Raw genomic sequence first — 57202 nt, 5'->3', positions numbered from 1 at the left:
GCATCGGCTTCGCCATCGACAGCACGACCTGGGTCAACCTGCCCCCGGGCGAGCGGCAGGAATCCGACCGTGAACACGCCGCGGCGGCGCTGGCCCTGGTGCACAGCGGCTGGCGTTCCGTCCCGGTCGTGCACGGCTCGACACTGCCCGCGTTGTGGCCGGCGGCGGCCCGCGGTTCCAGCGGCTTCGCCTGGCGCGCGGCGATGGCCGAGACCGTGAGCGGGGTGAACCGATGAGCGGCCGGCGTCGTCTCGGGCTCGTCGCGGCGGGGGCGACCCTGCTCGCGGCCGCGCCCATCGCGTCCATCTTCGACGGTTACACGTGGCTGATGCAGTGCCTGTTCACGGTCGGTCTGATCGCGGGCGCCGCGGTCGGGGCCCGTACGCTGCGCTTCCCGGCCTGGGCCCAGGCACTCAGCATGATCGTGGTGCTGCTGCTGACCCTGACCTGGATCTTCCCGAGCGGCGACGAGTTCTTCATCCCGCAGCCGTCGACGTTCAGCCACTTCGCCGACCTGTTCAGCCAGGCCGGTCAGGACACCCGGTCGTACGGCGTTCCGGTCCCCGACCGCGAGGGCCTGCTCTTCGTCACGGTGCTCGGCATCGGCTCGGTCGCGATCGCGGTCGACCTGCTCACCGTGGTGGCCCGCAAGCCCGCGCTGGCCGGCCTGCCGATGCTGGCGATCTATTCGGTGCCGGTCGCGGTCTATGTCGACAGTGTCCCGGTGCTGCCGTTCATCATCGGCGCCACCGGTTTCCTCTGGCTCCTGGTCAGCGACAACATCGACCGCGTACGGCGATTCGGCCGCCGCTTCACCGGCGACGGGCGCGACGTCGACGTGTGGGAGCCGTCACCGCTCGCCGCGGCCGGCCGCCGGCTCGGCGTGATCGGCGTGATCGCGGCCGTGCTGGTGCCGCTGGCCGTCCCCACGATCAGCGGCGGGCTGCTCTCGCGGCTCACCCAGAACGGCGCCGGGGTCGGCGTCGGGCCCGGCAACGGCAGCGGCGGACGGATCAACCTGTTCGCCTCGCTCAGCGGCCAGCTCACCCAGACAGCCACGGTCGAACTGGTGCGGCTCAAGACCACCGAGCAGACGCCCTATTACCTGCGCTTCGGCGTCGCCGACCAGCTCAACAACAACGGTTTCGGCAGCCGCTCACCCAACGGCGAGAACGTCGCGCAGGGCCTGCCCGACCCGCGCCAGTCGACCGCCGGCGGCGCCTTCGCCGACTACAAGGCCGAGGTCGAGGTCAGCGAGAGCCTGGCTCAGGGCATGCTGCCGCTCTACCAGAACACGACCGGGATCGACGGGCTGCAGAACGGCTGGTTCTTCGACGACAACCAGCAGGTCGTCTACTCGAGCCGCCGCTCGACCAAGGGCCTGAAGTACAACTTCGACTATGTGCGGGCCCGTTACTCGCAGTCCCAGTTGCGTCAGGCCGAGCCGCTCAGCCCCGACGACCCGATCATGCGGCTGAACACCACCCACCCCGAGGACGAGACGGTCTCCAACCTGGTCAAGGGCCTGGTCGCGGGCAAGAAGACCGAGTACGACAAAGTCCGCGCGCTCTACGACCACTTCTCTTCCAAGAATAACTTCAGCTACCGACTGTCGACGCAGCCGGTGACGAACAGCTCCGAGATCGCGTCGTTCCTGCAGACCAAGGCCGGCTACTGCCAGCAGTACGCGGCCGCGCTGGCCTGGATGGCCCGCGAGGCCGGGATCCCGGCGCGGGTGGCGTTCGGCTTCACCCGGGGCGAGCGCGACGGCGACACGTTCGTCATCACCAACCGCAACGCCCACGCGTGGACCGAGATCTATTTCAAGGGCTTCGGCTGGATCCCGTTCGACGCGACCCCCGCGGCGAGCGTGGCCGGCGCGGCGCGTTCCGACTACGCCCCCGACATCGACCTGCCGACGCAAGCGCCGGCGGCCTCGGAATCGGCGGCGGTCCCCGGAGCGGACCCGTCGGCGGCGGCTCCCGGAGCCGACCGGCCCGACCGGCCCGACTTCAGCGACCAGTCGGCGTCCGGCTCGACCGGTTCGGAATCGAGCGGTCTGTCCGGCACCGCCCTGCTGATCATCGCGCTGGCCGCCCTGCTGCTCGCGCTCCTGCTGGTCCCGGCCCTGCGGCGGGTGCTGGTGCGCAAACACCGGCATGCGGCCACGGCGCGCGAGGAACCCAAGGTCACCCGGCTCGGCGGCCCCGACGACATCGTCGTGACGGCCGAGACGGTCAAGGCCCGGGCCGATGCCCACGCGGCGTGGGACGAGCTGATGGACACGATGATCGACTTCCGCATCCCCATCGACCCGACCGAGACCCCCCGGGTCACCGCCCAGCGCCTGATCACCGACGCCGTCCTGCTCGACGAGCCAGCGTCGGCGGCCACGCTGCTGGGTTCGGCCGAGGAACGGGCCCGCTATGCCCGCAAGCCGCTGCAGGGCGGCGAGCTGACGGCGGCCCTGGGCCAGGTGCGTAGGGGCCTCTCAAGATCGGCGAACCGCCGTACGCGGATCGCCGCCGTCCTGATGCCCCCGTCGGTGCTGATGCGCTGGCGCCTCGGCCTGGGCGAGGCATCCACCCGCCTCGTCACCTTCGGCGGCCGCCTCCGGGACCTGCTGGCCAAAGCCAGCCCCCGGCGGCTGCTGCCCCACCGCGGCCGCTGACCCGTCCACGAGCTCACCTGGAGATGCCGCCCCTGGCCTGGTCGGGGGCGGCATTCCTGTTGACGAGCGCCGCGACGCTTGTCCCGGCGGCGAACAGCCCGGCGACAAGGTAGCTCAGGGCCCAGTTCTGCGCCTGGTGAAAGACCCCGAGAACGCCGTACGTCGTCAGCACCAGCGCGGCGAGGCCGAAGGGGACACTCAGCAGGATCATCCTCGGCGTGCCGAGAGCGGTGACGCGCCGCACGATCAGCCAGGCGACCAACACGGCGACGCCGCCGACGGCGACCCACGGATAGGTGTCGCGGTCACCCCCGTGCGGTAGGAGGTTGAGGTATTCGCGGTACTGCGTGAAGCAGTCGACCGCGGGATTCAACGGCACCCACGGGCGCTCGCACATATCTGGCTGAGCTCCGAACCGGTCGGTCGCGATGAGCAATCGGGTCCACGGCCCGCTGAGCAGCCAGGTGATCACACCGCTGCCGCCCCACCAGAGCAAGACGGCCCCGGCCGCGACCCACACGACGCTGAGCAGGTGGCGAAGCCTCTGCCGAACCTCACCCGTGGCGACCGGAACGTGCCGGACGACCGTGGTCACGGTGCCGAACCGCGCGATGGCCTCCCGCTCGGCCGCCTCGGCGTCCAGGCCGCGATCGCGTCCGTCCTCGACGGCCGCGAGCAGGTGGCTCTCCGCCTCGGCCAGCATGCGACGGCCGGCGGGTCCGGTGCCGGCCAGCCGGTCGAACATCTCGTCGAGATACTGCTCCACCGGCCCGTCACCGGTCGGCGCGGTCACGCCGGGACCTGCGTGGCGGCGGGCCCGAGCACGGCCTGAACGCCGTCAACGAACCGGCGCCACTCACTCTGCTTGGCCACCCGGGCTTCGCGCCCCTCGCGGGTCAGCTCGTAGACGCGGCGCCGCCGGGGAGCCGCCTGTTCCCACCGGCTGACCACCAACCCGGCGCGCTCCAGCCGGTGCAATGCCGGATAGACAGTGCCCTCCGGCACGTCGAAGGCGCCGTCCGACCGATCCCGCAAAGCCGTGATCACGGCATAACCGTGAACAGGCCCAGCGTCGGCCAGCACCGCCAACAGCAGCAGATCGAGATGACCCCGGACATCCATACCTTGGCAACCTAGGCATAGGCAACCGAGGTGTCAACGCCGCGATGGTCAGTCCCACCAGGGCGCGACGGCCAGGCCGCGATCGCTAGCTTCGGTGTAGAACGTGGGAAGAGCGCTGAGGTGCTGTTTCAGGGGCCGAGCAAGGCCAACGGAAGGACGGCGATGCCGTCACCTCGACGGTAGGCGTGCTCACCGGCGTAGATGACAACGGCGTCGATCAGGTCTTCGCCGATCCGGCCGCGCAGCCAATGCAAGTGCTTGGTGTCGGCGTCTTCGACGCGGTCGGCCAGCTTGATCTCAATGCCCAGCACCCTCCCGTCGGCGTGCTGGACAATCAGATCCACCTCGTGAATGTTGTTACGAGTCCGTAGGTGGCTTACCCGCGCCTCGGCCGCCTCGGCGTACGTGTGGATGCTGAGCGCCGCGAGATGCTCGAAAAGAGCGCCGAGAATCGTGCCCTCGGACAGGTTGGTGTCTCCTTGTTCGGCGCGCAGCAGTGCGTCGGCATCAAGGCCCAACAGCCGGGCGGCCAACGCCGGGTCGGCCAGATGGTGCCGCGAAGCTTGGCCGAGCCGATCGAGGTGGTTGTGTCCGGGAATCCACGGTGGAAGGTCGTCGAGCAGCCACAGCGATGACAGGGCGTCACGATAGGCGAGCGTGGTCTCCTTGGCCGGCTTGTTCGCCAGACCGGCAGCGGCCGCGTCGAGAATCTTGGAATAGGTCGCCGTCGTCGACGTCGCAGCGGCGTAGGCGGCAAGCCACGCACGCAGCACAGCCGGACGGCGGACCGGGTAACCCTGCTCAGGGAACTCTCGCTCCACGACGTTGTCCAGGTACGCGTCCAGTTCGGCCCGGCGGACCCGAGGCGGCAGTCCTCGGATGGCGGGGAACCCCGACGCCGTGATCTCTTCGACATAGTCAGCCAGTCGCAGCCCGCTGCGCCCATTGATGTCGCGGCTGCCGGCCAGCAGAGCCGACAGCCTCACGGTCGGGGTCTCGACGTTCCGTTCCGCCATGCTGAGAGGGCGCATGCGCATCGGGACGATCCGGCCGGCCCCGGAGTGAACCACCGCGCCCCGCGGCGCCGAACTGCCGGCGATGATGAAGTGCCCTGGCGGCGAGCCGGAATCGACAGCGCGACGAACCTGATCCCACACCTCGGGCAGTCGCTGCCATTCATCCACGAGCACCGGCCCAGGCAGACGAGACAGGAGAGAAGGGTCAGCAGCGAGGATCTCTCGCTGGGCAGGAAGACTCAGATCGACGACCGACGCGGCACGTCGCATCGCCGTCGCGGTCTTTCCGACGCCTTTGGGGCCATGGATCGACAGGGCACGCAGATGCGGCTGGAGCTCATCCAAGGCATCGTCCAGAACACGGCGCCGGTACTCGACCATCAGTCCACTCTACCAAAAGCACACGCTTTAGTCTTCCAAATGCACACCCCCTAGGCTTCCAATCGAATGCCCTCTGCTCCGCTGATCGCACCCGCGCTGACCGACCCGGGATCCACAGAGTTCCGCGAGACTCCGTCAGGGCGGGTCCGGCTGACAATGGCGCGGAACGGCAGATGGCGGCCGGAGGCCGCCATCTGAGGGCTGATCTCGGGAGGGACCAGTCTTTTGTTATGCCGAAGGAAGCGGCCGGGCGTTGCTGCCGGGTCGCGAGGGCTGACGGGTTGTCAGCGGTGGCCCTCGGGGCGCTGGCGCCAGCGGTCTTCGAGGCGGTCCAGGAGGCCGGACTTGCGGGCCTGGCGGGTGCGGCGCGTGGCGGTGCCGCCCACGGCCTGCAGGTCGGGGGCCGAGCCCTTGCGGCGCGACTGCATCGCGAACGCGGCGGCGCCCAGCATGACCACGAAGCCGGCGACGCCCAAAGGCGTCGTTCTGCTGACCGTGCCATAAACGACCAGCGCTAGGCCAAGGACGATGATGAACGCGGCGACGAGAAGCCGGCGACGCGCGTGGAAACGCGGGTCGCTGGCCCGCACAGCCGAGGCGAACTTGGGGTCCTCGGCAAGCGACCGCTCGATCTGATCGAACAGCCGCTGCTCGTGCTCCGAGAGCGGCACGGCATTCCTCCCCGGGCGCAGATCCAACCCCCCAGGCGGGGTCGGGGTGTCACTGAGGTAAGTGGCGCGGGACAGCCGTCGGCTGCCTTACCGAGCAAGTCTACGAGGGGGTTGGCGGGTCGGAAAGCGGGACGACCGTCGAGTGCGGGTGATTTTCGGTTCTGCGGAGATCGCTTCGTCCCAAAAGACTGGCCGGGCCGACGCTCGCGCGGCCGAATCGGGCGACCACAGCGTCTCTCGCGGCCTCGGCCTCGCGCCAGCCGCGCTCGGGTTCACCCAGGCTGAGCTGCCGAGACGTCGTCGCGGTGGGGGTGAGGCCCTCGACGCGCACGCCGACGAGGCGGATGTGCTGGCTCGCGCCGAGCGCCGTGAACAAAGCCCAGGAAATCTCAAATATCTCGCGCGCCACATCGGTGCTCGTGTGCACCGTGCGGGACCTGTTGATCGTGCGGAAATCGGCCAGACGCACCTTTATCGCGACCGTGCGGCCGACGAAGCCGCTCGCGCGCAGCCGGGCGCCGACCTTGTCGGCCAGGGACAGCAGGCTCTTGCGGATCATGACGGGGTCGGCGATGTCGGTGTCGAAGGTCATCTCGGCGCCGATCGATTTTTCCTCGCGCTCGGGGCTGACGCCGCGCGGGTCGCGGCCCCAGGAGAGCTCGTGCAGGTGGACGGCGGAGGCCTCGCCGAGGGCGCCGCGCAGCATGCCGAGGGGGGCGTTGGCGATCTCGCCGACCGTGGTCAGGCCCAGGCGGCGCAGGGTCTCGGCGGCGCGCTCGCCGACGCCCCAGAGCGCATCGACGGGCAGTGGGTGCAGAAAGTCGAGGACGAGGGGGCCGGGGACGACGACCAGGCCGTCGGGTTTGGCCCGGGTGGAGCCGAGCTTGGCCACGAACTTGGTGGGGGCGACGCCGACCGAGCAGGTGAGCTGTTGCTCGTCGATCATGCGGCGGCGGATCAGCCGGGCGATCTCGGTGGGGCGGCCGAGCAGGCGCTGGGCACCGGCCACGTCGAGAAAGGCCTCGTCGGACGAGAGCGGCTCGACCAGCGGGGTGACGTCGCGGAAGATCGCCATGACGGCCTTGGACGCCTCGGCGATGGCGGGACCGTCGACGGGCAGGAAGATCGCCCGGGGACAGAGCGCGCGGGCCCGGGCGGTCGGCATGGCACTGCGTACGCCGAAGCGACGGGCCTCGTAGCTGGCCGAGCTGACCACGCCGCGGGGACCGACGCCGCCGACCACGACCGGCTTGCCGCGCAGCTCGGGCTGGGACCGGACGGCGACCGAGGCGAAGAACGCGTCCATGTCGACGTGGAGGATCGTGCAACCCGCGTCGTCGGCACCGGGGCCGAAACGCGGGTCGCGCCCTCGCGGAACTGCCTGACTGCGACCCACGCCAGCGAGGCTAGCCCGACCCTCTGACAAAAACGCCGGTCACCGGGCGACGAGGAGGGGGATCTCCATCTCGGCGGCGGTCACGGAGGCGTGGTAGGCGATCAGGCGGCCCACCGTGGGCGGCTCCCAGCCCCCGGCCAGGGCGATCGCGCGGCCCTGGCAGATGACCGTGACCTCGCCGATGCGGTCACGGTGATCGGCCGGCACCGGGCCGAACCATCCACCGTCGATCGCCTCGTCACGGGTCAGCACCCAGGCCGACGCCCCGAAGACCCCGCGCCACGTCGCGACCACGTCGTCGAGGGCGCCGGGAACGGTATAGAGGTATCGGACGCGCGGCTCACCCGTCACGCCGACGATGCCCTCGCCCAGCGCCGGAATGTCCGCCATGTCGAATCGCGCGGCGGCCGGGATGTTGATCTGCCCGTGGTCGGCCGTGACGAGCAGCGCCGATCGGGGCGGCAGGCCGTGCACGAGCCGGTCGAGCAGCCAGCCCACCTCGCGGGCCGCGTCACCCCAAGCAGCGGAGCCGACGCCGTGCCCGTGGCCGTAGTTGTCGAGGTCGGCGAAGTAGCCGTAGACCAGCCCCGGCCCGGCCGCGAGCGCCGACAGCATGCGGTCGGCCAGCGAATCGCTCGAGCCGCCGGCCGCGAGATAGCCGGCGCCCCGATAGGCCGAGACCGTGAGGCCGCTGCCCTCGAACTCCGGCTTGCTGACGACCGTGCTCGCCACCCCCGCCGCCGCGGCCACCTGGAAACACGTCGGCACCGGCTGCCACAGCGCCGGATCGGGGTCGTGCTTCCACTGGATGTGGTTCAGGACCCGCCCGTCGGGCCGCCGCACGGTGAAGCCGAGCACCCCGTGCTCGCCGGGCGTCGCACCGGTCCCCAGCGTGACCAGGCTGACCGGCGTGGTCGAAGGGAAACCTGAGGTCAGCGTACGACTGGCAAGCTCGCCGACGATCGGGGCGTGCGCCGTCACCATGGGCAGTTGATGTGCGCCCAGCCCGTCGACGAGCAGCACCGCGACCCGGTCGACCCCGTCGAGCTGATCGCGCAGGCCCAGCACGTCGGGCGCCCCCGGCACGCCGAGCACGGCCGACACGCTCGGAAGCACGTCGGCCAGGCTGCCCACCCCGTACGCGGGTCGCACGGGCTGGAAGGCAACGTCGGGCAGATGGTCGTCGGGCACGACCAGCGGGGCCGCTGTCACGGTTTGCGGGCGAAGAGGTGCAGTTGGGAGGCGATGTCACGGAACGGCGGCCGCGACGACAGCTCGAGTTCGAGGTCGAGCAGCGTCTGCGGATCTTCCTCGATCACCGACGACGGCAGAAGATCGGCCAGGACGCGTACGCCATGGGTCTGCTCGACCTGAAGGCCGGCCGAGTTGAGCAGGGCCGCCGCGCTGTCGGCGTCGTAACGCCGGCGCAGCGTGTCGCGGGTGCCGGCGCGGCCCTCGGGATCGGACGCGAGCGCGGTCGCCGCGCGCAGGTGACCGTTGATCGCGCGGCCCAGGATCGCGGCCGCGCGGCTCGCCACCAGCAGGCTCACCGCTCCGCCGGGACGCAGGGCGCCGTAGATCGCGGCGACCACGCCGGACGGGTCGTCGACGACCTCGAGCACGGCGTGGCAGAGGATCAGGTCGACGCTGCCGGGGGCGACCAGGCCGGCCAGCGCGTCGCCGTCGCCCTGCACGGCCCGCACCCGGTCGGCGACCCCGGCGTCGGCCGCCCGGCGGGTCAGCGCGGCCAGGGCGTCGGGGCTGGCGTCGACGACGGTGACGGTGTGCCCCGCCTCGGCCATCGGCACGGCGAACCCACCCGTGCCGCCGCCGACGTCGAGCACGGTCAGCTCACGGCCGGCGTGTCGTTCCAGCTCACGGCGCAGCACCACCCAGACGGCGGCGGTGCGGGCGGAGACGAGCGGGCGCGCTGCTCGCGTCGATGCGTTTTCCACACGGGCAGCGTAACGGCAGAGTGGGACACCCCTCAGAACTGGAAGAGGACCCCGGTGGCGCGGCGCATCTCGCAGGTGTTGCCGAAACGGCGCGTCCACTCCACTTCGCGGCCGTGCCAGGTGCCGCTCAGGGTGGCCGTGACGGGCTGGTAGAGCAGCACGCAGAGGCGCGACTCGGCCTTGATCTTGCCAGGGTCGGCGTCGACGTCCGTCAGGGTCGCGCAGGCCGCGGCGGCGTGCGGGTGACCGCCACCGACGGGATCGCAGGAGAGCTTGACGGCGCCCGCGAAGCCCGCCTCGGCGAGGTAACTGAGAGTGAGCCATTCCGGAGACGTCGCCGGCGTGGTGGCGGCCGAGCCGGTCGGGCGCGGGGGTTCGCCATAGGAGGGGCGCGGGTCGGGCCCGGGTCCGATCACGGCGGCGTGGGCGGGGGCCGCGACGGCGACAGCCGCCAGACCGAGCGCCAGCAGAATCCGATACATGCCATTAAAGGTACAAAACGGGCGAGGCTGACATGGGCGGGGGTGGCGCGGGGAGGACGGCGGGCGTGGAGGCGTACGGAGAACGGGGCGTGAAGGGCGAAGTGAAGCGGTCAAGGAAGGAGAGGACGCCGCTCAGCGGAAGTCGCGGGAGGCCGGGGCGACCGGAGGGGTCACGGCTTCGAGGCGGTCGGCGACCAGGTTGAGGACGCCCTCGGCCTTCTCCAAGCGGCCGCGGACGATCAGCGCCGTGCTCGTCCGGGCCACCCGCCGATAGCGCTGCCACAGCCCCGGTGAACAGGTCACGTTCAGCATGCCGGTCTCGTCCTCCAGGTTCACGAAGGTCACCCCGCCCGCCGTCGCCGGCCGCTGCCGATGCGTGACTATCCCGCCGACCCGGATCCGTGTCCCCGCTTCGACTCGTCCCAGCTTCGCAATCGGGATCGCCCCCGCCCTGTCGAAGTCGGCCCGGATGAACTGGGCCGGATGCGCGTCGGGCGACAACCCGGTGGCCCACACGTCGGCCACCAGCACGTCGACCTCGCTCATGCCGGGCAGCATCGGCGCGTCGGTGCCGGTCACCGTGCCCGGCAGCCGGTCGGGCCGGTCCTGCGCGGCCGCCCCCGCCGCCCACAGCGCCTCCCGCCGCGACAGCCCGAACCCCGCGAAAGCATCAGCCGTGGCCAGCGCCTCCAGGTGGTTGGTGGAGCAGCCCGTACGCCGGGACAGGTCAGTCATTCCCCGGTACGGCCCGTGGGCCCGCCGCTCCTCCTCGATGCGCTTCGCGAGGTCCTCGCCGAGCGTACGAATGCTGGCCAGCCCCTGCCGGACGGCCGGCCCGCCCAGCCCCCACGCGTGCGGCGGCTCCCCCGGCAACGCCCCCCAGCGGGTCTTCGGCGTCGATTCGAGCGTGGCCGCCGCGTTGCTCAGGTTGATGTCGGGCCGGCGCACCTCGACCCCGTGCCGCCGGGCGTCGTCGACCAATGACTGCGGTGAATAGAAGCCCATCGGCTGGGCGTTGAGCAGCGCCGCGCAGAAAGCCGCCGGGTGGTACCGCTTCAGCCACGCGCTCGCGTACACCAGATAGGCGAAGCTCATCGAGTGGCTTTCCGGGAAGCCGTAGCTGGCGAACGCGGACAGCTTCACGAAAAGGTCGTCGGCGAGCTCTCCGACGATGCCGCGTTCGGCCATCCCGGCGTACAGGCGGTCTTTTATCCTCTCCATCTTCTCGACCGACCGCTTCGAGCCCATCGCGCGCCGCAGCTGGTCGGCCTCGGCCGGTTCGAATCCGGCCACGTCGATCGCGAGCTGCATGAGCTGTTCCTGGAAGAGCGGCACGCCGAGCGTCTTCTCCAACGCGTTGCGCATCAGCGGATGTGGATAGGTGACCTCTTCGAGGCCGTTCTTGCGCCGGATGTACGGATGGACCGAGCCGCCCTGGATCGGGCCGGGACGGATCAGCGCGACCTCCACCACCAGGTCGTAGAACTCGCGCGGTTTGAGCCGGGGCAGGGTCGCCATCTGAGCGCGGCTCTCCACCTGGAAAACGCCCACCGAATCGGCCCGGCAGAGCATGTCGTAGACCTCGGCGTCGGTCAGGTCCATGGTGGAGATGTCCAGATCAGATTCGATCATTTCGTACGCGTACCGCAGCGCGGAAAGCATGCCGAGCCCCAGCAGATCGAACTTGACCAGCTCGATCGCCGCGCAGTCGTCCTTGTCCCATTGCAGCACCGTGCGCCCCGGCATACGTCCCCATTCCACCGGGCACACCTCGATGATCGGCCGGTCGCAGATCACCATGCCGCCCGAATGGATGCCGAGGTGGCGCGGGAAGTCCTGCACCTGATTGGCGAACTCGACCACCTGCGCGGGAATGTCCTCGACATCGACCGTGGCCACGCTCCCCCACCGGTCGATCTGTTTGCTCCACGCGTCCTGCTGGCCGGGCGAGAACCCGAACGCCTTGGCCATGTCGCGCACCGCCGAACGCGGCCGGTAGGAGATGACGTTCGCGACCTGCGCGGTGTGCTCGCGGCCGTGCTTCCGGTAGACGTGCTGGATGACCTCTTCCCGCCGGTCCGATTCGATGTCGACGTCGATGTCGGGCGGGCCGTCCCGTTCCGGCGCGAGAAACCGTTCGAAGAGCAGGTTGTGAGCGACGGCGTCCACATTGGTGATACGCAGGGCATAACAGACGGCGGAATTGGCGGCGCTCCCTCGCCCCTGGGCATAGATGTTCTGGTCGCGGCAGAACTGCACGATGTCGTAGACGACCAGGAAGTAGCCCGGAAAACCCAGCTCGTCGATCATCCGCAACTCGTACTCGATCTGCTCGTAGGCCCTGGGGTGGGCCTCGGGCGGGCCGTAGCGCTCGCGGGCGCCGCGCATGGTCAGCTCGCGCAACCAGGTCATCTCGGTGTACCCCGGCTCAGGAATCGGGAAGTCGGGCAGCCGCGGCGCGACCAGATTGAGGTCGAAAGCGAGCCCCTCGCCGAACATCGCGGCCGCCTCCACCGCCCCCGGATAGGCGGCGAAACGGCGGGCCATCTCGTCCCCGCCGCGCAGATGGGCGGTTCCGGCGGCGGGCAGCCAGCCGTCGATCTCGTCGAGACTGCGCCGCGACCGCACAGCCGCCAGGGCGGTGGCGAGCCGGCGCCGGGCCGGATTCGCGTAGTGCACATTGTTGGTGGCGACAACCTCCAGACTGCGGCTCTTGGCGAGCGCGAAAAGAATGTCGTTGCGGTCGTCGTCATAAGGGTCGCCGTGGGCGGTCAGCTCGACCGCGACGTTGGGCTGCCCGAAAAGGTCGACGAGCCGGTCGAGCTCGGCGGCCGCGGCGTCGACTCCCCCGGTGGCCAGCGCCAACGGGACCGGCCCTTTCCGGCAGCCGGTCAGCACGAGCACGTGGTCGCGCAGCGTTTCGGCGATGTCCTCCAGATCGCCGTACTCGGGCTTGCCCTTCTCACCACCGGCGAGCTGGCCCCGCGAAACGACGGCGGCCAATCGGGCGTACCCCTCGTGACCGTGCGCGAGTGCGAGCAGATGGCGGCCCTCCGGATCGGGCTCACCGTTCTGCGGTTTGGCCAGATCGAGCGACAACTCCGCCCCGAAGATCGTCGGCAGCCCGAGTTCGCGGGCGGCCTGCGAGAACCGCACCACGCCGTAGAAACCGTCGTGGTCGGTGACGGCCAGCCCGTTCAATCCGAGCCGCGCGGCTTCCTCGGCGAGCTCCTCCGGATGGCTGGCCCCGTCGAGAAAACTGAAATTACTGTGGCAGTGCAGTTCGGCATAGGGCGTGACCGGCTCGCGCCGGATCAGCGCGGGCGCCTCATAGGGCTGCCTCTTACGCGACCAGGCGGGCGAATCCCCACCGTCCCCGTCGACCGCCAGCGGATCGACGACCGGCTGCAGATGCCGCTCCCCCTGTCCTTTCTCCTGCCCTTTCCCCTTCCCGCTGCTCCCGTTCCCCTTCCCGTTCGCGCTCCCGTTCCCGTTCGCGTTCGCGTTCCCCTTCCCGGAAAGCGTTCTCTCCAATTCGGACCACGACATCTTCGGGTTATGAAATCCCATACTCTTGTTCCCTGAACCCATGCGCACCTTGACCCTGGAACTGCACTGCCCAGACCGCGCGCCCGGACCCGGACCCGCCCGGGCCAGCCCACCGCTTGATCAGCTCACAGACAGAAGCACCCATCAGCTTGATCAACTTAAGGACAAGGAAGTGGGGGTCTTGGAGCGCGCCGAGGGCCCTACCTCCTTGAAATCCTGAACGGTCGCCGCGGGAGAGCCCTGTTTCCTTGAAGTCGGCGGTGGGCTTCACCCGGTCTTTGGTCTTGGCGGAAGTTCTCGCTCGTTCGTCAGTCATAGACGGCCTCCACCGCCCAGTGACCGGCGGACAAACTCAGCAGGAACGCCCGGCCGTCGGCCAGGACCATCTGAAAGCGGGCCCGGCGGCGTGACTCGACGGGATCCCACCACCGCTCATCGATCGGCCACGGCCCGGCCCAGCCCGTGACCCCGACCGGATGCGCACGCTCGACGATCAGGGCCGCCGGGGCGCCGGTGAGCTCGAGGCGGGCGCTGACTCCCACCGGCTCCCCGTCCCGATCGAGAACCACCGCCGGAAGCGGCTGCGCGAGCACCAACGCGGGCGCCGGCTTCGGCAACCGCCCGGGCCACGGCGGCAACACCGGCGGCGTGGCCACCCGCCCCTTCCGCCCCCGCCGCCCCGGCACAGCCACCACGGTCACCTCACTCCCGCCCACGGCCTCGCCCCCGCCCAGGCGCGTGGCTCCACCTCCGCCCGTGGCTCCACCTCCGCCCGTGGCCTCGCTTCTGCTCGTGGCCTCGCTTCTGCCTCCGGCCGCCGACTCGCCGCCTCCCTCTCCGCGCCGCTCCCCCTCGTTTCCTCGTCGGCCGATCTGGGTGCGGTGCCGGCGCACTTCCCGGAGGTCTTCCTCTTTGCTCTCCCCGTCCTCGATCCTTCTTCCTTGCTCGTTCTGGGAGAGGGCCTCGAGAACGGAACGGCGTCGGGCGATCGGAACCACACTCGCCAGCTCCGAAATGTCTTGTTCGCCCCGAGACGCGAAAGGATCTGGCCAGCTGTAAACCGGGGGCGCCACCAAACCGGGCATGGGCGCGGGTTCGGAGCGCTTGGCGGGCTCGGGCTCGACGGGCACGACGGGCACGGGCTTGACCGGCGCGGGCACAACGGGCACGGGCTTGACCAGCACGGGCTTGGGCGCGGACACAGGCTTGGGGGCGGCGGGATCGGGGGCGGGCTCGTCGCGTACGGGGGCTTGGGAAAGGTTGAAGGTGAGCTCGGGCTGGATGTGGGAGGCCAGCACCGGGACAGTCTCTACGCCGGGGACGGGAATGGGGTGCGGGGCCGTCGGGCGGTGGGGGTCGCGTTGGTCGCCCCAGGGGACGAGGCGGATCTGGTCGTCGGCGTTGCGGCCGCCGCTCGGGACCGGGGTGACCACCGACTCGGGGCCGAGCAGGCCCTGCACGCGGCTGAAGGCCCGGTGGGCGCGATCGCGGTCGGCACCGGCGTCGCCCCAGAGGCCGGGCTGGAGTCCCAGGTGGACGAGGATGCCGTCGGGGATCAGGCGTAGGCGCACCAGGCCGGCGGTCGGGCGGGCCGGAGCGCCGCGGCGGGCGCCGGTCAGCCAGCCGTCGAGTTGCCAGCGGACGCGTTCGGCGATCGCGGCCGAGGTGAGGGTGCCGTCGTGGCGCCAGACACGGTGCAGCTCCTGACCGTTCGCGGTGACCGCCTCGATGCCCAGCCGGGTGCAGGCCAGGCCGTGGGCGGCGAGCTTGTCGTGCAGCCGTTCGGCGAGGGCGCGACCGGCGAACGCGGCCACGTCGACCCGTTCCAGCGGCTCGTCGTAGGTCTCCGCGACTTCGAGGTCGGGCGGCGGCTTGCGGACGGCGAGCGGGCGATGGTCGAAGCCGCCCGCGAGCCGGTGCACGAGCGCCCCGTCGAAGCCGAACCGGGTCAGCACGTCGCCGGCCGGCAGCGCCGCGAATTCACCCAGCGTCTTGAGGCCGAGCCGTTTGAGCAGGTCGATCAGTTCGGGCCGTTCGATCGCCTCGATCGGCTGGGTAGTGAGGAAAGCGGGTGTCTCCCCGGGCGGAATCACCCGTCCGGCCCGCGCGGCGAGTCCCGCGGCGAACACGCCCTCGGCGATGCCGACCTGGCTCTCCACCGCGCAGGCCTCGGCGACCTGCTCGACGATCCGTTCGGCCGCGGCCTCCTCCCCGCCGAAGTAGCGGGACGGCCCCCGCGCGGCGAACGCCAGAGCCCCCGGCCGGATCACCTCGACACCGACCGCGACGTCTTCGACGGCTGCCACGACGGGTTCGAACGCCCGGGCATCCCGACCCGGGTCGTGCTCGATGGCGGTGACCTGCGGGCATCGGCTCTGCGCTTCCCGTCGCCGCAGCCCCCGGCGTACGCCCTCGCGCCGCGCTGTCTCGGAGCAGGCCACCACGCGGTTGCCGTGCAGCACGATCACGGGTTGCGCGGCCGGCACCCCGAGCACGATCTCGGCGGCCACGACGGGCCAGTCCGGGCACCAGAGCAGCATGGTGCGGCCGCGATCGTTCCCCACGTCACCCCACCGCCGTCACGTGGTCGTGCTGCTTGCCCCGGCCGGGCCGTTGGTCGCCGCCCGGGAACAGAAGAACCCGGGCGTCGAGGCTCGCCACCGGGGAAGGGGATTCCGAGGGGACGGGAGTCAGGGAAGGCGTGGTTGAGGGTTCCACCGTGGACTGCGGTGGGCGGCCTCGAGTGGGGGTGGGTGGAAGAGTCAGGGGGCGGATCGTGATGCCGGGCATCCACATGGTCACTTCTTTGGGGCGGGCGGCGGCGCCGCGCCCGCGGGCCAGGACGGTCACCTTGCGGCGGCGCAGGCGGCCGTGGCCCTCGTCGAGGCCTTCCCAGTGGGCCTCCAGCACACGCAGGGTCACGTCGGCGCCCGACCAGTCGCCGTACGGGACCAGCACGCTGCCTCGCTGACGGGCGCGGGCCACCAGGCGGGAGGCGATCGAGGCGGAGACGCCGCCGGGGACGGCCAGGACGATGAGGTCGACGCCGTCGATCAGGGCGGCCACCACGGTGGGCCATTCGGGGCCGGGGTCGGGCACGAGAGCCAGCCGGTCGAGGGCGATGCCGCTCTCGGCGGCGGCAAGCGCGCCCAGCGAGGGTACGCCGACGACCGCGCACCAGGAGCCGCTGCGGGACGCCTCGGAGAGCAGCGCGAGCAGCAGGGATGTGCCACCGGCAGCCGTGGCGGAGCGGCCGGCGGCCACCGCGACGGTACTGCCGCGGCGCAGGCCGTGGCCGGGCAGCAGGGTGCTCAGTTCGGGCGCGACCGGCAGGGTCCGGTGGACTCCTGCCGTCTCGGTCTCGCCCGCCGCCCGAACCAGTTCAGCAAGGGCGGCCGCACCGCTGATCATGCGTCCCGCCATGTGTTGCCTCACTCTGTTGCTCAGTTTCCGCTCGTACGTCACGAGCCTTCCTGCCTTCCACCGACATCGCTGTCGTCCCACTTCCTTCTCCCGCAACCCGAAACGCCGCCCCCACGCCGGAACGGGCGAACCGCACGACGACATGCTTGATGGCGACCTCCGGGGAAGAGATCGCCGAGCAGGGGAAGATCGCCCGGCGGGCCGCGGCAGGTGGCGGCCCGATCGGTGGACGCTCGCGGGAGCGGGGTGGCGCGGGGTCAGGCCGCCAGCGGCGGCTGGTAGGTGAGACCCAGGGAAGACTCGACCACGACCACGAACTGTTCGGCCGCGCGCAGCAGGTCGTCGGCCTCGCGGGAGCTGACCACCCGCGGGATGCCGGCCTCGGCCGCCGCCCGCTTGGACGCGCCCAGGGCGAAATAGTTGGCCCACTCGCCGAAGTCGGGCGCCACCAGCACCAGCAGCGACCAAACACTGGTCACGCGGCTGCGCCGGCTGGCCGGAGCGGGCCGGGCCCGAGCCGCGAGCACGGCCGCCGCCGCCCGCAGGGCAGCCAGGTGGGCCGCGGCGTAACGCAGCCCGTCAGGACCGGTGCGCGCCGCCTCGGCCAGGCCCTCGCGAGCGATGGTCAGCAGCTGCGCGGGGGTGCGCTGGGGCAGCATGTGCGCCGGCACGGTCGGCGCCTCGGGCCGGGCCGCCGCGGCCGTCGGCGCATGCGCCAGCCCCGGAACGGACGGCCCAAGAACAGTCGCCCCGAAAGCAGCCGACCTGGGGGCAGCCGCCCCGGGGGCAGCCGCCCCGGAAGCCGCCGCGTCGGACACGGCTTGACGAGGCACGGCCTGACGAGGCACGGCGGAAGTCGATGCCGCCGAGCGCGATCGGCTCGAGGCGGGCGCGGACCGGCCGGACTCCGAGCCGGAATCCGGGCCGGAAGAAGCGGGGCGGGGCACCGGGCGGCCGGAAGAAACCGGGCCGCTCGAAGGGCCGGGGCGCTGGGCAGCCGGGGCCGGGCGCGCCGGGTGATCGGCGTGGGCCAGGTCGGGAGCCGGCCAAAGGCTTGGCGCAGTGTGGCTCGCCATGTGCTTCTCCTCGCGTGTCTCGCATCCGACGTGCCGGGTCGAACCGAGCGCTGCGGAGGAAGGCGCAGCGGCCCGTGATGGTGACCGGCCGGGTGTGAAGCTTCCCCACACCACACCCGGCCGGACCTGCCGGCGGGTCCGTCGCCCGCCGCCCGGGGGTCGGGGGAGGCGGACGACGGTCCTGCCTTGTCTGAAGGCGCCGGACCCGCGAATGCCCGGAGCCTCACATGCGACGCTTCGCGGGCGCCGCACCCGGGAGCCGTGCCGCGAAACACCGCTCCCGCCGCCGGAACGGACGCCCTCGGGCCCCTTGAGAGGCTTTCGAACATCCGTTCTAACTACAGAGAAGACTAGCACTGACGTACGACAAAAAAGCAAGACCGCGCCGCGCCGCGAATTCACACTGTGATGGCGACCTTGGCCCGGGCGTGCTCCTCCTCCACATATCGCAACGCTTCGGGCACCTCGGCGAGCTGATAGGTGCGGTTGATCACGGGAACCACCCGGCCGGCCTCGGCGAGCTCCCGCAGCCCGGCCAGCAACTCCCGGCTGGGCGGCGTCGCCAGCACGACAATGCGCCCGGAACGAACGAAGCGCCCGGCGATCTGCGCCCCGATGATCAACCGCATCGGCCCGAACACCTGCGGACGGCCACGGAACGTCCCTCCGCCCGAGAGCACCAGGGTCCCGCCCGGCGCCAGCACCCGCCGCAACTCCCCCAGCGACCGGTTCCCGACCAGGTCGAACACCACGTCGTACCGCCGCCCCGACCGGACGAAGTCCTCGGTCCGGTAGTCGATCACCGAGTCGGCCCCCAGCGACCGCACCAGGGTGACGTTGCGGGTGCTGCACACCCCGGTCACCGAAGCGCCCAGCGCCTTGCCGATCTGCACCGCGAACGTGCCCACCCCGCCCGAGGCCCCGTTGATCAGCACCCGGCGCCCGGCCCGCACCCGCGCCACATCGCGCAGCCCCATCAGCGCCGTCCCGCCGGCCAACGGCATCGCCGCGGCCTGCTCCCAGCTCAGCCCGGCCGGCTTGAACTCGATCGCGTCGGCCGGAGCGCACACGACCTCGGCGAACGCTCCGTGCGCGTCGCCCAGGTCCCCGTACACCTCGTCGCCGGGCTGAAATCGGTCGACGCCCGCGCCGACCGTCTCGACCGTCCCCGCGAAATCCGTACCCCTGATCCGGCGGCGGGGCCCGCCCGGACCCATCACCGCCGGCAGCATCAACCTGCCCAGATAGGGGTCGCCTCTCATCACGTGCCAGTCGCGGGCGTTGATCGAAGCCGCCCGTACGCGTACCCGCACCTCACCGGCGGCCGGGACCGGCTCGGCCACGTCCTCGAGCCCCACCACACCGTACTTCTCCTGATAGATGGCCTTCATGAAACTCATGGTGGCCGCCGTGACGAGCCCGCGGATCGGAGCGGAGGCCGGATCGAACTCCCCCCGTGGCACGACTCACGTCTCGGTCAGAAGTCTGAACTCTTGATCAGAAGCGCCGTTCGAAGATCCGGAACGGTCCGACATGGACCGCCGGAAGGGACGAATGTGAATCGCCGACTGATCGCGGTGGCCGTCGCGGCCGCCGTCGCGGTGCTGGTGCCGACCGCCGCCCAGGCCTCCGCCAAGACCACCAGCTACGTCGCTCTGGGCGACTCCTACGCGGCCGGCGTCGGCGCGGGTCCGTACACCGACCCCACCTGCCTGCGCGGCACCGGCGGTTACGCCCCGCTGCTGGCCGCCAAGGTCAAGACCACGACCTTCTCGTACGACTCCTGCAGTGGCGCCACCACCGCCGACGTGCTCACCAAGCAGCTCGGCCACCTGGACCGCCGCACCCGCCTGGTGACGATCACCGTGGGCGGCAACGACCTCGGGTTCAGCAGCGGCCTCGCCACCTGTCTGCAGGGCGCCGACGCCGACTGCGCGACCGTGGTGTCGACCGCCGAGAAGTTCACCAAGGAGACCCTGCCGGGCCGGCTCGACGCGGTCTACCGCGCGATCCACCGCCGGGCGCCGCACGCCAAGGTCGTCACGACCGGGTACGCGCACTTCTTCGAGACCACGCCGGACTGCGCCACCGTGCCGCCGGCGAGCCTGGCCAAGCGGGCCGGGCTGAACGAGGCCGTGGACGTGCTCAACGCCCAGATCAAGCGGACGGCCAAGCGGGCCGGTGTGCGCTTCGCCGACGTGCAGCCGAGGTTCGCCGGGCACGGCCTGTGTGGCACCGCGCCGTGGATGGGCGGCCCGGCCGCGCAGGCGCCGTTCCACCCGACCGCCGACGGATACCGCGACGCCTACCTGCCCGCCGTCGAGAAAGCCCTGCGCCACTAAGAACTAGGAGCGACGACCGGTCTCGTACGCCCAGATGGCGATCTCGACCCGGTTGCGCGCCCCCAGTTTGGTCATCAGGTTGGTCACGTGGGTTTTCACCGTGCTGAGACCGATGTGCAGCTCGCGCGCGATCTCGGCATTGGTGAGCCCGCGTGCCACCGTCCCCAGCACCTCTTCCTCGCGGTCGGTGAGCGGGTCGATCGGCTGGCTCGGCGGCCCGGCCGGCCCGGCCCCGGCGAACGCCTTGAGCAGCCGCGTCGTGATGCTCGGCGCGATCAGCGCGTCGCCGCCGGCGGCCGCGTGCACGGCCTGGCTGAGCAGGGCCGACCCGGCGTCCTTGAGCAGGAACCCGCGGGCCCCGGCCCGCAGCGCGGCATAGACGTATTCGTCGAGGTCGAACGTGGTGATCACGACGACGGCCAGCGGCGAGGCGACCGTGGGGCCGGCGAGCCGGCGGGTGGCCTCGATGCCGTCCATGCCCGGCATGCGGATGTCGAACAGGCACACGTCGGGGCGCAGCCGCTGGGCGAGCTCGACCGCCCGTCGCCCGTCGGCCGCCTCACCCACGACCCTGATGTCGGGCTCGGCGTTCAGGATCATGGTCAGCCCGGTGCGGACGATCTCTTGGTCGTCGGCCACGACGACGCGGATGTAGGACTCCACCTAGGCAACCGCTCCCGTGCGGGGCAGCGCGGCCGTGACCGTCCACCCTCGACCGGGACCCGGCCCCGCCTCGCAGACGCCGCCGAGCAGCCCGGCCCGTTCGCTCATGCCCACCAGCCCGAACCCGGGTGCGCCGCCCGCCGGGCCGGCCTCGCCGTCGTCGCTGACCCGCAACCGCACCTCGCCCTCCTCGGCCACGACGCTGACCTCGATGCGGGTGGCGCCCCGCGCATGCCGCCGCGCGTTGGTGACCGACTCTTGCGCGAGCCGGTAGACGGCCGTGCCGACGGTGGCCGGGACGTCGGCGAGGTCGCCGCTCAACGACACCTCGACGACCGGTGACCCGCCGGCCAGTGTCGCGACGTCGGCCAGGCCGGGGTTGGGCGCGAGACCGGCCGGCTGCACCCGCCGCAGGGCGTGCACCATCGTGCGCATCTCGGCGAGTGCCCGCGTCGCCTCGGCCTCGATCACCCGCAGCGCGTCGACCGCGGCCTCGGGATGCCGGCGGCTGACGGCGATGCCCGCCTGGGCGCGAATGGCCATGGCCGAGACGTGGTGGGCGACCGTGTCGTGCAGGTCGCGGGCTATGCGCTCGCGTTCGAGGAGCTTGGCCTCGTCTATGCCGCGCAGCCACAGCCGGGCCCGGTAACGCGCGGTCGTGGCCAGCCCGAACACGGCCACCATCGCGACGTAGCCGAGGACCAGGTCGCTCAGCGGCGCCGACACCGCGATCTTGGCGAGGATCAGCGCGGCGCCGATCACCGCCTCGCGGCCGGAACCCCAGCGGAACAGCGCGTAGGGCAGCACGAGCAGCCACGACAGCGACGCCGCCTCGGGCTGATGACCCACGAACAGCGGCACGACGGCGCAGGTCACGAACGCCGTCGCGACCATCAGCAACGGCCGGGTGCGGCGCCACAGCACGGTCGGGGCCAGACCCAGACCAAGAGCGATCCCGTACGCCGGGGAGGCGAGATCGGTGCGCAGGAGCCCTTCGAGGAGGGTGGCGACGACGATCGCAGCGAGGAGCGCCCAGTCGCGCCGCAACCGGGCCGGCGGATCGGGCGATCGGGGTTCCCGCCACACGGAACGGAGCCACTCGCGCACGCCCCGATCGTACGGAGAAGAGCCGGGATCCGGACCCCACTAAAGTACGAGCCTTCGGGTCATCGCGAACGACGTACCCTCGAAGGGTGCCGACCGGGTGGCTGAACTGGGACTGGGGCAACGTCCCGTCCTGGGTCGGCTCGGTGCTGACCGGCTCGTCCCTGGGCCTGGCCGCGGTGACCTACTACCGAGCGCGCGGTGACCGCCGCCGAGAGCTGGACGACGCCGAGCGCGCCCAGGCCGCACACGTCACCCTCTGGTGGGTCAATCCCCGCAAGGCCCTGGTGCGCAACAGCAACGACGTCGCCGTCACCGTGCGCGCCTTCGTTCCCGGCCACCCGGCCACCACCGGCCGGCTGGGCCTGGGGCCCGGCGAGACGAGGGCCCTTCAGCTGCCGGTCGAGCTCGAGGGCCGGTCGGGCGACGTGGCTCTCGAGGTCGGGGACTCGTACGGGCGATCGTGGGTTCGCCACGCCGACGGTGGGTTGGAGCGGGTCACGACCGGGACGGCGACAGCCGAGCCGTCAGCTCTGCGGTGGACGGAACGCTGAGGACCTGATCGTCCAGGGCTCCGCGCAGTTTCCACAGGAAGGGAACCGGGTCGGGCCGCGTGAAGATCTGCCGGCCGTAGGCGATTCCGGCGGCCCCGCCGCGCACCGCCCCGGTCGCCTTGCTGATCGCGTCCTCGTCGTCCGAGAGCTTCTCCCCGGCGATGAGCACCGGGATGCCCAGGGCCGAGTCGACCACCGTCCGGAACGACTCGGTCGATCCGGTGTAGATCGTCTTGACCACGGACGCGCCGAGCTCGACCGCGACCCGCACGCTGTGGCGGACCAGCGCGGTGAACCGCTCCGGATCCTGCTCGCGCAGGGTGAGGTAGTTCTCGTCGGTCCCGTCCGCACGGCGGCCGCGCGGATAGGCGAAGGCCACGACCGGGAGCCCATAGTTCTGCGCCTCGGCGACGTGCCGTCCGAGCATCGTGAGCTGCTCGGCCTCGTACGGCGAGGTCAGGTTGACGTGACAGGCGACGGCCTCGGCCCCGGCCATCACGGCGTCGACCACCGACCCGACCGTGACCTTGCGGGTGTGGTCGACCAGGGTGGTGCTGGCGCTCAGGTTCATGACTGTCGGAACGCGGACGAGCTCGTCCTGGGCGCCTCGCAGCAGGCCGCGGAAGCCGAGCACGGCCGTCACGTGCTCGAGGATCTCGGGCCGCAACAGGTGGCGGACGTCGCGCAGATGGTCCTCGGGGCCGGAGATGAGGCCGTCGTCCAGCGGAAGCCACAGTGCCGGCCGGCCGGCCGGCACCAACCGGTGGAGCCGCCGCTGGGCACCTACCTGGTTGAGCATGGGAACCTCCGCTGACTGTCCGCAAAAGAAAACCGACAGGGTAGCGCGAGCACGAGCCCAGTGCGATCACCGATTCGGTGCACGTTCGCTCCGCTGTCGTTCGTGTACGCAACGAAAGCAGAGAAAGAAGCGTTATGGGCGGTTTCGCGGACCTTGACACGCGGAAGATCAGCCCAGGACGTCAGGAGTGTCGAAGCGGACCAGCACCGAGAAGATCTCGTCGGCCGACAGGGTCGCGCCCAGCTCCTCCAGCTTGCGCAGAATTTCTCCGTCGTCGGAGTCGGGATCCTCGGCGAGGGTGGTGATCTCGCCGATCGGGTCCTCCACGTCGATCTGCCCGCCGCGCATGTGGTCGTCGCGCGGCTTGCCCTCCTCGTGACTCACAGGAACTCCTCCGTGATCACATAACGGAATCCCACGTCGTCGTTCTGCGCGGCAACGTCTCCCCGGCCACGGTACGCCGGGTGCGCACGCCAGCTCTCGTGCCGCCAGGAGCCGCCCTTGAGGATGCGCCGGGCGTGGTCACCCGCCGCGTAATAGTCGAAGACCCACTCGAAGATGTTGCCCATGAGCTCGACCGCGAGGTTGCGGCGGGCCTGCTCCCGGGTGGCGAACGCGCCGATGGGGGTGGTCGCCTGCCGGCCCGCGCCCGCGGTGTTGCCGAACGAGGACCGCGGGCTTCCGTCCAGTTCGGTGGTCTTCCGCACTCCCCACGACCGCAGGCAGGCGGCCTCCCACTCGTTCTCGCTGGGCAGCCGCACCACGGTCCCGAGACGGCGGCTGAGCCAGGCACAGTACGCGTTGGCCTCGAACCACGAGACGCCGACGACCGGCTGCAGCCTGTTGCCGAGCTGCTTGCGGCGCCAGAAGCGGGGCGCGGTGACCGGACGGGCAAGCACCGCCCGGGCGTACTCGAACATCTCGGTCTCGGACATCGCGGCGAAGCGCACCAGGGCCGCCGCCCCGGCCGGCGTCGCCTCCTTGCGCCGGAGCAGGTCGATCGCCATGGCCGGATGGTCCTGCCGGAGCCGGATCTGCCGTCGCCGCCAGTCGGCGACGAACTGTTCGTGGGCCCGCTGCCGCATGCGCCACTGCCAGCCCTCGGGCGACCACAGGCTCTGCTCCTCGTACCCCTTGTCGTCGATGAAGGCGGCGTACTCGGCGTTCGACACCGGGAAGCGCGAGATGCGGAAGGCCGGCAGTTCGATCGACCGGACCTCGCTGCTCACGTTGCGTTCGGCCCGTTCCGGATCGGACCGGCCACCCAGTTGCCACGTGCCCGCCGGCACAACCATCGCCGCGCTGGGAACGCCGTCGGCGGCCGAGGGCAGCGACCAGCCGAGGTCGCCCAGCGCAGCGAGGATCCCGATCCGGGCCGACGGAGCGAAGACCGTGTCGAGGTCCGCTCGCAGCCGGGTGACGATGCGGTCGCGTACGGCCGTGTATTCCGGCACGCCGCGGCGGATCGTGAGGAGGATCTGCGCGGCCAGGATCGGGTCCACGGGCAGCAGGCGGTCCGGCACCTCGATCCCCCGCAGTTGCGCGGCGAACCGGAACAGCTCCTCGTAGCGGTGGTGCACCTCGTCGGGCGGGACACCGATCGGCGGCACCGGCGGGCGTTCGTACTCGTGACCCGCGAGTCCCACGAGTTCGTCGATCGAGCACCCGACCGCGGCGAACAGATGTTGCATGGACGGGTGGGTGAAGCGGACCTTCCCGCTGTCGACCTGAAGGACGTGCAGGTCCTTGGCCGTCTCGAGGGCCTCGTGCGGGTTCACCGGGTAGCCGCCGACCCGCTGGATGGCCTGGGCGAGAAACTCCTCGGCCTCGCCGGGCGACATCGCCGGCCGGGGCTGCCCGTCCGCGCCCACCGGCAGGGTCAGTTCCTTGGCGAACTGGCACAACCCCCGGATCAGGGGGATCATCTCGAGCTCGGGCCAAGGGTCCTGGTTGGACCGGGCGATGGTCTCCAGGCTGCTCGCCCGGGCGCCCGGCACCAGGCGGCCGTGCGAGTTGTCGTGGTCCCACTCCCGCACGATCGCGGCCGAGAGGCCCACCCCGAGGAGCCGGGCTCCCGTCGTCGCGACCCAGGCGGTGCCGGAGTCCAGGAACGTCTTGAGAGCGAACGGGCTGGAGTAGAGCTCGACCAGGCCCGGGTCCCGGCTGAAGGCGGCGGCGAGCTGGCGGGCCATGCCGACGTCCCGTTCGGTGGCGATCGCGATGATCTCCTCCTTGGCCAGCGGGAGGATCGTGACCGAGGTGGGCTGCCGGTTGCGCGGCACGTTCATCCGGACCGCCTGATCACGGGTGCGGCAGCTGACGACCGCCCGTCCGGCGCCGTGCTCGAAGAGCTCCTGGATCACGTCGCGCCACTGCGACATCCACTCCTCGGGCGCGAGGCTGCGCAGGCCGCCCTCGTTGAGCCCGTCGAGCAGCACCGTGCCGCCGTCGGCCAGGAACTGGTCGAAGTCGCACCACGAGGTCACGTCGACGGTCGCGCTCCACCGCTGCCGCAGCCAGGCCAGCGAGATGTCGGGGCGGGCCGGCTGGTCGCTCAGAGCGACGTAGAACGTCTCGGGGACCGCGGCTCCGGGCTGCCGCCGCAGCGAGCGCAGGGCGGCGTGGGCGTCGAAGTATCGGAGCTGCAGGCTCTTGCCGGCGCTCGGCTCGCCCAGCAGCAGGACCAGTGGCCGCGTCAGGGAGTCGTTCACGACGTCGTCGAGCGACACGGGTTTGGCCGGCATCGCCGCGCGCTCCTCGGAGCGGGTCAGCCGGAGATTGACGAAGGCGCGACTGCGTTCGTCGGCGCTCCACCCGGCCAGCCGCCGCAGGCTGTAGTCCATCCGGCTCTGAGCTCGGCGCGGCTCGCGCAGCTCCTTCCAGAGTTCGTCGGTCACCCGGACGACGCGAGGGCTCACCGGACCGGTCAGCCGCTCGACGAGATCGGCCCGGTTGTCGGCCACGTCGGCGGCCGGACGGTCCTCCTGAGCGCGGAGCAGCACCGGCAGGCGGCTGAAGACGAGGCCGGTCGGGCGAACCAGGTTCATCAAGTCGGCGGCGAGCGCCGACAGCTCCTTGATCTGGCCGGTCCACCGCAGACTGACGTCGCGGGGCCAGCGCTCGTCGGCGGCCGCGTCGTCCGACTGCTCGACCGCGATGGTCATCTTGGTCGCGTTGAACAGGCTCGTCAGGACCGCGCGCTCAGCGGGGGACGGCGGTCGCCGGGTCAGCACGATCAGGCACTCGACCGCCAGATCCCGGTCGCTCTTGGTGATCACCGCCCGCTGCCCGCCCGTAGTGAGCAGGGTCTGGAGCTCGTCGGCGGCCACGTGACTGTCGCTCCAGATGCCGAACCGCGGCCGCTGCCGAAGCGATGGTGCGGTCATGAGGCGATCTGCCCGCCGTCGATCGGGAAGGAGACCCCGTTGACGAAACCGGCCTCCGGGCTGGCCAGATAGACGACCGCGGACGCCACCTCGGCCGCCGTGGCCAGTCGTCCGGTCGGATTCAGGGCGCGGTAGTCGGCGATCACGTCCTCGGCGGCCACGCCCCGGATCTCGGCCCGGCGGCGCGCGATGCGATTGATCATTTCGGAGTCGACCGCGCTGGGGCAGATCTCGTTGCAGGTCACGCCGGTGCCCGCGTATTCCAGGGCCATCACCTTGGTCAAGCCGCTCAACGCGTGTTTGGAGGCCACATAGGGCGCCCGGTGCCGCGCGGCCCGCAGGCTGTAGATCGTTCCGACATTGATGACGCGGCCCCACCCCCGGTGCAGCATTCCCGGCAGCACCGCCCGTGCGAGAAGAAAGGGAGCGGTGACGTTGACCTGCATCATCCGGGCCCAGACGGCGGGGTCGACCGAGTGGGTCCGTTCCTCCGAGATGGTGATTCCGGCGCAGTTCACCAGCACGTCGAAATCCGCGCTCGGCAGCTCGAATTCGCCCGAGAAATCGATCTTCAACCCGGCGGCACCCAGGGACTCGGTCAGCCTTGTCGCGGCCTCGTCGTTGCTGAAATATTGGAACGTCGTGTGGTGACCGGCCTTGGCGAAGGCGACCAGAATCGCCTCGCCGAGAGTTCCCGTGCCGCCGGTGACCAGCACGCGAAGGAAATGCGGGGCACTCCTGAAGACGCCATCCGGCATATCGCCTCCGACACAGACAGGCGCCGACCCACAGACGCGATCCCTGTAGCGCAGGGTAATACGTTCCTCACGCCATCGGCTAGCGCGCGGCCCGGTGTGCATTTTGGATAGCGGGCGGGCAAAGCGCGGGCAGCAGAGCCTCCGGGGTGGCGTAAACCGCCGCCGCGCCGGCCTCGAGCAACTCGCCCGGTTCCGCGTATCCCCAGCCGGCTCCGAAGCAGGCGAGACCGTTCTGCCGGGCGCCGATCACGTCGTACTTCCGGTCGCCGACCATCACGGCCGGACCCTTTCCCCGCCGGGCGAGCGCCGCCGCGATGACGACGGCCTTGGTCGGGCGGCCGGCCGACGGGGTGTCGCCGCAGACATCCGAGATCAGCTCGCTCCACCCCTGCTTCTCGACGATCATCATGGCCGCCGCCTCCTGCTTGCTGGTGGCCACGGTCAGCGGCACCCCCTGGGCCGCCAATGCCCGGAGCAGCGGGTCGATTCCCTCGTACGGGGCGCTCTGGAGCCAGCCGGTCTCGGCGTAGACGCGGCGGTAGACCGGAATGACAGCCTCGGCGGCCGCGGTGCCCAGCAACGGCGGCAGCGTCACATACATCGGCGGCCCCAGCAGTTCCCGGCCCAGACCCGAAGCCGGTTCCGGCACGCCCAGCTCGGCCAGGGCCGTACGCAAGGAGCCGAGAATGCCGTCGGCGGAGTCGACGAGCGTGCCGTCGAGGTCGAACAGGATGGCGGTCATCGGGCCATTGTCGCCTCCGGCCCGGCCCGACCGGCGAGACAGTGCACAGGCTCGCTTCACTCCTTCGTGACTGCTTCGGGCACAAGTACGCGATGATCAGGGAGGAGAAGGGAGCACCCCATGAGCCGTACCGTGGTGATCACCGGGGCCAGTTCGGGCATCGGGCTGGCCGCCGCCGAGCAACTCGCCGCGGCCGGCGACGACGTCGTGCTGGTCGGCCGCACCGCCGCGCGACTGGACGAGGCGGCCCGCCGAGTGCGCAACGCGGGCGTGTTCCGCGCCGACTTCGAAGACCTCGATCAGGTACGCGACCTGGCCGTCAAGCTCCTGGCGGCGTACCCGAAGATCGATGTTCTGGCCAACAACGCCGGGGGCATGGTCGACGGTTACCGCCGCACGAGCGACGGTTTCGAGGCGACGATCCAGGGCAACCACCTCGCCCCGTTCCTGCTCACCAACCTGCTGCGCGACCGGCTGACGGGCGGCCGCGTGATCGGCACCGCGTCGCGGGCCCACATGCGCGGCGCCCCCGACCCGGACGACCTCACGGGTGACCCGGCGCGCTTCCGTTCCTTCCCGGCCTACGGCGCGGCCAAGTCGGCCAACATCCTCTTCGCCGCCGAGGCCGCCCGCCGCTGGCCCGACATCACCAGCGTCTCGTTCCACCCCGGCGTCGTACGCACCAATTTCGGCGCCGGCCGGGTAACCCGGTTCTACTACAAATACGCGCCGTTCCTCGTCACCCCCGAGAAGGCCGGCGCTCTGCTGGTCTGGCTGATGACGACCGACGAGCTGACCAACGGCGCCTACTACGTCGGCCACAACGCCCGCAAGCCCCTGACGCACGCGAACGACCCGGCCGCCGCCGCCCGCCTGTGGGAGGCGAGCGAGAGGGCCGTACTCAATAACGAAAACCCTCGAAACAGATAGCTTGTTCACGAGCCCCTGCCGCCGGGGCCTGCGGCTTTGTACGGTTCCGCCTCGTGCGGAACGCGGCGCGGCTGACAGCCGTCCTCAGCCTGATCATCGTCACGGCACTGTGGACGGCCGGCCGTGACGACGCGTCCGGCGGTGTGGCCGCGTGGGGCCGGCTCGCCGCGCTGTGGTCGGCCGACCTGCTGCTGATCCAGGTCGTGCTGATGGCCCGCATCCCGTGGATCGAGCGGGCGTACGGTCAGGACGCGCTCGCCCGCGTGCACCGCTGGACCGGTTTCGCCTCGTTCCACCTGCTCCTGGCCCACATCGTGCTCGCCACCGTCGCCGGCTTCGGATGGGGCCTGTTCACCCGTCCCGGCATGCTCTGGGCCTGGGCCGCGACGGCCGCGCTGGTGCTGGTCGTGATCACGTCGAGGCGCCGGGTCCGCCACCGGCTGCGGTACGAGAAGTGGCACCTGCTGCACCTTTACGCCTACCTCGGCGTGGGGCTGGCGCTGCCGCATCAGTTCCTCATCGGCAGCGATTTCCGTGGACCGGCCGCCCGCGCCTACTGGTGGACCGCCTACGCGATCGCCGCCGGCTCGGTGCTGCTGTTCCGGCTGGCGCTGCCCGCGTGGCGCACGGTGCGGCACCGACTGACCGTCGACCGCGTCACCACCGAGGCGCCCGGACTGGTCTCGGTGTACCTGCGGGGACGGCGGCTCGACCGGCTGCCGGCGCGGGCCGGTCAGTTCTTCGTATGGCGGTTCCTCGACGGCCGGGGCGCGCTGCGCGGCAACCCGTTCTCGCTGTCGGGTCCGCCACGCGGCGACGCCCTGCGGATCACCGTCAAGGTGGTGGGCGACGGCAGTGAACGGGTGTCCACGCTGCGGCCCGGCACGCGGGTGCTGATCGAGGGCCCGTACGGGCGGATGACCGCGGCCACCTACGCCGGCGGCCCGGTGACCATGCTGGCCTGCGGGGTCGGGGTCACGCCGCTGCTGGCGCTGCTCTGGGACCTTCCGTACGGCCTGGGCAAGGCCACGCTCGTCTACCGAACCCGCCACCCGCACGAGGTGGCCTTCCTCGACGAGCTCGAGTGGCTGGCCGAGCATCGCGGGGTGCGTCTGGTGCCGCTGGTCGGCCCGCGCGCCGGGGCCGGGTCGTGGCTGCCCGCCGAGTTCGCCGACTACGAGGACGGGGAGGCGCTGCGGTCGCTCGCCCCCGACATCGCCCGCCACGACGTGTACGTCTGCGGGCCGGACGCCTGGACCGAGTCGGTGCTGCGGGCCGCGCGGGCGGTCGGTGTACCCCCGGCCCGCCTGCACCGGGAACGGTTCGGGTGGTGAGATGGGACGTATGCAGGCACACCCCAACGTCATCGCCGTTCAGGACGCCCTGGACGCGGCCGGCGCCCGCACCGCCGACGAGGCGCCGTCCCAGGTGATCATCCTGGACGAGGCGGTGCACACCGCGGCGGCGGCCGCCGAGGCGCTGTGCATCGAGGTCGGCCAGATCGCCAACTCGCTGATCTTCGACGCCGACGGGGCGCCGCTGCTCGTGCTCACCTCGGGCGCCCACCGGGTCGACACCGCCAAGGTCGCCGCCGGGCTGGGGGTGGCCAAGCTGCGCCGGGCCACGCCGGAGTTCGTCCGCGAGCACACCGGGCAGGCGATCGGCGGGGTCGCGCCGCTGGGGCACCCTCAGCCCGTACGCACACTGATCGACAACGATCTGGCACGGTTCCGCGACATCTGGGCGGCGGGCGGGGTGCCGCAGGCGGTCTTCCCGATCACGTACGCCGAACTGGTGCGCGTCACCGCGGGCACCCCGGCCGACGTGGCCTGAGCCTGATGCCGGTCACGTTGCATGTGTGGCGGGTGCCGCGGCGGCTGGTGGTCACGGCGATGGTCCGGCTGGTGCTTCCCGGCCCGCACGAGGCGAGCTTCGCGAAGTTCCTCGGCACGGCTGACGGATTTCGGCCGCGCGACGCCGACCTGACCCGATATGCGGCGGTGACCGTCAGCGACAGCCCGGTCCACTTACCCAAATGGGACAAAATCGCCGTTGCGCGGGCCCGCGTTGATCTCACGCCGCTGCACAGCCGAGGCACTTGGTCCGGACAAGAGCCGTTCAAGCCGGGTAAATCCGGCGGGGACGCCGAAGGCGGGAAGCGGGGCGGCATGGTGCTGGCGCTGACTCGGGCTCGGCTGCGGCCGACGAGGGCGGCCGCGTTCTGGCGGGCGATCCAACCCGTCGTGCCCGAGGTCGAGACGGCGCCCGGGCTGCTGGCACACTTCGGGGTCGGTGAGGCGCCGGTCGGCTGGCAGGGCACGGTCAGCTTGTGGCGCGATGCGGCGGACCTGGCCCGATTCGCGTACCGTCAGCCGGAGCATCGGGCGGTGATCGCACGGACGCCTTCCGATCGGTGGTATGCCGAGGAGTTGTTCGCCCGGTTCTCGGTCGACGAGATCACCGGCGATCGGCACGTGCTCGGCTGGCTGGCGTAAGATGGGCGACGATGAGGCTCGTGGCGTGGCAGCCGGACGATCTGCTGCGGCGGCTCGACGACGTGGTGGGCGTCTACGGCGAGGCGATGGGCTACCGGCAGGAGCTGCTGCAGACCCGGCGCGGCTACATCGGCGCCCACGTGCGCCGGGCCGGCTTCCGGGCGGTCGCGACCCTCACCACCGACGGCCGCCTGGCCGGCTTCGGCTACGGCTACACCTCCGGCCCGGGCCAGTGGTGGCACGACCAGGTGCGGGCCAACCTCGGCGAGGCCGGCCGGCACCGCTGGCTGACCGACTGCTTCGAGGTTGTCGAGCTGCACGTGCGCCCCGCCGCGCAGGGCCACGGTGTCGGCGCCCGTCAGCTGCGCGCCCTGCTGGCGATGGCCGACGGCGAGACGGTGCTGCTCTCCACCCCCGAGGCCGACGAGGCCAAGTCACGCGCCTGGCGGCTCTACCGCCGGTTCGGCTTCGAGGACGTGCTGCGCCACTTCTACTTCCCCGGCGACGAGCGGGCCTTCGCGATCCTCGGCCGGGGCCTGCCGCTGGCCGAGCGCCCCGCTGAAGACGCGCCCGGCATTGTCGGTCTCTAGAACGCTGAGCTGGGCGCTGCTCGGCGTCCTGATCCTCGCGCAGATCAGTTATCCGCTCACCGGCGGCGGCGTACGGGCCGGGCTGACCGTGGCGACCGTCGTGCTCGGTTACCTGCTGTCGGTCTCGCACGCGCTGCTCACCCGTGGCCCGCGGGCCGCGATCGCGCTGGTCGCCATAGCCACCCTGGGCGGTTTCGCGGTCGAGGCGCTCGGCGTGGCCACCGGTTTCCCGTTCGGCACCTACGTCTACTCCGGCCAGCTCGGCCCCAAGCTGCTCGGGGTCCCGCTGATCATCCCGCTGGCCTGGACCTGGATGGCCTGGCCGGCCTGGCTGGCCGCGCAACGCCTGCCGGTCGCCCGCTGGGCCCGCGTCGGCGTCGCCGCGTTCGGCCTGGCCGCCTGGGATCTCTTCCTCGACCCGCAGATGGTGGCCGAGGGCTACTGGCGCTGGCAGTCCCCCACCCCCGCGCTGCCCGGCGTGCCCGGCATCCCGGTCGGTAACTACCTGGGCTGGCTCGGCTTCGCGATCGTGCTGATGACCGCACTGAGTTTCGCCCTGGGTCGCACGAATCCCCTCCCGGACGACAAGCCGATCTTGGCGCTCTGGTTCTGGACGTACGCTTCGTCCGTGCTCGCCCACGCCGTCTTCCTCGACCTGCCCGCCTCGGCGGCGTGGGGCGGCCTGTTCATGGGCGCCGCCGTCCTGCCGGTCGCGTTTCAGATGCGAAGAGAGCGGTCATGAGGTGGCTCGTGCTGCTGCCCTGGGCCGCCCTGACCGCCCACACGGTCGTGAACGCCCTGCTCCTGCGCCGCCCGCCGACCGGCACGACGACCGGCGAGCGGGTCGTCGTGCTGCTTCCGGTGCGCAACGAGGCGGAACGGGTGGGCCCGTGCGTCGAGTCGCTGCTGTCCCAGGACGGCGTGGACGTGTACGTCCTCGACGACGGCTCGACCGACGGAACCGCTGACGCTGTGAAAGCACTGGCCGGCGACAAGGTCCGCCTGCTCACCGGCGAGCCGCTCCCCGAGGGCTGGCTGGGCAAGCCGCACGCGTGCCAGCAGCTCGCCGACGCGGCCGCCGACGCCGACGTGCTCTGCTTCGTGGACGCCGACGTCGTTCTGGCGCCCGGCGCGGTCGCGGCCGCGGTGTCCGAGCTGCGCCGCGCCGGGGTCGCGCTCCTCACCCCGTACCCGAAGATCATCGGGGCTGGACGGCTGGTGCAACCGCTGCTGCAGTGGTCGTGGCTGACCTTTCTGCCGTTGCGGGTGATGGAGCGCTCGCCGCGTCCGTCGCTGGCCGCCGCCGGTGGACAGTGGCTGGTCGTCGACGCGCGGGCCTATCGCCGGGCGGGCGGTCACGCGGCCGTGCGCGTCGAGATCCTCGAGGACATCGCGCTGGCCCGCGCGGTCAAACGCTCCGGCGGCCGGATCGCGCTGGCCGACGGCTCCGGCCTGGCCACCTGCCGCATGTACGACTCGTGGGCCGAACTGACCGCCGGTTACGCCAAGTCGCTCTGGGCCTCCTTCGGCACCCGTTCCGGCGCCGGCGCCGTCGTGGTCACGCTCCTTCTCCTGTACGTCGTCCCGCCCGTGGCCGCCGTAGTCCTGGCCGCGACAGGCGCCTTCGTGTGGGCCGCGATCGCGCTCACGGCGTACGGGCTGGGGGTGGCCGGCCGTGCGGTCGCGGCGAGAGCAACCGGTGGCCGGGCCTGGCCCGACGCCCTCGCCCACCCTGTCTCGATCGTGCTGTTCGCCCGGCTCGTGGCCGTGTCGTTCCGGCTGCGCACCCGGGGCGGCCTGACCTGGCGAGGACGGCCGGTGTGAGCAGAATCGTGGTGATCGGCGCCGGGGTCGGCGGGCTGACCGCGGCGGTACGCCTGGCTCGCGCCGGCCACTCGGTGCAGGTGTTCGAGCGCTCCGGCGGCGTCGGCGGCAAGCTGGCCGTGCACGAGCGCGACGGCTTCCGCTTCGACACCGGCCCCAGCCTGCTCACGTTGCCCCAGGTCTTCACGGACGCCGGGCTCGACCTCGTCCCGCTCGACCCGGTCGTGCGGCACGTCTTCGCCGACGGCACGGTCCTCGATTCCTCGCCCGTGCACACCGAGTTCCTCGTACGCATCGAGGCCGCGCTCGGCCCCGAGGCGGCGCACGACTGGGACCGTTTCTGGCAGCGGGCGCGCCGGATCTGGGACGCGTCGTGGCGTTCGGTGCTGCGTAAACCCGTGACCCCGGCGACGCTGGCCGGTCTGACGTGGCGGGTCGGCGACCTGGCCGCGATCGCGCCCGGCCGCTCGCTGCGCGCGCTCGGCTTCCGCTACCTGCGCGATCCGCGGCTGCGCATGATGCTCGACCGGTACGCGACCTACACCGGCGCCGATCCGCGCCGGGCCCCCGCCGCGCTGGCCGCCATCCCGTACGCGGAACTGGCCTTCGGCGGCTGGTATGTGCCCGGCGGCCTGGGCACGCTGGCCGGCGCGCTCGCCCGCGGCTGCGAGTCGGCCGGCGTACGCATCACGTGCGGCACAGCGGTGGCGAAGATCCTGGTCGAGGACGGCCGGGTGACCGGGGTGCGGCTGGCCGACGGATCCGTCGTGCCGGCCGACATTGTCGTGTCCAACGTGGACGCGCTGACCGTCTATCGCGACCTGCTGCCCGCCCCGCGACGGCTGGCCGGGCTCACCGATCGCAGCCTGGCCGGCTTCGTGCTGCTGCTCGGCGTACGCGGCGAGACCCCGTCGCTGGCCCACCACACGGTCTTCTTCCCCTCGCACTACGAGGCCGAGTTCGACGCCGTCTTCGGCTCGGCCGCGCGACGGGCGCGCCCCGCGAGCGACCCTACGGTCTTCGTGACCCGAGCCGCCGACCCGGCCGTCCACCTGGCGGGCTGCGAGGCATGGTTCGTGCTGGTCAACGCGCCGCGGCACGGCACCGGCTGGCGGGCGACCGACTGGCGCCGGCCGGGCCTGGCCGACGCGTACGCCGATCTTGTGCTCGACGTGCTGGCCCGGCGCGGCGTCGACGTACGCGACCGGTTGCTCTTTCGCGAGACGCGCACCCCGGCCGACCTGGCCGACGCGACCGCCACGCCCGGCGGTGCCATCTACGGCACGGCCGGCGGTCTGGTGCGGCCGGTCAACCAGGGCCACGTCAAGGGTCTGCACCTGGTCGGCGGGTCGGTGCACCCGGGCGGCGGCCTGCCGATGGTCACCCTTTCGGCCCGGATGGTCGCCGACCGGATCGGCCCCGCCCGGCGCTAGCGCGGCGCGTGGGCCGCGAGGAACGCCTTCGCTATGGCCGACGAGAGGTCGGCTGGGTTGGTGGCCGGGAACGCCTTGCCACCGGTCGCCTCGGACATCTCGTTGAGCGCCTTCATGTCGACGTCGGGACCGTAGCCCACGGACAGCACCGGCACGGGCCGGCTCGGGTCCTGCTCGCCGGCGAGCTTCGCCATGAACTGGGCGTGCGTCATCTTGAACGTCGACTCGCCGTCGACGCCGTCGGTCAGCACGACCACCAGCGTCACCGTGCCGGGCGAGACCTTCTCGCGCATCTCGGCGACGCCGTCGAGCACGCTCTTGTAGAGCGGGGTGCCCGAGTTGTCGGCCGCGCGGTAGGTCTTCATCACCTTCGACAGCGCCTCGCGACGGGGCTTGCCGTCAAGCTTGCCGGTGATCGGGCCGTACGGCACGACCTCCTTGTGCGGAGGGCTGGTCGGTGTCGGCTGGCCGAAGAACCACATGCCGACGCTGGTGTCCTCGGCGAACAGCTCGGCCGCGGTCTGGCCCGACTCGCGCAGCAGGTCGGCCCGGGTGACCGTACGCCCGCCGGGCGCCGAGATCTTCTGGTTCATCGAGCCGGACGCGTCGATGAGCAGCAGGACCTGGGTGCTGAGGGACTTGTACTCGCTCCACATCGTGGCCGGGGCGAGCAGACCGGACGGCTTCTTGGGCAGCTTCAGCGTGTTGGGCATCGGGGTGGTGCGGAAACCGGCCTTGGTCAGCGACGAGCCGGTGATGGCCGCCCGCAACTGCTGGGACAGCTCGAGGTCCTGATTGTTCTTGGCGACCGTGAACGGGTAGTCGGCCTCGACCAGGCCGTCGACCGGGTAGGCGCCCTTGAGCGGCACCGTGTGCTTGCCGCGCTGGTAGGCGCGCAACTGCTGCTCGGTGGTCGGGAAGACGCCGACGTCGTAGACCACGCCGTTGGTGTTCCACTGCTCGGCGACCTTGGCCAGCAGCGAGGTCGGGTCGGCCGAGGCCTCGCGCAGCCGGCTGCGCAGGGTCAGCGCCCGGAGCTGGGCGATGCCGGAGTCGGGAGTGGTGCGGGCCATGGCCGCGTTGACGCCGTAGACCGAGAGCAGGCCGGTCGTGCTGGCCTGCGCGTCCGGCATCGTGACGGCCGAGATCTTGCCGGCCGCCACGGCCCCGGTGAGCTGGGCCCACGAGGTCTTGTCGCCCTTGGCGATCGTCTCGGCGAGCACGGACGGGGCGGCGAGCACGATCGGCGAGTAGGCGAGCGGCTTGCCCTCGGTCGAGAAGCCCGCGCCGCCGGCGTTGGCGATGCCCAGCCAGGCACTGCTGGACGGGATCCACACGTCGGGCTTGGCCGCGGTCGCGATGGTGACGCCCGGTTCCTCCGCGACGACCTCGATGGGGTCGCAGGAGTTGGCCGCGTCGTCGTCGAGCGTCTTGGCCGCGGCGGTGACCACGGGCGCGATCTCGGGCGCGGCGACGACGCGGAGCTTCACGTTCGCACAGGCCTTGGCCGAAGGCGTACGGGACGGGTCGCCGTTGGCGGTCGGGGCGGGGTCGCGGGTGTACATCCACCACGTCGTGCCACCGGCGACGGCGACCAGCAGCAGCACGATCGCGGCCGCGAGCAGCACGCGGCCGGCGCCCCCACCGGGCGGTCCGTGGTGGGTGACAGGTTCGTCCGCCGGCGGTTGGCTGTCCTTGAACATATCCGACATCACACCCACCTCTCCCTCGATCTCGGCTTGATGACCGACCCTGATCGTGTCGTCGCCCGGCACAAAACAAGATCAATTCATCGAGCGCTCTCGCTCCGACGTGAGCGAATAGTAATCACATCTCGGCGGCTCACAAGCGCCGCCCCCTATTGGCACATTGCCGATAGACACAGAGTGGGTCATCACCTACCCTGCGGCCGCGCCACCGCGAGGACGATCAGTTCCCCGTCCTCACCTGTGCCAACAGGCTCCCGGGCCCACCCGCCGAAGACCCTGTCCACATCGAAGCCCGCCGCTTCGACAGTGGTCCGAAGCTCGTTCTCGGAGCGAAAACGCAGCGTGGCCGAGCTCGCCAGCTCGTCACCGTGCGTAAAGCGGTAGTGCCGAGTGAAATGAACCACTCCGTCGACCACAGAATCGACCCCCGTCCATGTGTCAACAAGTTGTCCGTCAGGCATCACGACGGAGCGTCGCGAGTCGCCGGGGTTCCAGCGGGTCCACTGCTGTGCATCCGGGTCGCGGCTGTCGAAGATGAGGCGGCCACCCACGACGAGCGAACGGCGCAGCGCCCGCAGGGTCGACAACCACTGCTCGTCATTGACGAGGAACTGCGCGACGTGACTTGTCAGCAGCGCCGCGTCGAACGACCGCGACGGCACCTGCTCGCCGGACCCCTCGACCCAGCGCACCCGCTCGGCGCCGGGCTTGCGCCGCGCGGCGTCGAGCGAGGCCCGCGCCGGGTCCACACCGGTCACCTCGTGCCCGGCCGCGGCCAGCCGGATCGCGAGCCGCCCGGTGCCGCACCCGAAGTCGAGCACCCGTGGCGCGTTCCGCTCGGCCAGCAACGCCACGAACAGGTCGTCGTCCCAGCCCCCCACGTACTCCGCGTCGTAGACCTCGACGAGCCGCGGATCCTCGAACTCGGCGTTCCGCACGTCTCCCACAGCGACGACACTAGATGTGACCCAGGGCTTGTCACAGGCCACGAACCGTCAGGATCACGATCCACGGAAGACGTTCGCGGCCGCGTGCCTGTTCGCTACCATGCGCCGCGGCCGAGACCCCGAAGATCAGAGCGGGCGTACGCCCGCCGGAAGCTGCTCGGTGGCGATGTGGTGCAGCAGGGTGGCCCGCAGGGCCTCGGCGGCGTGCGGGAGGACCGAGCGCTTGCGGTGAGCCAGGGCGATCGTGCGGCGCATGCCGGGCGGCGCGAGGGGGGTCGCGCGCAACAGCGGCCGGTTGGCCAGCACCATACTCGGCACCAGCGCGACGCCCAGGCCCGCCTCGACGAAGGCCAGCACCGCGTCCATCTCGCCGCCCTCGACGGCGAACTTGGGGGTGAAGCCGGCCTTGCGGCACGCGTCCAGCGTGACGCCGCGGATGTCGTAGCCGGCGCGGAACATGACCAGCGGGGTGTTCTCGAGCTCGGTCAGCGCGATCTGCGCGTTCTCGGTGGGTGGCGGGCCGTCGGCGACCGAGGCCACGACCAGGCTCTCCTGCAGCACGGGCGCGGCGCTGAGCGACTCGTCGACCCCGGCCGACGGCTGCACGATGAGGGCCAGGTCGAGGGTGTGGGTCAACAGGTTCTCGATCAGATCCTGCGAGCCGCCCTCGTTGACGTACAGCTGGATCTCGGGGTGCTCGGCGCGGAAGGTGCGCAGCACCTCGGGCACCAGCGACGAGCAGAGGCTCGGGGTGGCGCCCAGCCGCACCTCTCCGCGGCGCAGGCCGACGATGTCGGCGACGGCTTCCTGGGCGGCGTCGGCGTCGGCCACCATGCGCTGGGCGAGCGGCAGCAGGGTCTGGCCGGCCGCGGTCAGCGTGACGCCGCCGCGGATCCGCACGAAGAGGGGCGCCCCGAGGGTCGCTTCAAGCGTGTGAATTTGCTTACTGAGAGTCGGCTGTGAGACGCCCAGATTGTCGGCCGCCTGGGTGAAATGCCGAGTTTGTTCGACTTCAAGGAAGTAACGAAGCTGCTGGAGCTGCACTTCGATAGCCTATCTCTATGATTGCTACGCCGATCATGCATTAGACGAATCGTCGGCGGGCTCCTACCGTCCAGTATGTGGCGGTAGATATTTCGACCCGGAAGGCGCCGGCGGCAACGCCCGCGCCGGGCAGACCAGGACGGCGCTCCTCGGTCGCCCTCAAGATATTCATGGCCCTGACCGGCATCCTGCTGATCGGCTTCCTGTACCTGCACATGATCGGCAACCTGAAGATCTTCTTCGGCGCCGAGGCGTTCGACCACTACGCGGCCTGGCTGCGCACCATCGGCACGCCGCTGCTCCCGCACGAGTGGTACCTGTGGATCCAGCGAGGCGTGCTGACCGTGGCAGTGGTCGGGCACATCGTCGCGGCCACGATCCTCGCTCGCCGGGCCAGGCAGGCACGACCGGTCAAGTACGCGCACCGGCCCAAGGTGCAGGGCAGCTATGCCGCGCGCACGATGCGCTGGGGCGGCGTGATCGTCCTGCTCTTCGTGATCTACCACATCCTCGACCTGACCACCGGGACGCTGAACCCGAACGGTGTGCACCTCGAGGCGTACAAGAACGTCTCGACCGACTTCGCGCCCGGGCGCTGGTACGTGACGCTCTTCTACACACTGTCGATCGTCGCGGTCGGCTTCCACATGCGCCACGGCATCTGGAGCGCCCTGCGCACGCTGGGCCAGCAGAGCCCGCGCGGCGAGGTCATCGCCCGCGCGACCGCCCTGGTCCTGTCGTGGGTGCTGGTCCTGGGCTTCCTCGTGGTGCCGTTCGCGGTTCTCGTCGGATTGGTTGACTGACATGGGTGACTTCTACAACGACGGCGACCCGATCGCCGACACCGCCGCCCCCGAGGGTCCGATCGAGACCCGCTGGGAGCGCCGCCAGTTCAACGCCAAGCTGGTCAACCCGGCCAACCGCCGCAAGCTGACGGTCATCGTGGTCGGCACCGGTCTGGCCGGCGGCTCCGCGGCGGCGACCCTGGCCGAGGCCGGCTACAAGGTCAAGTCGTACTGCTACCAGGACAGCCCGCGGCGGGCGCACTCGATCGCCGCGCAGGGTGGCATCAACGCCGCGAAGAACTACCGCAACGACGGCGACTCGATCTACCGGCTGTTCTACGACACCGTCAAGGGCGGCGACTTCCGCGCGCGCGAGTCGAACGTCTACCGCCTCGCCACGGTGTCGGTGAACATCATCGACCAGTGCGTGGCCCAGGGCGTTCCGTTCGCCCGCGAGTACGGCGGCCTGCTCGACAACCGCTCGTTCGGCGGCACCCAGGTGTCCCGTACGTTCTATGCCCGGGGCCAAACGGGTCAGCAGCTGCTGCTCGGCGCCTACCAGGCGATGGAGCGGCAGATCGGCCTGGGCAACATCGAGATGAACGCCCGGCACGAGATGCTCGAGCTGATCATCGTCGACGGCAAGGCCCGCGGCATCGTCGTACGCGACATGGTCACCGGCGAGATCAGCACCGAGATGGCCGACGCGGTCGTGCTCGCCTCCGGCGGTTACGGCAACGTCTTCTTCCTCTCGACCAACGCCAAGGGCTGCAACGTCACGGCGTCGTGGCGGGCGCACCGCAAGGGCGCACTGTTCGCGAACCCGTGCTACACGCAGATCCACCCGACCTGCATCCCCGAGTCGGGCACGCACCAGAGCAAGCTCACGCTGATGAGCGAGTCGCTGCGCAACGACGGCCGGGTGTGGGTGCCCAAGGACGCCGCCGACTGCCAGAAGCCCGCGGCCGAGATCGCCGAGGAGGACCGCGACTACTACCTGGAGCGGATCTACCCCTCGTTCGGCAACCTGGTCCCCCGCGACATCGCGTCGCGCGCGGCCAAGAACGTCTGCGACGAGGGCCGCGGCGTCGGTCCCGGCGGCCTGGGCGTCTACCTCGACTTCGCCGATGCGATCGACCGGCTGGGCAAGAAGGCCGTCGAAGCCAAGTACGGCAACCTGTTCGAGATGTACCAGCGCATCACCGGCGAGGACCCGTACGAGGTTCCGATGCGCATCTACCCCGCGGTGCACTACACGATGGGTGGCCTGTGGGTCGACTACGACCTGCAGTCGACCGTCCCCGGCCTGTTCGTCGTCGGTGAGGCCAACTTCTCCGACCACGGCGCGAACCGGCTCGGCGCGTCCGCCCTCATGCAGGGCCTGGGCGACGGCTACTTCGTTCTCCCGACGACGCTGGGCAACTACCTGGCCGCCGGGCCGTTCGAGCCGATCGCCGACGACCACGAGGAGGTCGTGGCGGCACGCACCGAGGTCGAGGACCGCATCTCGAAGCTCCTGTCGATCAACGGCGACCGTACGGTCGACTCGTTCCACCGCGAGCTGGGCCACATCATGTGGGAATACTGCGGCATGGAGCGCACCGAGGAGGGCCTGACCAAGGCCATCGGGCTCATCCGCTCACTCAAGGACGAATTCTGGCTGCGGGTCAAGGTGCCCGGCACCGGCGAGCAGCTCAACCAGAACCTCGAGAAGGCCGGCCGCGTCGCCGACTTCTTCGAGCTCGCCGAGCTGATGTGCATCGACGCGCTGCACCGTCGCGAGTCCTGCGGCGGCCACTTCCGCGGCGAGTCGCAGACCCCCGACGGCGAGGCCCTGCGCCACGACGACGAGTTCAGCTACGTCGCCGCCTGGGAGTACGCCACCGGCGACAGCGGCAAGCCCACCCTCCACAAGGAACAGCTCGAATTCGAGTACGTCCACCCGAGCACCCGGAGCTACAAGTAATGGACATCCAGGTCCGCGTGTGGCGTCAGGAGAACCGGTCCGACAACGGCCGGATGGTCACCTACGACGTCAAGGACATCTCCCCCGACGCCAGCTTCCTCGAGATGCTCGACGTGCTGAACGAGAAGCTGATCCTCGACGGCGACGACCCGGTCGCCTTCGACCACGACTGCCGCGAGGGCATCTGCGGCGCGTGCAGCATGGTGATCGACGGTGTGGCGCACGGCCCCGAGAAGGCCACCACCACCTGCCAGCTGCACATGCGGCACTTCAAGAACGGCGACGTGATCGACGTGGAGCCGTGGCGCGCCGCCGCGTTCCCCGTGATCAAGGACCTGGTCGTCGACCGCAGCGCCTTCGACGCGATCATCGCGGCGGGCGGCTACATCACCGCCCCGACCGGCGCCGCCCCCGAGGCGCACGCCACCCCCGTACCCAAGAAGGACGCGGACCTGGCGTTCGAGGCGGCCACCTGCATCGGCTGCGGCGCCTGCGTGGCGGCCTGCCCGAACGGCTCGGCGATGCTCTTCACGGCGGCCAAGGTCGCGCACCTCGGCCTGATGCCGCAGGGCCAGCCCGAGCGCGACACCCGCGTGCTCGACATGCTGCAGGCGCAGGACGACGCCGGCTTCGGCGGCTGCACCAACATGGGCGAGTGCACCCAGGTCTGCCCCAAGGGCATTCCGCTCACCCTGATCGGCCGCCTGAACGCGGACTACCGCAAGGCGGTTCGCAAGAAGCTCTGAGAAAACCCCTATCGGAGGCCGGGCACAATGGCGTGCCCGGCCTTTCTCTTTCCGCCGACCACCGCCCCGGCCACGCTGATCGCGGCGGCGGCGATGAGCACGGGTACGGCTCCCAGGTGCGCAGCGGCGGCGCCGAGCGGGATGCCGAGCGCCACCGGGCCGAAGATCACGGTGGTCGACGTGGCGGCGACGCGGCCGAGCAGGTGGTCGGGGGTCTCCGTCTGCACCGCGGTGACGGCGGCGATCAGGGCCCAGATCAGCCCGACGCCGATCAGCACACTCCCGGCGAGCATCGTGGGCCACCAGGGCAGAGCCTGAACCAGGCAGCCGGCGGCGAAGAAGGCGGCGCCGATCACGGCAACGGGCTTCCCCCGGGCCAGAAGGCGACCGACGACCAGGCCGGCGACGATCGAGCCCGCACCCTGGGCGGTGCCGAGATAACCGAGCCGGGTCGCGGGCAGACCCAGATCATGGACGATGTGGGCCAGCACGGCCGCGTTGGTCAGCCCCGACGCTCCGATGGCCAGACCGGCGACGAGTACGGGGTTGCGCACGGACGGGACGCCGAAGAGCGCTCGCAGACCCGCCCGCAGGGCACTCTCCCGGGGTTTCCGATCAGTTGAGTGCCCGGCCGCACCGGGGCCGTCCGGGGCTCCGCCCGCACCCCGATCATCCTCCGTCCGGCTTCGCGCGGGTCGAACCGGGGTCGGCTCGCGGCCAGCGGGGATCGGCTCGCGGCCAGCGGGGATCGGCTCGCGGCTTGTGGGGATCGGCTCGCGGCGCAACCGGAGCAAGGCGTAGCAGGCGGCGGTCAGCAGCGGTGTGGCGGCACTCAGCAGGACGACAGCGTCCGGACCGCCCCAGGTGTAGAAGGCGGCGCCGGCCAGCGGTGCCACGAGCTTCATGCCCTCCTGCGCGCTGGAGCGCCAGCCGTTGACGTCGCCGAGGATCTTCGGGTCGAGCGCCGAAGGGAGGATCGCCGTCTCCCCCGCGTCGATCAGCACGTAGCTGACCCCGCGCGCCAGCAGCACGGCGAAGATCAGCCAGACCTCGTTTGCGGAGCGGACAGTCAGCAGAAGCAGCATCAGCGCGCCCAGAGCCAGGTCGACGACGATCATCAACGGACGGCGGGGCAGGCGATCCACGAGACCACCGAGCCAGGGGGCGGCGAAGGTCGGCAGGTAGATGCAGACGGCGGTCAACGCGGCCAGGCTGACCGAGCCGGTGAGATCGAAGACCCAGACTCCCGCGGCGAGCGTCATGGCGGTGCTGCCGAAGCCCGACAACAACGAGATCAGCACGAACAGGGCAGCATTGCGCCGCATGACCCCTCCGAGGAATTGAGTCTCAGGGACTCATATCCTTCAGAGTTGAGCGTCAATCTGTCAATGTCTTGGTGACGCTGCCGTGAGGGCGGCGCGCAGGCGATCGACGGCGCCCCGGGTCGGTGCGGGCAGCGGCCTGACCGGACTCGAACCGGGGCGGCGGTCGACACCAGCACCCGGCCGGGCTTCCGGCCGGGCTTTCGGTCCGGCTTCCGGCCCGGGCTCGGCGGCCGGAGAGCCAAACGCCGCGTCGAGATCGGCGATCACAGCCTCGATCAGGGCGAACAGCGCGCCACCGGCCGCGCCGGGGACAGCCGACAGCGTCTCCCGAACCAGCACAGCCCGATTGAAGCGGCGGTCCCAGCGGCGGTCGGCGCCCACTCGACGATGCAGCTCGAGTGCCGCTTCGCGCAGGTCAGCGATGCTCTGGCCATATTCGTCGGGCGTGGACGGACGATCCCGCACGGCCGTGACCAGGCGCAGCCGGCGCTGCTCGGCGGCCTGGCGACTCCCCAACCCGAGCGCGTCAGCGATCTCACCCCACGTTGCACCGTCACGCCGGGCGCGGTCGATGAGGTCGAGCTCCTCAACGTCGAGCCGGGCCCGCGCGGAAGGGATCGCCCGCAGATCAGCTAAGTCAGCCACGATCTCAGCATAGAGGTTTTGTCAACAGAACATTGACACCGCGAAGACCGCTTGGAGCCGGGCCGGGAAGGCCGAACGCGCGGGAAGGCCGAACGCGCGGGAAGGCCGAACGCGCGGGAACGCCGGACGCCGTCAGGCTGGAGGGCGGAGGGACTTCAGGAGGGCGATGTCGGCGGCGTGGCCCTCGTGTTCGACCGAGGGGGTCTCGACGATCACGGGGATGCCGGCGGTCGCCGGGTGGGTCATGAGCTCGGCGAAGGCGGCGGTGCCGATGCGGCCCTGGCCGATCGTCTCGTGGCGGTCGCGGGTCGAGCCGCACTCGTCCTTCGAGTCGTTGGCGTGGATCAGCTGCAGACGGCCGGGACCGATCGACGCGATCAGCGCGTCCAACGTCGCCGCCATGCCGCCCGGTGTCGCCAGGTCGTGCCCGGCCGCCCACGCGTGGCAGGTGTCGAAGCAGACGCCCAGGCCGGGATGGTTGTCGACCGCGTCCAGGTAGCGTTCGAGATCTTGCACCTTGGACGCCAGGCTGCGACCCCCGCCGGCCGACGGCTCGACCAGCAGTCGCGGCAGGCCCTCGGCGTCGGCCCGGTCGAGCAGCGGCAGCAGGGCCTCGCGAAGCTGGTGGAACGCCTTGTCGTCGTGCTCGGGGTCGACCGAGCTGCCCGCGTGATAGACCACCGCGGTCGCGCCGATGGCCTTGCCTCGCAGCAGCGCGTGGGTGAGCACGTCGATCGACCGCTCGACCGTCAGCTCGGTCGGCGAGCCCAGGTTCACCAGCAGAGCGGCATGAATGTAGGCCGGGAGGCCGCGCTCGCCGATGCCGTCGCGGAACAGGACGTCCTGCTTCGGGTCGCCCGGCGGGAGGGCCCAGCCGCGCGAGTTCGAGACGTACACCTGCAGGCTCTCGGATCCGGCGGCGTCGACGTACGGAAGGGCGGCCTTGGCCAGCCCTCCCGACGTCTTCGTGTGCGAACCGATCAGGCGCACTGGATCGCGACCTCGGACTGCGGGGGCAACTGCGTGCCGGGGCCCGGTTGCTGACCCCGTACGAAGGCATTGGGGTCGAAATCGACGCGCACGCGCAGACCCTGCCCCTCGAGCGCCGCCTTCGCCTGCTGGCACGGCTGGTTGCTGACGTCGGGCATGACGACGAACGCCGGGCCCTTGCTGACGTCGAGGGTGACCACGTCGTCCTTGTTCGCGCCGGTGGCAGCCTTGGGTGACTGGCCGATGACCGTGTCCTTCGGCTGGTCGCTGTCTTTGTAGCGCTCGACCGCGGTCAGCCCGAGGCCGGCCAGCTCGTTGCGGGCGTCGTTGATGTTCTTGCCGTTCAGGTCGGGCACCCGGATCGGGGCCCGGCCCTTGCTGAGCACCACGGTGACCGTACCGCCGCGCTTGAGCTGGGTGCCCGTCTTGGGGCTGGACGAGATGACGGCGCCCTCGGGAACCGTGTCGCTGTAGACCCCGGTGCCCTGCTTGAGCTTGAGGTTGAGCTGTTCGAGCTCGCCGCGGGCGGCGGCCAGTTCGAGGCCGGCCAGGTCGGGCACGGCGAACCGCTCGGGGCCCAGCGACAGCGTCACCGTGATGACGCCGCCCTTGACCAGCTTGCCGTCGGGCGCCGGGTCTTGCGCGACCACGGTGTCTTTGGCGACGGTCTCGTTGTAGGCGCCGTCGTTGTAGAAGACCTCGAAGCCCTGCTGTTGCGCGTCGAGCTCGACCTGGGCCTTGGTCCGGTTGATCAGCGAGGGGGCCTCGGTGTAGCGGCCGAGCGTGACCCACCACGTGCTGCCGATGACGACCAGCACCATGACGGCCACGGCCGCGGTGAGCAGGACGCGGCGACGGTCGGTGCCGCTCTTGCCGCGGCGCGCCGAGCGTGGGACGCGGCCCGCCGTGTATTCCGAGCCGCGCGGGGGCGCCTGGTTGGGCAGCCGCGCCCACGAGGGCCGGTCGGTGCCGCCGATCTTGGGAACCAGTGCCGTGGCGTCGGCGGCGGGCACGACCGTGGTCGCGTCGGACATCGCGCCGCGCGAGGCCGGGACCTGACGCAGCAGCGCGGTCTCGACGTTTTGCGAGCCGAGGTCGTCGCGGACGGTCTGCACCTCGGTCAGCAGCGCGCCGGCGTCGGTCGGGCGCGCGCCCGGGTCGCGGCGGGTGGCCCGGGCGGTGAGGTCGTCGAGCTTGGTCGGCAGGCCGGGGACGACGCTCGACGGGGCCGGCACATCGTTGTCGACGTGCTGCCAGGCGACCGCGACGGGGTCGTCGCCGTCGAACGGCACCCGGCCGGTGAGCATCTCGAAGAGCACGATGCCGGCCGAGTAGACGTCGGTGCGGGCGTCGGCGTGGCCGTCGGTGACCAGCTCGGGCGCCACGTAGGCCACGGTTGCCATGAGCTGGCCGGGCTCGTCGGCGCTGCTCGCCTCGACAGCGCGCGCGAGACCGAAGTCGGCCACCTTGACGACGGCGTCGACCAGGTTGGCCACGCCCCCGCTGGGCGCCTCGGCCACGAGCACGTTCTCGGGCTTCACGTCGCGGTGCACGAGGCCGGCGCGGTGAGCGGCGGCGATCGCGGCGAGCATCTGCTCGAGGATCGCCAGCGCCTCGACCGGGTTGAGCCGGCGGCGCTGGGTGAGCAGGTCGCGCAGCGTGCGGCCCTGGACGTATTCCATGACCAGATAGGGCAGGCCCTGGTGGCGGCCCTGGTCGTACACGGCCACGACGTTGGGGTGGGTGAGCCGGGCGATCGTCTTGGCCTCGTCGGTGAACCTGTCCACGAAGTGGGCGTTGGTCGCTTGCGACGGGTGAATGATCTTCAGAGCGACGGTGCGCTCGAGTCGTTCGTCAGTGGCTGTGTAGACGGTCGCCATGCCACCACGGGCCACCCGACCGGTGATCCGGTAGCGGCCGTCAATCGTCGTGCCGATCAACGTGTCGGCGACTGTGGTGTCCATCGGCGTGAAGTGTATGTGTCTTTCGCGTGGGGGCAGTCCAGGATGCCATAGCTGAGTCCAAACGGGTATGGGCGTCCCGCTATGACACGCCGGATCTGCCCCGGCAAATAGGGATTTAACGGTGTCGTCGGTGGCCGTTTCGGTGCCACGAGCGGCTCGGTGACGGGTCCGCGGAGTGATCTGCGTCCCCCGATTCACTGGGCGACGGCGACGGGCTCGGGCTGTCCGACGGCGACGGTGACGGGGTGGGAGTCGGCGTCGGGCTGGGCGCGGTCGGCGTCGGCACCGGCGGGCCGCAGTGACACTCCGGACTGGGCGGTCGCGTCGTCGCCGTCCGGCCAGGACTCCGGACCGGGGGCACAGCGACGGCCGGCGGGGGCTCGATGGGTGTGAGCGCCGCCGTCTCCTCAGGGGTCACCGGCCGGGCGATCCGCGTCGCCTTCGTCGTCGGGCCCGCCGGGGACGAGGGGCCCAGCCCCACGGCGGTGGTCGCCGCGGGCCGTGGCGGGAGCGTGCCCGCCTCGGCCTCGCTGCCCGAGACCAGCGAGCCCAGCCCGTTCACCACGGCCAGGTAGGCACCGGCCGCCCCGGCCACGGTCAACGTCCCGAACGCGGTCACCGCCACGGCGCGCCGCGGCCGGCGCACCGGTTGGGCCGGCTCGATCTGCCCGCCCAGGCCCTCCAGCCCGAAGGTGCCCATCCCGGTCGAGGTCACGTCGGGGCCGTCCGCGGGCGGTTCGGCGGGTGTCCCTCGGCCCAGGTCGTAGCGCAGCGAACGCCACGCGCCGGCCATCTCCGTGCGGGTCCTGCGCAGCAGGCTCATCGGGTTCCTTCTCCGCTCTCGTACGCTATGGGGGTGAGCGATTCCGTAACCGCCGGCCCGGCCGAGTGGATCAACCTGCCGGACGTGTCCGAGAAGCTCGGTGTGTCGATCAGCAAGGTCCACCAGATGATTCGCGACGGGCACCTGCTCGCCGTCCGTCGAGACGGCGTCCGCGTGGTACCGGCCGACCTGGTGGCCAACAGCACCGTGCTGAAGCACCTCCCCGGCGTCCTGAACTTGCTGCGCGACGCCCGGTACAACGACGAAGAAGCCCTCAAGTGGCTCTACGAACCCGACGCGACGATCGACGGGAACGCGGCCAAGGGCCTGGGTGGTGACCGCGCCCGCGAGGTGAAGCGGCGCGCGCAGGCTCTACTCTGACCGCATGGGCCACCTCGCATACCTGGCGGTGCTGGTCGGCTGCCTGGCCGCGGCCCTGTGGCTCGAACCCGTACTCAAGGTCAACGTGCTGCGCCGCTGGCGGCGGGTGCTGCTGACGCTGCTGCCGGTGGCGATCGTCTTCGTCCTGTGGGACCTGGCCGCGATCGCCGCCGGTCACTGGCGGTTCGACCCCGCACAGATCACCGGCATCCTCCTGCCCGGCGGCCTGCCGATCGACGAGGTGCTGTTCTTCGTGGTCGTGCCGGTCTGCGCGATCCTCGGCTTCGAGGCCACCCGCGCGGTCCTGCGCAAGCCGGTCGGTGACGAGGAATGACCTACACCGTCGCCGCGCTGCTCGGGGTGGCCGTCGCCGTCGCGATCGACCTCTGGCTCCTGCGTACCCGCCTGGTGACCAAGGTCGTCTTCTGGGCGACCTACCCGATCATCATCACGTTCCAGCTGCTCTCGAACGGCATCCTGACCGGCCACGGCATCGTGCTCTACAACCCCGACGCCATCATCGGCTGGCGCATCGCGTACGCCCCGGTCGAAGACCTGTTCTTCGGTTTCGCCCTGGTCCTGTTCACGCTCTCGATCTGGGTCTGGCTCGGCCGGCGCGGCATCCAGCGCACACCGGCCGCCGGTGAGGGCAGCCGGCTCCTTGAGAAGATCAAGCCCAAGCCCTAGACCGTACGGTTGGTCGCGGCTTCGGCCAGGCGGCGCAGCACGTCGCGCGCGTCGTCGTCCATCGGCGCGGCGGCCAGGGCGCTCAGCGACGCCGTCATCAGCTCGTCGATGCGCCGCTCGGTGGCCGCCAGCGCGCCGCTCTCGCGGATCAGCGCCCGCAGCCGCAGCACCCCGGCGTCGTCCAGACCCTGGTCGCCCAGGGCCGCGTCGAGCTCGTCCCGCTCGGGCTCGTCGAGCGCCGAGAACGCCGACGCCACCAGGTACGTACGCTTGCCCTCGCGCAGGTCGTCGCCCGCGGGCTTGCCGGTCTGGGCCGGGTCGCCGAAGACGCCGAGCACGTCGTCGCGCAGCTGGAACGCCTCGCCCAGGGGAAGTCCGAAGTCCGAGTATGCCGTGGCGAGCTCGCTCGAAGCCCCGGCCAGCGCGGCCCCGAGCAGCAGCGGGCGCTCGACCGTGTATTTCGCGGCCTTGAACCGGGCGACCTTGCCGGCCCGCTCCAGCGACGTGTCGGCCGTGGCCTGGGTGAGCACGTCGAGGTACTGCCCGACGGTGACCTCCGTACGCATCTCGTCGAAGACCGGCCGCGCCCGCATCAGCTCGGCCGTGCCCACGCCCGAGGTGTAGAGCATCTCGTCGGACCACACCATCGCCAGGTCGCCGAGCAGCACCGCCGCGCTGTCGCCGAACGCCGCCGCCCCGCCGCGCCAGCCCGAGGCCGTGTGCCGCGCCTCGAACCGCCGGTGCACGGACGGCACACCGCGCCGGGTGTCCGAGCGGTCCATCAGGTCGTCGTGGATCAGCGCGCTGGCCTGCACCAGTTCGAGCGACGAGAGGGCGGCCACGATCTGGTCGGAGTCGGCGCCACCGGCCCCGCGGAAACCCCAGTAGGCGAACGCGGGCCGCAACCGCTTGCCCCCGCCCAGCACGAAGTCGTCGATCGCCTCGGCCACGGCCGTCAGCGACGAATCGATGCCGGTCAGACGGGAGCTCTGCTCGGCGAGAAAGACAGCGAGCGCCTTGTCGACGCGGGCGCGCAGGTCGGCGACTTCAACCGGGGACGTCACGAGGACGACGGTAGTCCACACCGTTTTGCCGGAGCGCGCCGGTAGAGTCGTCGTGTGGCTCTCGGACTCCCCTCGCGTCTGCCCGCTACACCGGCGATCGGTGAGCTGGTGCGGGGCGGCGCGCCCACGTTCTCGTTCGAGTTCTTCCCACCCAAGACGCCCGAGGGCGAACGGCTGCTGTGGCGCGCGATCCGCGAGCTCGAGTCGTTGCGGCCCAGCTTCGTCTCGATCACGTACGGCGCCGGCGGCACCACGCGCGACACCACCGTGGCCGTCACCGAGCGGGTCGCGACCGAGACGACGCTGCTGCCCATGGCCCACCTGACGGCGGTCAACCACTCGGTCGCCGAGCTGCGCAACGTGATCGGGCGGCTGGCCGGTGCGGGCATCCGCAACGTGCTGGCCGTTCGTGGCGATCCGCCCGGCGACCCGATGGGCGAGTGGGTCGAGCACCCGTCCGGTCTGCGCTACGCCGAAGACCTCGTACGCCTGGTCAAAGAGGCGGGCGACTTCAGCGTCGGGGTGGCCGCGTTCCCCTACAAGCACCCCCGCTCGGCCGACGTCGAGACAGACACCGCCCATTTCGTACGTAAATGTCAGTCGGGCGCCGATTTCGCGATCACGCAGATGTTCTTCGACGCCGACGACTACCTGCGCCTGCGTGACCGTGTCGTGGCCGCCGGCGGCGACACCCCGATCGTGCCGGGTGTCATGCCCGTGACCCGCATGGCGACGATCGAGCGCTCCTCCCAGCTCTCCGGCGCGCCGTTCCCGCCCGCGCTGCTGGCCCGCTTCGAGGCGGTGGCCGGCGACGAGGCCTCGGTACGCGAACTGGGCATCGAGACGTGCGCCGACATGTGCGCCCGGTTGCTGGCCGAGGGCGTGCCCGGCATCCACTTCATCACGCTCAACCGGTCGACGGCGACGCGCGAGGTCTGGCAGCTCCTGGCGCCGTCAGACGTCGCCGCGGCTGCCTGACCGTGCTCTGGGACGACTACGCGACTGCCTGGTCCGCGCTGCACGGCGGCTACGACCCCCGGCGAGCGACACCGGTGGTACGCGGCTGGGTGCGTCTCGCGTACGGGCTCGGCTCGTGGCTCTCGCGGCTCGGCGTAGGCCCGATGGCCGTGACCACCGCCGGGCTGGTCCTTTGCGGCGTGGTGCCGGCCCTGGTCGCGCTGCTCGGCCGCTTCGGCGTGCTGCTGGCCGCCGTCGTCGTGCTGGTCGCGGCCCTCGCGGACGGTCTCGACGGCGCCGTCGCGGTGATCAGCAACCGGACGAGCCGCCTGGGCTACGTCTACGACTCGGTCGCCGACCGCCTGGGCGAGCTGGCCTGGCTGGCCGCCTTCTGGCTGGCCGGAGCCCCCGCCTGGCTGGTCGTCGCGGCTGGCGCGGCGTCCTGGCTGCAGGAATACGCACGGGCCCGGGCAACCGCGGCCGGCATGTCCGAGCTGGGCGTCGTCACCGTCGCCGAACGCCCGACCCGCGTGCTGATCGCCGTCTTCGGCCTGCTGGCCTCGTTCGCCCTACCGGCCCTGATCACCGTAGCCGCGGCCGTGTGGCTGGGCCTGGCCCTGATCGCCGGCATCCAGCTCACGATCGCGATCCGCCGCTCCCTGACCCCGTGACCCCGGGCGGGGGGCCAACAGCCCCCAGCGCGGCTCAGCAGTCCCCGGCGCGGCTCAGCAGCCCCGGCACGATCAACAGCCCCGGCACGGTCAACAGCCCCGGCACGGTCAACAGCCCCAAGCGGTCAACAGCCCCAAGCGCGGGGTCAGCCGCCCCGGGTGCGGGGGTTCAGCGACCGCGGGCGCGGCGGACGGGCTGAGGGCCGGCATCTCGCGTGGTGTCGGCGAGCTGGCCCAGGGCCTCGACGAAAGCAGCTCGGGCGGCCGTGGGCAGGCTGCTCAGCGCGTCGGCGTGGACGCGGTCGACGATGCGCTGGCCCTCCTCGGCGGCGAGGCGGCCCTTCTCGGTGACGGCGATGATGCGGGCGCGACGGTCGGTGGCCGCGGGCTTGCGTTCGGCGTAGCCGCGCTGCTCGAGGTCGTCGACTGTGCTGACCATCGTGGTCTTGTCGAGGTCGGCCAGCGCGGCCAGCTGGATCTGGGTGCGCTCCTCTTCGAGAGCATGCACCAGCACGCACTGCATGCGCGGCGTGAGATCGACGTCGGCGAGGGCGGCGGCCAAGCGGTTCGAGAGCGCGTGACCGGCCATGTTGAGCAGTCCGGTGACGTCGCGTTCGGTGCGTTCGGGGGCCGACATCCGTCCAGCGTAACTCGGGATCATCCGTAACCGGACGATTCGGGGCCGAGACGGCGGCGGGCCTGCCCCCGTGTCGGCCCGCCGCCGACCCGGCGGCTCCGATGTGGACAACGTACGGTCCGTCGCCCGGCCCTCACAACCAAATTAACAGTCACTCCCCGGCAGCCACCCCCACCTCTCCTACCCGGCCCACCCACCCGGGAATGGGGGCGAGCCTGTGTCGCTCGTGCCCGGCGAATCGGGTTGTCCACAGGCACTCGCGTGCCGTTTTCGTGGGCAGTGCGGCGACCTCACTCATGACCCGACCGTAACAGATAGTCTGTTAGCGGATCATCTGTTACGGTCGGCTCATGAGAGCTGAAGCCGAACGACGTGCGGGTGCCTTGGCGGTCCTCTGCGCGATGTCCTTGATGATCGTTTTGGACAGCACGATCGTGGCCGTCGCGGTGCCCGACATCCAGCGCGAACTGGGCTTCTCCCCCGCGGGCGTCGCCTGGGTGGTGAACGGCTATCTCGTCGCGTTCGCCGGGTTGCTTCTCTTCGCGGGACGGCTCGGCGACCTGCTCGGCGCGTGGCGGGTCTTCCTCGCCGGCCTCGGCGTCTTCACCGTCGCGAGCCTGCTCTGCGGGTTCGCCACGACGGCGGCCGCCCTGATCGCCGGGCGTTTCCTGCAGGGCGCCGGGGGTGCGCTCGCCGCCGCCGTCGTGCTCGGGATGATCGTGCGGCTGTTCCCCGCGCCCGCCGAGCAGGCCCGCGCGATGGGCATCTACAGCTTCACGCAGGCCGGGGGCGCCGCGGCGGGCTTCGTGCTCGGCGGCGTGCTCACCGACGCGCTCGGCTGGCCGGTGATCTTCCTGATCAACGTGCCGATCGGCCTCGCCGTCTGGCTCGCCGGCCGCCGCCTCCTGCACCGCGAAACAAGCAGTGAGACGAGCCGCGAAACGAGCCGCGCGACGAACCGCGCGACGAACCCCCGGACGAACCGCCCGACGAGCCGCGAAACGAGCCGGAGCCTGCGCGACCGCCTCGACCTGCCCGGCGCCCTGCTGATCACCGCCGGCCTCTCCCTTGGCGTCTACGCGATCATCCGTACCGGCGAACCCGGCGCCACCCGAACCTCAACCCTGGCCGGCGCCGCCGCCGTACTCCTGATTCTCGGTTTCCTCCTGCGCCAGCACCTGGCCCGCACCCCCTTGATCCCCCTCAGGGTCCTGGCCCGCCGCCGGCTGCTGATCGCGAACGCCGCCGTGGTCCTGGTCTTCGCCACCGGCATGGGCTTCCAGTTCATGAACGCCCTCTTCATGCAGCGGGTCATGGGCTACGACGCGCTCGGCACCGGACTGGCCTTCCTGCCCACCCCGATCGTGATCGGCTTCGTCTCCCTCTTCGCCGCCCCGCGCCTGACCGCGATCAGAGGACCCCGCCCCGTCCTCGTGACCGGCCTGATCCTGCTTCTGGCCGGACTCCTGCTGCTGCACCGTCTGCCCGTGTCGCCGGACTATCTGACCGACATGCTCCCGTCCCTGATCGTCATGGGCCTGGGCGTCGGCATCACCATCCCGTCGATCATCATGCTGGCCATGTCGGGCGCCGCCCCCGAGGACACCGGCGTCGTCTCCGGCTTCAGCAACACGGCCCAGCAGGCCGGCGGCGCTCTGGGCCTGTCGGTTCTGGCCGCCGTCGCCGCGCGCGACACGGAAGCCACAGCCGCCCTGCACGACGGCTACACCACAGCGTTCCTGGTCGCGGCCGGCTTCGCCCTGGCCGCCCTGCTGATCACGACGCTCGCCCTGCGTGACGCCCCGACCAAGCAGAAAGAACATAGGTACGTGTGATCGCGTTCACCCAGGGGCCGCCCGTTATCCTTCTCCGGCTTGCCGCAAAGCGGTCTCGTGCCGCGTGCGCGTGATCGTGCGCGGACGGGGTGGCACGACGGCGAGGAGAGGCGGCAGTTCGCGGTGGCCCAACTGCATTTCCGGTACGCGGCGATGAACAGCGGCAAGAGCACGATGGTGCTCCAATACCGGCACACCTACGCCGCTTGCGGACGTCACGGGCTGCTGATGACCCGCCTCGACCGGGCCGGCGAGGGGATAGTGAGCTCGCGCATCGGAATAAGCGCCGACGCGATCGAGTTCGGCGCGGCCACCGATCTCGCCCGCGTCGTACTCACTCATCAGGGCCCCGGCGTCGACCATCTGATCGTCGACGAGGCCCAGTTCCTCTCGGCCGAGCAGGTCGACCAGCTGGCCCATCTCGTCGACGACTACGACATCGACGTCTTCACGTTCGGCCTGCTGTCGGACTTCCGCGGTGAACAGTTCCCCGGTTCGGCCCGCCTGGTCGTGCTGGCCGACATCGTCGAGGCGCTACAGGTCTATCCGATGTGCTGGTGCGGCCAGCCGGCCCGCATGAACGCCCGCGTCAACGGCAACGCCATGGTCCGCGACGGCGACACCGTGGTCGTGGGCAACACCGACGCCGACGCCGAGGTCCGCTATGTGGTGCTGTGCCGCCGCCACCACCGTGCCGGCCAGCCCTACGCCCCCGCCCTGGTCAATTAAGACCAGGGAGTACGACCCCAAGTCTGCCGCGCCGTGGTCGGCAGCCCTCGATTCCAGCACCCTCAAGAAGCGTCGGCCAGCAACCCGCCCAGCACGGTGATCGCCTGTTCCAACCCCGAGTCGTCGACGTCGAGATGCGTGACCACCCGCGCGATCGACGGCAGCATGGGCGCGATCAGCACCCCCTGCTGAGCCGCCAGTCCGGCCAGCGCAGGCGAGTCGAGCGACGTCTTCGACAGGTCGAGCGGCACCAGATTCGTCCGGATCCGCGACGGGTCGACGACCCCGAGCGGCGCCAGCGCCTCGGCCAGCCGAAGCGCCCGAGCGTGGTCCTCAGCCAGCCGATCGATGTGGTTCTCGAGGGCGTACCGCCCCGCCGCCGCGAGAATCCCGACCTGCCGCATCCCGCCACCGAGCCGCTTACGAATGACGCGGGCCTGCGCGATCCGCTCCCGGCTACCCACGATCAGCGACCCGACCGGCGCCCCGAGCCCCTTCGACAGGCAGACCGACAGCGTGTCGAACAGCGCGCCGTACTCGGACAGCGCCACCCCGTCGGCCACCGCCGCGTGCCAGATCCGAGCGCCGTCGCAGTGCAGCCCGACGCCCGCCTCGTCGGCCACCGAACGCAGCGCCCGCAGCGTGGACAGCGGCACGATCGACCCACCGCCGAGGTTGTGCGTCTGCTCGACCGCGATCGCCCGCGTGGGCACGGACGGATATCCCACCGGCCGGATCATCGCCGCGATCTGATCGACGTCGAGATCGGCCCCGACCGAACCCCACGTGCGCGTCGAGATGCCGCTCAGCGCCGCCGCCGCACCCAGTTCATAGGTGACGACGTGCGCGTCGGCCCCCGCCAGCAGCTCTCCACCGGCCGGAACGTGAAGCTGCAGCGCGATCTGGTTGGCCATCGACCCCGACGGCGCGAACAGTGCCGCCTCATGCCCGAAGAGCCCGGCCACGTACGCCTCGAGCGCGTTGACCGTAGGGTCATCGCCGAAAACGTCGTCGCCCACTTCGGCGTACGCCATGGCCTGTCGCATCTGAGCCGTGGGCCGGGTGACAGTGTCGGATCGAAGATCAACCACGAAGCATCTCCGCGACGAGGAACGCGAGCTCAAGGCTCTGCTGGGTGTTGAGGCGAGGGTCGCAGGCCGTCTCGTAGCGGTCGGGCAGGTCGAGATCTTCGATGCCCTGGGCGCCGCCGAGGCACTCGGTCACGTCTTCGCCGGTCAGCTCGATGTGGATGCCGCCCGGGTGGGTGCCGAGCCCGCGGTGCACCTCGAAGTAGCCGAGCACCTCGTCGACGATGCGGTCGAAATGCCGGGTCTTGTAGCCGTTGGACGACTCGTGCGTGTTGCCGTGCATCGGGTCGCACTGCCAGACGACCTTCGCCCCGGCCGCGGTCACCTTCTCGACGATCGGCGGCAGCGCGTCGCGTACCTTGCCGTTGCCCATGCGGCTGATCAGCGTCAACCGGCCGGGGATGTTGTCGGGGTTGAGCTTCTCGCACAGCTCGATCGCGGTCTCGGGCGACGTGCCGGGCCCGAGCTTCACGCCGATCGGGTTGGCGATACGGCTGATGAAGTCGATGTGGGCGTGGTCGAGCTGCCGGGTGCGCTCGCCGATCCACAGGAAATGACCACTGAGCCCGTACGCCCGTCCGTCGCTCACCCGGGTGAGAGCGCGGTCGTATTCGAGCGCGAGCGCCTCGTGCGAGCAGTAGAGGCTGACCGTACGCAGGGCTTCGTCGTCGGTCATGCCGCAGGCGCGGATGAAGTCGAGGGCGCGGTCGATCTCGCGGGCGATGGCGTCGTAGCGCTCCCCGGCCGCCGACTGGCGTACGAAGTCCTTGTTCCAGTCGTGCAGCCCGTGCAGGTCGGCCAGGCCGCCGGCCAGGTAGGCCCGGAGCATGTTCATCGCCGCGGCCGA

The 57202-nt window shown here is 71.1% G+C and carries 53 protein-coding genes and 1 pseudogene (2 of these 54 only partly in view); 22 read left to right on the top strand and 32 right to left on the bottom strand.

Going from position 1 to position 57202, the window contains the following annotated elements; translation table 11 throughout:
• Positions 1–236, top strand: the 3' end of a protein-coding gene (locus EER30_RS16475; RefSeq protein ID WP_127501329.1) for a DUF58 domain-containing protein. The gene continues 1063 nt to the left of window position 1, outside the view; 236 of the gene's 1299 nt are visible here — the last part of the coding sequence; the start codon falls outside the window, past its left edge; the stop codon is at positions 234–236.
• Entirely contained in the window at positions 233–2671 is a 2439-nt protein-coding gene (locus EER30_RS16470; protein ID WP_127501328.1) for a transglutaminase TgpA family protein, read from the top strand. Before EER30_RS16475 ends, EER30_RS16470 begins: the two co-directional genes overlap by 4 nt.
• A gap of 13 nt (positions 2672–2684) precedes the next feature.
• Here EER30_RS16470 and EER30_RS16465 read toward each other — a convergent pair whose 3' ends face one another.
• The 13 genes and pseudogenes from EER30_RS16465 to EER30_RS16400 all read right to left on the bottom strand — a co-directional run bounded on the left by EER30_RS16465 (position 2685) and on the right by EER30_RS16400 (position 19133).
• On the bottom strand, positions 2685–3464 hold the full coding sequence (locus tag EER30_RS16465; RefSeq protein WP_127501327.1) for a permease prefix domain 1-containing protein: 780 nt from the start codon (positions 3462–3464) through the stop codon (positions 2685–2687).
• On the bottom strand, positions 3461–3793 hold the full coding sequence (locus EER30_RS16460) for a helix-turn-helix transcriptional regulator (protein WP_127501326.1): 333 nt from the start codon (positions 3791–3793) through the stop codon (positions 3461–3463). Before EER30_RS16460 ends, EER30_RS16465 begins: the two co-directional genes overlap by 4 nt.
• 128 nt (positions 3794–3921) lie before the next feature.
• Positions 3922–5190, bottom strand: a complete 1269-nt coding sequence (locus EER30_RS16455) for an ATP-binding protein (RefSeq protein ID WP_127501325.1) — start codon at positions 5188–5190, stop codon at positions 3922–3924.
• Positions 5191–5474: 284 nt separating this feature from the next.
• Positions 5475–5861: an SCO2097 family morphological protein gene (locus tag EER30_RS16450; protein WP_127501324.1), complete on the bottom strand. Its 387-nt coding sequence runs from the start codon at positions 5859–5861 to the stop codon at positions 5475–5477.
• A gap of 100 nt (positions 5862–5961) precedes the next feature.
• Complete coding sequence (gene dinB / locus EER30_RS16445; RefSeq protein WP_127501323.1) at positions 5962–7257, bottom strand: DNA polymerase IV; 1296 nt, start codon at positions 7255–7257, stop codon at positions 5962–5964.
• A gap of 39 nt (positions 7258–7296) precedes the next feature.
• The gene (locus EER30_RS16440; protein WP_127501563.1) at positions 7297–8454 is read right to left on the bottom strand and encodes an alkaline phosphatase family protein; all 1158 of its coding nucleotides are present in this window, start codon (positions 8452–8454) and stop codon (positions 7297–7299) included.
• Between the two features lie 11 nt (positions 8455–8465).
• Positions 8466–9212, bottom strand: a complete 747-nt coding sequence (locus EER30_RS16435) for a methyltransferase domain-containing protein (protein WP_127501322.1) — start codon at positions 9210–9212, stop codon at positions 8466–8468.
• A 32-nt stretch (positions 9213–9244) separates the two neighbouring features.
• Positions 9245–9694 (bottom strand): SSI family serine proteinase inhibitor, encoded by a 450-nt coding sequence (locus tag EER30_RS16430; RefSeq protein ID WP_127501321.1) that lies wholly within the window; start codon positions 9692–9694, stop codon positions 9245–9247.
• 132 nt (positions 9695–9826) lie between these two features.
• On the bottom strand, positions 9827–13264 hold the full coding sequence (locus tag EER30_RS16425; protein WP_127501320.1) for an error-prone DNA polymerase: 3438 nt from the start codon (positions 13262–13264) through the stop codon (positions 9827–9829).
• Positions 13265–13551: 287 nt separating this feature from the next.
• Positions 13552–15783, bottom strand: a complete 2232-nt coding sequence (locus EER30_RS48695) for a DNA polymerase Y family protein (protein ID WP_240670085.1) — start codon at positions 15781–15783, stop codon at positions 13552–13554.
• Positions 15784–15904: 121 nt separating this feature from the next.
• Positions 15905–16666: pseudogene (locus EER30_RS16410) on the bottom strand (hypothetical protein); the annotation flags it as partial.
• Positions 16667–16923: 257 nt separating this feature from the next.
• Positions 16924–17337: an SAV_6107 family HEPN domain-containing protein gene (locus EER30_RS16405; RefSeq protein WP_432417547.1), complete on the bottom strand. Its 414-nt coding sequence runs from the start codon at positions 17335–17337 to the stop codon at positions 16924–16926.
• An 803-nt stretch (positions 17338–18140) separates the two neighbouring features.
• A complete protein-coding gene (locus tag EER30_RS16400) occupies positions 18141–19133 on the bottom strand; it encodes an NAD(P)-dependent alcohol dehydrogenase (RefSeq protein ID WP_127501319.1) in 993 nt (330 codons plus the stop codon).
• A gap of 165 nt (positions 19134–19298) precedes the next feature.
• On the opposite strand from EER30_RS16400, the gene EER30_RS16395 reads away from it, so the two are divergent.
• The gene (locus EER30_RS16395; RefSeq protein WP_164842348.1) at positions 19299–20084 is read left to right on the top strand and encodes an SGNH/GDSL hydrolase family protein; all 786 of its coding nucleotides are present in this window, start codon (positions 19299–19301) and stop codon (positions 20082–20084) included.
• Positions 20085–20087: 3 nt separating this feature from the next.
• On the opposite strand, the gene EER30_RS16390 is transcribed toward EER30_RS16395, so the two are convergent.
• Positions 20088–20747 (bottom strand): response regulator, encoded by a 660-nt coding sequence (locus tag EER30_RS16390; RefSeq protein WP_255436646.1) that lies wholly within the window; start codon positions 20745–20747, stop codon positions 20088–20090.
• Positions 20748–21854, bottom strand: coding sequence for a sensor histidine kinase (locus tag EER30_RS16385; RefSeq protein ID WP_127501317.1), 1107 nt, complete (start codon positions 21852–21854; stop codon positions 20748–20750).
• A gap of 86 nt (positions 21855–21940) precedes the next feature.
• On the opposite strand from EER30_RS16385, the gene EER30_RS47075 reads away from it, so the two are divergent.
• A complete protein-coding gene (locus tag EER30_RS47075; RefSeq protein WP_164842347.1) occupies positions 21941–22405 on the top strand; it encodes a hypothetical protein in 465 nt (154 codons plus the stop codon).
• Here the strand turns inward: EER30_RS47075 and EER30_RS16370 are convergent.
• The 5 genes from EER30_RS16370 to EER30_RS16350 all read right to left on the bottom strand — a co-directional run bounded on the left by EER30_RS16370 (position 22350) and on the right by EER30_RS16350 (position 28090).
• A complete protein-coding gene (locus EER30_RS16370; RefSeq protein ID WP_127501314.1) occupies positions 22350–23204 on the bottom strand; it encodes a class I fructose-bisphosphate aldolase in 855 nt (284 codons plus the stop codon). The genes EER30_RS47075 and EER30_RS16370 overlap by 56 nt on opposite strands.
• 168 nt (positions 23205–23372) lie before the next feature.
• Positions 23373–23588: a hypothetical protein gene (locus EER30_RS16365; RefSeq protein ID WP_127501313.1), complete on the bottom strand. Its 216-nt coding sequence runs from the start codon at positions 23586–23588 to the stop codon at positions 23373–23375.
• Entirely contained in the window at positions 23585–26590 is a 3006-nt protein-coding gene (locus tag EER30_RS16360; RefSeq protein ID WP_127501312.1) for an SUMF1/EgtB/PvdO family nonheme iron enzyme, read from the bottom strand. Before EER30_RS16360 ends, EER30_RS16365 begins: the two co-directional genes overlap by 4 nt.
• Entirely contained in the window at positions 26587–27348 is a 762-nt protein-coding gene (locus EER30_RS16355) for an SDR family NAD(P)-dependent oxidoreductase (RefSeq protein WP_164842346.1), read from the bottom strand. Before EER30_RS16355 ends, EER30_RS16360 begins: the two co-directional genes overlap by 4 nt.
• A 79-nt stretch (positions 27349–27427) precedes the next feature.
• Complete coding sequence (locus EER30_RS16350; RefSeq protein ID WP_127501310.1) at positions 27428–28090, bottom strand: HAD hydrolase-like protein; 663 nt, start codon at positions 28088–28090, stop codon at positions 27428–27430.
• A gap of 120 nt (positions 28091–28210) precedes the next feature.
• Between EER30_RS16350 and EER30_RS16345 the strand changes: the two genes are divergently transcribed.
• The 8 genes from EER30_RS16345 to EER30_RS16310 are packed head-to-tail and all read left to right on the top strand — an operon-like array spanning position 28211 to position 35362.
• Positions 28211–29020 (top strand): SDR family NAD(P)-dependent oxidoreductase, encoded by an 810-nt coding sequence (locus tag EER30_RS16345; protein ID WP_205650261.1) that lies wholly within the window; start codon positions 28211–28213, stop codon positions 29018–29020.
• Positions 29021–29073: 53 nt separating this feature from the next.
• A complete protein-coding gene (locus EER30_RS16340) occupies positions 29074–30354 on the top strand; it encodes a ferredoxin reductase family protein (RefSeq protein WP_240670057.1) in 1281 nt (426 codons plus the stop codon).
• A 10-nt stretch (positions 30355–30364) separates the two neighbouring features.
• Positions 30365–30853 carry a YbaK/EbsC family protein gene (locus EER30_RS16335; RefSeq protein ID WP_127501559.1) on the top strand — a complete coding sequence of 163 codons (489 nt, stop codon included), beginning with the start codon at positions 30365–30367 and terminating at the stop codon, positions 30851–30853.
• Between the two features lie 5 nt (positions 30854–30858).
• The gene (locus EER30_RS16330) at positions 30859–31515 is read left to right on the top strand and encodes a monooxygenase (protein ID WP_127501308.1); all 657 of its coding nucleotides are present in this window, start codon (positions 30859–30861) and stop codon (positions 31513–31515) included.
• An 11-nt stretch (positions 31516–31526) separates the two neighbouring features.
• Positions 31527–32105 carry a GNAT family N-acetyltransferase gene (locus EER30_RS16325; RefSeq protein WP_127501307.1) on the top strand — a complete coding sequence of 193 codons (579 nt, stop codon included), beginning with the start codon at positions 31527–31529 and terminating at the stop codon, positions 32103–32105.
• Positions 32092–32847, top strand: a complete 756-nt coding sequence (locus EER30_RS16320) for a carotenoid biosynthesis protein (protein ID WP_127501306.1) — start codon at positions 32092–32094, stop codon at positions 32845–32847. The genes EER30_RS16325 and EER30_RS16320 overlap by 14 nt, the downstream gene beginning before the upstream one ends.
• A complete protein-coding gene (locus EER30_RS16315) occupies positions 32844–33929 on the top strand; it encodes a glycosyltransferase family 2 protein (protein ID WP_127501305.1) in 1086 nt (361 codons plus the stop codon). The genes EER30_RS16320 and EER30_RS16315 overlap by 4 nt, the downstream gene beginning before the upstream one ends.
• Positions 33926–35362, top strand: coding sequence for a phytoene desaturase family protein (locus EER30_RS16310; protein ID WP_127501304.1), 1437 nt, complete (start codon positions 33926–33928; stop codon positions 35360–35362). Before EER30_RS16315 ends, EER30_RS16310 begins: the two co-directional genes overlap by 4 nt.
• On the opposite strand, the gene EER30_RS16305 is transcribed toward EER30_RS16310, so the two are convergent.
• From EER30_RS16305 to EER30_RS16295, 3 genes are all read right to left on the bottom strand, one after another.
• Positions 35359–37074, bottom strand: coding sequence for a substrate-binding domain-containing protein (locus EER30_RS16305; RefSeq protein WP_127501303.1), 1716 nt, complete (start codon positions 37072–37074; stop codon positions 35359–35361). The two genes, EER30_RS16310 and EER30_RS16305, sit on opposite strands and share 4 nt — an antisense overlap.
• A gap of 182 nt (positions 37075–37256) precedes the next feature.
• Positions 37257–38018, bottom strand: coding sequence for a class I SAM-dependent methyltransferase (locus EER30_RS16300; protein ID WP_240670056.1), 762 nt, complete (start codon positions 38016–38018; stop codon positions 37257–37259).
• Between the two features lie 126 nt (positions 38019–38144).
• The gene (locus tag EER30_RS16295) at positions 38145–39068 is read right to left on the bottom strand and encodes a LysR family transcriptional regulator (RefSeq protein ID WP_432417551.1); all 924 of its coding nucleotides are present in this window, start codon (positions 39066–39068) and stop codon (positions 38145–38147) included.
• An 83-nt stretch (positions 39069–39151) separates the two neighbouring features.
• Here EER30_RS16295 and EER30_RS16290 point away from each other — a divergent pair, with 83 nt between their 5' ends.
• Genes EER30_RS16290 through EER30_RS16280 form a run of 3 tightly spaced genes read left to right on the top strand, consistent with a single transcriptional unit; the run spans position 39152 to position 42559 of the window.
• A complete protein-coding gene (locus tag EER30_RS16290; RefSeq protein WP_255436668.1) occupies positions 39152–39865 on the top strand; it encodes a succinate dehydrogenase cytochrome b subunit in 714 nt (237 codons plus the stop codon).
• 1 nt (position 39866) lies between these two features.
• Complete coding sequence (locus tag EER30_RS16285; RefSeq protein WP_127501300.1) at positions 39867–41813, top strand: fumarate reductase/succinate dehydrogenase flavoprotein subunit; 1947 nt, start codon at positions 39867–39869, stop codon at positions 41811–41813.
• A complete protein-coding gene (locus EER30_RS16280) occupies positions 41813–42559 on the top strand; it encodes a succinate dehydrogenase/fumarate reductase iron-sulfur subunit (protein ID WP_127501299.1) in 747 nt (248 codons plus the stop codon). The genes EER30_RS16285 and EER30_RS16280 overlap by 1 nt, the downstream gene beginning before the upstream one ends.
• A gap of 8 nt (positions 42560–42567) precedes the next feature.
• On the opposite strand, the gene EER30_RS16275 is transcribed toward EER30_RS16280, so the two are convergent.
• The 5 genes from EER30_RS16275 to EER30_RS16255 form a co-directional block, all read right to left on the bottom strand.
• A complete protein-coding gene (locus EER30_RS16275; RefSeq protein WP_127501298.1) occupies positions 42568–43884 on the bottom strand; it encodes an MFS transporter in 1317 nt (438 codons plus the stop codon).
• A gap of 60 nt (positions 43885–43944) precedes the next feature.
• Positions 43945–44529: a hypothetical protein gene (locus EER30_RS16270; protein ID WP_127501297.1), complete on the bottom strand. Its 585-nt coding sequence runs from the start codon at positions 44527–44529 to the stop codon at positions 43945–43947.
• A gap of 132 nt (positions 44530–44661) precedes the next feature.
• Positions 44662–45510, bottom strand: coding sequence for a deoxyribonuclease IV (locus tag EER30_RS16265; protein ID WP_127501557.1), 849 nt, complete (start codon positions 45508–45510; stop codon positions 44662–44664).
• Complete coding sequence (pknB, locus tag EER30_RS16260) at positions 45510–47483, bottom strand: Stk1 family PASTA domain-containing Ser/Thr kinase (protein ID WP_127501296.1); 1974 nt, start codon at positions 47481–47483, stop codon at positions 45510–45512. Before pknB ends, EER30_RS16265 begins: the two co-directional genes overlap by 1 nt.
• Before the next feature lie 115 nt (positions 47484–47598).
• Positions 47599–48306 carry a hypothetical protein gene (locus EER30_RS16255; RefSeq protein ID WP_127501295.1) on the bottom strand — a complete coding sequence of 236 codons (708 nt, stop codon included), beginning with the start codon at positions 48304–48306 and terminating at the stop codon, positions 47599–47601.
• A 33-nt stretch (positions 48307–48339) separates the two neighbouring features.
• Here EER30_RS16255 and EER30_RS16250 point away from each other — a divergent pair, with 33 nt between their 5' ends.
• Genes EER30_RS16250 through EER30_RS16240 form a run of 3 tightly spaced genes read left to right on the top strand, consistent with a single transcriptional unit; the run spans position 48340 to position 49374 of the window.
• Positions 48340–48687: an Rv2175c family DNA-binding protein gene (locus EER30_RS16250; protein ID WP_240670055.1), complete on the top strand. Its 348-nt coding sequence runs from the start codon at positions 48340–48342 to the stop codon at positions 48685–48687.
• A 4-nt stretch (positions 48688–48691) separates the two neighbouring features.
• Positions 48692–49021: a lycopene cyclase domain-containing protein gene (locus tag EER30_RS16245; protein ID WP_127501293.1), complete on the top strand. Its 330-nt coding sequence runs from the start codon at positions 48692–48694 to the stop codon at positions 49019–49021.
• Entirely contained in the window at positions 49018–49374 is a 357-nt protein-coding gene (locus tag EER30_RS16240) for a lycopene cyclase domain-containing protein (RefSeq protein WP_127501292.1), read from the top strand. The genes EER30_RS16245 and EER30_RS16240 overlap by 4 nt, the downstream gene beginning before the upstream one ends.
• On the opposite strand, the gene EER30_RS16235 is transcribed toward EER30_RS16240, so the two are convergent.
• A complete protein-coding gene (locus tag EER30_RS16235) occupies positions 49371–50438 on the bottom strand; it encodes a polyprenyl synthetase family protein (RefSeq protein ID WP_127501291.1) in 1068 nt (355 codons plus the stop codon). The two genes, EER30_RS16240 and EER30_RS16235, sit on opposite strands and share 4 nt — an antisense overlap.
• A gap of 54 nt (positions 50439–50492) precedes the next feature.
• Here EER30_RS16235 and metF point away from each other — a divergent pair, with 54 nt between their 5' ends.
• Both metF and EER30_RS16225 read left to right on the top strand, forming a co-directional pair.
• Positions 50493–51416, top strand: coding sequence for a methylenetetrahydrofolate reductase [NAD(P)H] (gene metF, locus EER30_RS16230; RefSeq protein ID WP_127501290.1), 924 nt, complete (start codon positions 50493–50495; stop codon positions 51414–51416).
• A gap of 2 nt (positions 51417–51418) precedes the next feature.
• Entirely contained in the window at positions 51419–52066 is a 648-nt protein-coding gene (locus tag EER30_RS16225; protein WP_127501289.1) for a CDP-alcohol phosphatidyltransferase family protein, read from the top strand.
• Positions 52067–52235: 169 nt separating this feature from the next.
• Here EER30_RS16225 and EER30_RS16220 read toward each other — a convergent pair whose 3' ends face one another.
• Entirely contained in the window at positions 52236–52703 is a 468-nt protein-coding gene (locus EER30_RS16220; RefSeq protein ID WP_127501288.1) for a MarR family winged helix-turn-helix transcriptional regulator, read from the bottom strand.
• 350 nt (positions 52704–53053) lie between these two features.
• On the opposite strand from EER30_RS16220, the gene EER30_RS16215 reads away from it, so the two are divergent.
• A complete protein-coding gene (locus tag EER30_RS16215; RefSeq protein WP_240670054.1) occupies positions 53054–54538 on the top strand; it encodes an MFS transporter in 1485 nt (494 codons plus the stop codon).
• A 39-nt stretch (positions 54539–54577) separates the two neighbouring features.
• Positions 54578–55267: a thymidine kinase gene (locus tag EER30_RS16210; protein ID WP_240670053.1), complete on the top strand. Its 690-nt coding sequence runs from the start codon at positions 54578–54580 to the stop codon at positions 55265–55267.
• A 62-nt stretch (positions 55268–55329) separates the two neighbouring features.
• On the opposite strand, the gene EER30_RS16205 is transcribed toward EER30_RS16210, so the two are convergent.
• Both EER30_RS16205 and EER30_RS16200 read right to left on the bottom strand, forming a co-directional pair.
• The gene (locus tag EER30_RS16205; protein WP_127501287.1) at positions 55330–56358 is read right to left on the bottom strand and encodes a threonine aldolase family protein; all 1029 of its coding nucleotides are present in this window, start codon (positions 56356–56358) and stop codon (positions 55330–55332) included.
• Positions 56351–57202, bottom strand: partial view of a class II 3-deoxy-7-phosphoheptulonate synthase gene (locus tag EER30_RS16200; protein ID WP_127501286.1) — the 3' portion only. 555 nt of this gene lie beyond the right edge of the window; only the last 852 of its 1407 coding nucleotides appear in the window; its start codon lies off the right edge, out of view — the gene reads right to left on this strand; its stop codon occupies positions 56351–56353. The genes EER30_RS16205 and EER30_RS16200 overlap by 8 nt, the downstream gene beginning before the upstream one ends.

Origin of the sequence: Actinoplanes solisilvae (genome assembly GCF_003999975.1) — a bacterium.
Classification (GTDB): Bacteria; Actinomycetota; Actinomycetes; order Mycobacteriales; family Micromonosporaceae; genus Actinoplanes; species Actinoplanes solisilvae.
The sequence above is the reverse complement of the archived record's forward strand: the minus strand, read 5'-3'. Positions and strand labels throughout refer to the sequence as shown.

What these genes read in the sequence shown, in the direction of transcription:
- EER30_RS16470 (WP_127501328.1), top strand. Translation starts at nt 233, where the DNA reads ATGAGCGGCCGGCGTCGTCTCGGGCTCGTCGCGGCGGGGGCGACCCTG.
- EER30_RS16460 (WP_127501326.1), bottom strand. Translation starts at nt 3,793, where the DNA reads ATGGATGTCCGGGGTCATCTCGATCTGCTGCTGTTGGCGGTGCTGGCC.
- EER30_RS16455 (WP_127501325.1), bottom strand. Translation starts at nt 5,190, where the DNA reads ATGGTCGAGTACCGGCGCCGTGTTCTGGACGATGCCTTGGATGAGCTC.
- EER30_RS16430 (WP_127501321.1), bottom strand. Translation starts at nt 9,694, where the DNA reads ATGTATCGGATTCTGCTGGCGCTCGGTCTGGCGGCTGTCGCCGTCGCG.
- EER30_RS16425 (WP_127501320.1), bottom strand. Translation starts at nt 13,264, where the DNA reads ATGGGATTTCATAACCCGAAGATGTCGTGGTCCGAATTGGAGAGAACG.
- EER30_RS48695 (WP_240670085.1), bottom strand. Translation starts at nt 15,783, where the DNA reads ATGCTGCTCTGGTGCCCGGACTGGCCCGTCGTGGCCGCCGAGATCGTG.
- EER30_RS16400 (WP_127501319.1), bottom strand. Translation starts at nt 19,133, where the DNA reads ATGAAGGCCATCTATCAGGAGAAGTACGGTGTGGTGGGGCTCGAGGAC.
- EER30_RS16370 (WP_127501314.1), bottom strand. Translation starts at nt 23,204, where the DNA reads ATGCTCAACCAGGTAGGTGCCCAGCGGCGGCTCCACCGGTTGGTGCCG.
- EER30_RS16360 (WP_127501312.1), bottom strand. Translation starts at nt 26,590, where the DNA reads ATGACCGCACCATCGCTTCGGCAGCGGCCGCGGTTCGGCATCTGGAGC.
- EER30_RS16355 (WP_164842346.1), bottom strand. Translation starts at nt 27,348, where the DNA reads ATGCCGGATGGCGTCTTCAGGAGTGCCCCGCATTTCCTTCGCGTGCTG.
- EER30_RS16350 (WP_127501310.1), bottom strand. Translation starts at nt 28,090, where the DNA reads ATGACCGCCATCCTGTTCGACCTCGACGGCACGCTCGTCGACTCCGCC.
- EER30_RS16345 (WP_205650261.1), top strand. Translation starts at nt 28,211, where the DNA reads ATGAGCCGTACCGTGGTGATCACCGGGGCCAGTTCGGGCATCGGGCTG.
- EER30_RS16335 (WP_127501559.1), top strand. Translation starts at nt 30,365, where the DNA reads ATGCAGGCACACCCCAACGTCATCGCCGTTCAGGACGCCCTGGACGCG.
- EER30_RS16330 (WP_127501308.1), top strand. Translation starts at nt 30,859, where the DNA reads ATGCCGGTCACGTTGCATGTGTGGCGGGTGCCGCGGCGGCTGGTGGTC.
- EER30_RS16325 (WP_127501307.1), top strand. Translation starts at nt 31,527, where the DNA reads ATGAGGCTCGTGGCGTGGCAGCCGGACGATCTGCTGCGGCGGCTCGAC.
- EER30_RS16315 (WP_127501305.1), top strand. Translation starts at nt 32,844, where the DNA reads ATGAGGTGGCTCGTGCTGCTGCCCTGGGCCGCCCTGACCGCCCACACG.
- EER30_RS16305 (WP_127501303.1), bottom strand. Translation starts at nt 37,074, where the DNA reads ATGTCGGATATGTTCAAGGACAGCCAACCGCCGGCGGACGAACCTGTC.
- EER30_RS16285 (WP_127501300.1), top strand. Translation starts at nt 39,867, where the DNA reads ATGGGTGACTTCTACAACGACGGCGACCCGATCGCCGACACCGCCGCC.
- EER30_RS16280 (WP_127501299.1), top strand. Translation starts at nt 41,813, where the DNA reads ATGGACATCCAGGTCCGCGTGTGGCGTCAGGAGAACCGGTCCGACAAC.
- EER30_RS16275 (WP_127501298.1), bottom strand. Translation starts at nt 43,884, where the DNA reads ATGCGGCGCAATGCTGCCCTGTTCGTGCTGATCTCGTTGTTGTCGGGC.
- pknB (WP_127501296.1), bottom strand. Translation starts at nt 47,483, where the DNA reads ATGGACACCACAGTCGCCGACACGTTGATCGGCACGACGATTGACGGC.
- EER30_RS16255 (WP_127501295.1), bottom strand. Translation starts at nt 48,306, where the DNA reads ATGAGCCTGCTGCGCAGGACCCGCACGGAGATGGCCGGCGCGTGGCGT.
- EER30_RS16245 (WP_127501293.1), top strand. Translation starts at nt 48,692, where the DNA reads ATGGGCCACCTCGCATACCTGGCGGTGCTGGTCGGCTGCCTGGCCGCG.
- EER30_RS16240 (WP_127501292.1), top strand. Translation starts at nt 49,018, where the DNA reads ATGACCTACACCGTCGCCGCGCTGCTCGGGGTGGCCGTCGCCGTCGCG.
- EER30_RS16220 (WP_127501288.1), bottom strand. Translation starts at nt 52,703, where the DNA reads ATGTCGGCCCCCGAACGCACCGAACGCGACGTCACCGGACTGCTCAAC.
- EER30_RS16215 (WP_240670054.1), top strand. Translation starts at nt 53,054, where the DNA reads ATGAGAGCTGAAGCCGAACGACGTGCGGGTGCCTTGGCGGTCCTCTGC.